Source organism: Roseibium sp. MB-4, assembly GCF_053005265.1.
In genome coordinates this window covers 403,700-460,934 of the sequence record NZ_JBRKQB010000003.1, presented here as the reverse complement: position 1 = coordinate 460,934, position 57,235 = coordinate 403,700, and the positions used below count along the sequence as shown (strand labels likewise).

At 56.0% G+C, this 57,235-nt stretch carries 54 protein-coding genes and 1 tRNA gene (2 of these 55 cut by a window edge); 31 read left to right on the top strand and 24 right to left on the bottom strand.

Annotated elements, in window-relative coordinates; genetic code table 11:
- Both ACVDG4_RS18645 and ACVDG4_RS18640 read right to left on the bottom strand, forming a co-directional pair.
- Window positions 1–1,263, bottom strand: partial view of an efflux RND transporter permease subunit gene (locus ACVDG4_RS18645; RefSeq protein WP_447236204.1) — the start only. Its footprint begins 1,893 nt before the window's first position; the window shows 1,263 of its 3,156 coding nt (coding positions 1–1,263); the start codon lies at window positions 1,261–1,263; the stop codon falls past the left edge of the window.
- A 3-nt stretch (window positions 1,264–1,266) separates the two neighbouring features.
- Window positions 1,267–2,472 (bottom strand): efflux RND transporter periplasmic adaptor subunit, encoded by a 1,206-nt coding sequence (locus ACVDG4_RS18640; protein ID WP_447236203.1) that lies wholly within the window; start codon window positions 2,470–2,472, stop codon window positions 1,267–1,269.
- 157 nt (window positions 2,473–2,629) lie between these two features.
- On the opposite strand from ACVDG4_RS18640, the gene ACVDG4_RS18635 reads away from it, so the two are divergent.
- The 8 genes from ACVDG4_RS18635 (at window position 2,630) to ACVDG4_RS18600 (ending at window position 8,802) form a co-directional block, all read left to right on the top strand.
- A complete protein-coding gene (locus tag ACVDG4_RS18635; protein WP_447236202.1) occupies window positions 2,630–3,244 on the top strand; it encodes a TetR/AcrR family transcriptional regulator in 615 nt (204 codons plus the stop codon).
- Between the two features lie 93 nt (window positions 3,245–3,337).
- Entirely contained in the window at window positions 3,338–4,180 is an 843-nt protein-coding gene (locus ACVDG4_RS18630; RefSeq protein WP_447236201.1) for a TrmH family RNA methyltransferase, read from the top strand.
- A complete protein-coding gene (locus ACVDG4_RS18625) occupies window positions 4,180–5,040 on the top strand; it encodes an SDR family oxidoreductase (protein WP_447236200.1) in 861 nt (286 codons plus the stop codon). The genes ACVDG4_RS18630 and ACVDG4_RS18625 overlap by 1 nt, the downstream gene beginning before the upstream one ends.
- A gap of 80 nt (window positions 5,041–5,120) precedes the next feature.
- Window positions 5,121–5,573, top strand: a complete 453-nt coding sequence (locus tag ACVDG4_RS18620; protein WP_133948876.1) for a YtoQ family protein — start codon at window positions 5,121–5,123, stop codon at window positions 5,571–5,573.
- 271 nt (window positions 5,574–5,844) lie between these two features.
- The gene (locus ACVDG4_RS18615) at window positions 5,845–6,045 is read left to right on the top strand and encodes a cold-shock protein (protein ID WP_008195161.1); all 201 of its coding nucleotides are present in this window, start codon (window positions 5,845–5,847) and stop codon (window positions 6,043–6,045) included.
- A 128-nt stretch (window positions 6,046–6,173) separates the two neighbouring features.
- Window positions 6,174–7,442, top strand: a complete 1,269-nt coding sequence (locus ACVDG4_RS18610) for a TCR/Tet family MFS transporter (RefSeq protein WP_447236199.1) — start codon at window positions 6,174–6,176, stop codon at window positions 7,440–7,442.
- Window positions 7,439–8,107, top strand: a complete 669-nt coding sequence (locus ACVDG4_RS18605) for an alpha/beta hydrolase (RefSeq protein WP_447236198.1) — start codon at window positions 7,439–7,441, stop codon at window positions 8,105–8,107. The genes ACVDG4_RS18610 and ACVDG4_RS18605 overlap by 4 nt, the downstream gene beginning before the upstream one ends.
- Window positions 8,108–8,211: 104 nt before the next feature.
- The gene (locus tag ACVDG4_RS18600; protein WP_447236197.1) at window positions 8,212–8,802 is read left to right on the top strand and encodes a hypothetical protein; all 591 of its coding nucleotides are present in this window, start codon (window positions 8,212–8,214) and stop codon (window positions 8,800–8,802) included.
- A gap of 58 nt (window positions 8,803–8,860) precedes the next feature.
- On the opposite strand, the gene ACVDG4_RS18595 is transcribed toward ACVDG4_RS18600, so the two are convergent.
- A complete protein-coding gene (locus tag ACVDG4_RS18595) occupies window positions 8,861–9,904 on the bottom strand; it encodes a M42 family metallopeptidase (protein ID WP_447236196.1) in 1,044 nt (347 codons plus the stop codon).
- 286 nt (window positions 9,905–10,190) lie between these two features.
- Here ACVDG4_RS18595 and ACVDG4_RS18590 point away from each other — a divergent pair, with 286 nt between their 5' ends.
- Together ACVDG4_RS18590 and mepA are read left to right on the top strand one after the other, a co-directional pair.
- Window positions 10,191–11,276 carry a patatin-like phospholipase family protein gene (locus ACVDG4_RS18590; RefSeq protein ID WP_447236195.1) on the top strand — a complete coding sequence of 362 codons (1,086 nt, stop codon included), beginning with the start codon at window positions 10,191–10,193 and terminating at the stop codon, window positions 11,274–11,276.
- A gap of 149 nt (window positions 11,277–11,425) precedes the next feature.
- Window positions 11,426–12,430 carry a penicillin-insensitive murein endopeptidase gene (mepA, locus tag ACVDG4_RS18585; RefSeq protein WP_447236333.1) on the top strand — a complete coding sequence of 335 codons (1,005 nt, stop codon included), beginning with the start codon at window positions 11,426–11,428 and terminating at the stop codon, window positions 12,428–12,430.
- A gap of 20 nt (window positions 12,431–12,450) precedes the next feature.
- Here mepA and ACVDG4_RS18580 read toward each other — a convergent pair whose 3' ends face one another.
- Window positions 12,451–12,969 carry a GNAT family N-acetyltransferase gene (locus tag ACVDG4_RS18580; protein ID WP_447236194.1) on the bottom strand — a complete coding sequence of 173 codons (519 nt, stop codon included), beginning with the start codon at window positions 12,967–12,969 and terminating at the stop codon, window positions 12,451–12,453.
- Between the two features lie 241 nt (window positions 12,970–13,210).
- On the opposite strand from ACVDG4_RS18580, the gene lepA reads away from it, so the two are divergent.
- Entirely contained in the window at window positions 13,211–15,016 is a 1,806-nt protein-coding gene (lepA, locus tag ACVDG4_RS18575) for a translation elongation factor 4 (protein WP_422019543.1), read from the top strand.
- Between the two features lie 145 nt (window positions 15,017–15,161).
- On the opposite strand, the gene ACVDG4_RS18570 is transcribed toward lepA, so the two are convergent.
- A complete protein-coding gene (locus ACVDG4_RS18570) occupies window positions 15,162–15,332 on the bottom strand; it encodes a hypothetical protein (protein ID WP_409685964.1) in 171 nt (56 codons plus the stop codon).
- Between the two features lie 101 nt (window positions 15,333–15,433).
- On the opposite strand from ACVDG4_RS18570, the gene ACVDG4_RS18565 reads away from it, so the two are divergent.
- The 4 genes from ACVDG4_RS18565 to pheT all read left to right on the top strand — a co-directional run bounded on the left by ACVDG4_RS18565 (window position 15,434) and on the right by pheT (window position 20,947).
- A complete protein-coding gene (locus tag ACVDG4_RS18565) occupies window positions 15,434–16,369 on the top strand; it encodes a LysR substrate-binding domain-containing protein (RefSeq protein ID WP_306148196.1) in 936 nt (311 codons plus the stop codon).
- A 328-nt stretch (window positions 16,370–16,697) separates the two neighbouring features.
- Window positions 16,698–17,780, top strand: coding sequence for a phenylalanine--tRNA ligase subunit alpha (gene pheS, locus ACVDG4_RS18560; RefSeq protein ID WP_306148195.1), 1,083 nt, complete (start codon window positions 16,698–16,700; stop codon window positions 17,778–17,780).
- Between the two features lie 27 nt (window positions 17,781–17,807).
- Entirely contained in the window at window positions 17,808–18,473 is a 666-nt protein-coding gene (locus ACVDG4_RS18555) for a phenylalanyl-tRNA synthetase subunit alpha (protein ID WP_306148194.1), read from the top strand.
- 56 nt (window positions 18,474–18,529) lie between these two features.
- The gene (gene pheT, locus ACVDG4_RS18550) at window positions 18,530–20,947 is read left to right on the top strand and encodes a phenylalanine--tRNA ligase subunit beta (protein ID WP_447236193.1); all 2,418 of its coding nucleotides are present in this window, start codon (window positions 18,530–18,532) and stop codon (window positions 20,945–20,947) included.
- Window positions 20,948–21,006: 59 nt separating this feature from the next.
- Here the strand turns inward: pheT and ACVDG4_RS18545 are convergent, their stop codons facing one another.
- Entirely contained in the window at window positions 21,007–21,345 is a 339-nt protein-coding gene (locus tag ACVDG4_RS18545; protein ID WP_209172340.1) for a hypothetical protein, read from the bottom strand.
- 195 nt (window positions 21,346–21,540) lie between these two features.
- Between ACVDG4_RS18545 and ACVDG4_RS18540 the strand changes: the two genes are divergently transcribed.
- Entirely contained in the window at window positions 21,541–22,197 is a 657-nt protein-coding gene (locus ACVDG4_RS18540; RefSeq protein ID WP_447236192.1) for a nucleotidyltransferase family protein, read from the top strand.
- Between the two features lie 8 nt (window positions 22,198–22,205).
- On the opposite strand, the gene pabB is transcribed toward ACVDG4_RS18540, so the two are convergent.
- The 5 genes from pabB to ACVDG4_RS18515 form a co-directional block, all read right to left on the bottom strand.
- Window positions 22,206–24,065, bottom strand: coding sequence for an aminodeoxychorismate synthase component I (gene pabB, locus ACVDG4_RS18535; RefSeq protein WP_447236191.1), 1,860 nt, complete (start codon window positions 24,063–24,065; stop codon window positions 22,206–22,208).
- A 228-nt stretch (window positions 24,066–24,293) separates the two neighbouring features.
- A complete protein-coding gene (locus ACVDG4_RS18530) occupies window positions 24,294–25,784 on the bottom strand; it encodes a methyl-accepting chemotaxis protein (protein ID WP_306148190.1) in 1,491 nt (496 codons plus the stop codon).
- Window positions 25,784–26,104 (bottom strand): hypothetical protein, encoded by a 321-nt coding sequence (locus ACVDG4_RS18525; protein WP_447236190.1) that lies wholly within the window; start codon window positions 26,102–26,104, stop codon window positions 25,784–25,786. The genes ACVDG4_RS18530 and ACVDG4_RS18525 overlap by 1 nt, the downstream gene beginning before the upstream one ends.
- Before the next feature lie 211 nt (window positions 26,105–26,315).
- On the bottom strand, window positions 26,316–26,981 hold the full coding sequence (msrA, locus tag ACVDG4_RS18520) for a peptide-methionine (S)-S-oxide reductase MsrA (RefSeq protein WP_447236189.1): 666 nt from the start codon (window positions 26,979–26,981) through the stop codon (window positions 26,316–26,318).
- A gap of 144 nt (window positions 26,982–27,125) precedes the next feature.
- On the bottom strand, window positions 27,126–27,581 hold the full coding sequence (locus ACVDG4_RS18515; RefSeq protein WP_447236188.1) for a hypothetical protein: 456 nt from the start codon (window positions 27,579–27,581) through the stop codon (window positions 27,126–27,128).
- 358 nt (window positions 27,582–27,939) lie between these two features.
- Between ACVDG4_RS18515 and ACVDG4_RS18510 the strand changes: the two genes are divergently transcribed.
- Window positions 27,940–28,029 (top strand) — tRNA-Ser (locus tag ACVDG4_RS18510).
- Between the two features lie 168 nt (window positions 28,030–28,197).
- On the opposite strand, the gene ACVDG4_RS18505 is transcribed toward ACVDG4_RS18510, so the two are convergent.
- Window positions 28,198–30,609, bottom strand: coding sequence for a hypothetical protein (locus tag ACVDG4_RS18505; RefSeq protein ID WP_447236187.1), 2,412 nt, complete (start codon window positions 30,607–30,609; stop codon window positions 28,198–28,200).
- 519 nt (window positions 30,610–31,128) lie between these two features.
- Here ACVDG4_RS18505 and ACVDG4_RS18500 point away from each other — a divergent pair.
- Complete coding sequence (locus ACVDG4_RS18500; RefSeq protein WP_447236186.1) at window positions 31,129–32,418, top strand: Hsp70 family protein; 1,290 nt, start codon at window positions 31,129–31,131, stop codon at window positions 32,416–32,418.
- A 52-nt stretch (window positions 32,419–32,470) separates the two neighbouring features.
- Here the strand turns inward: ACVDG4_RS18500 and ACVDG4_RS18495 are convergent, their stop codons facing one another.
- From ACVDG4_RS18495 to ACVDG4_RS18485, 3 genes are all read right to left on the bottom strand, one after another.
- On the bottom strand, window positions 32,471–33,877 hold the full coding sequence (locus ACVDG4_RS18495; protein WP_447236185.1) for a PepSY-associated TM helix domain-containing protein: 1,407 nt from the start codon (window positions 33,875–33,877) through the stop codon (window positions 32,471–32,473).
- A gap of 86 nt (window positions 33,878–33,963) precedes the next feature.
- Window positions 33,964–34,365, bottom strand: coding sequence for a DUF2946 family protein (locus tag ACVDG4_RS18490; RefSeq protein WP_428528692.1), 402 nt, complete (start codon window positions 34,363–34,365; stop codon window positions 33,964–33,966).
- 102 nt (window positions 34,366–34,467) lie between these two features.
- Window positions 34,468–34,986, bottom strand: coding sequence for a glycine cleavage system transcriptional repressor (locus ACVDG4_RS18485; RefSeq protein ID WP_209179072.1), 519 nt, complete (start codon window positions 34,984–34,986; stop codon window positions 34,468–34,470).
- Between the two features lie 248 nt (window positions 34,987–35,234).
- Between ACVDG4_RS18485 and ACVDG4_RS18480 the strand changes: the two genes are divergently transcribed.
- From ACVDG4_RS18480 to ACVDG4_RS18440, 9 genes are all read left to right on the top strand, one after another.
- Window positions 35,235–36,797: a SpoIIE family protein phosphatase gene (locus ACVDG4_RS18480; protein WP_447236184.1), complete on the top strand. Its 1,563-nt coding sequence runs from the start codon at window positions 35,235–35,237 to the stop codon at window positions 36,795–36,797.
- 472 nt (window positions 36,798–37,269) lie between these two features.
- On the top strand, window positions 37,270–37,515 hold the full coding sequence (locus ACVDG4_RS18475) for a DUF6732 family protein (protein WP_447236183.1): 246 nt from the start codon (window positions 37,270–37,272) through the stop codon (window positions 37,513–37,515).
- A gap of 89 nt (window positions 37,516–37,604) precedes the next feature.
- On the top strand, window positions 37,605–38,270 hold the full coding sequence (locus ACVDG4_RS18470; protein WP_447236182.1) for a precorrin-8X methylmutase: 666 nt from the start codon (window positions 37,605–37,607) through the stop codon (window positions 38,268–38,270).
- Window position 38,271: 1 nt separating this feature from the next.
- Window positions 38,272–38,502 carry a hypothetical protein gene (locus ACVDG4_RS18465; RefSeq protein ID WP_306148180.1) on the top strand — a complete coding sequence of 77 codons (231 nt, stop codon included), beginning with the start codon at window positions 38,272–38,274 and terminating at the stop codon, window positions 38,500–38,502.
- Window positions 38,499–39,698, top strand: coding sequence for a precorrin-6y C5,15-methyltransferase (decarboxylating) subunit CbiE (gene cbiE / locus ACVDG4_RS18460; RefSeq protein WP_447236181.1), 1,200 nt, complete (start codon window positions 38,499–38,501; stop codon window positions 39,696–39,698). The genes ACVDG4_RS18465 and cbiE overlap by 4 nt, the downstream gene beginning before the upstream one ends.
- Window positions 39,695–40,420, top strand: a complete 726-nt coding sequence (cobI, locus tag ACVDG4_RS18455; RefSeq protein WP_447236180.1) for a precorrin-2 C(20)-methyltransferase — start codon at window positions 39,695–39,697, stop codon at window positions 40,418–40,420. The genes cbiE and cobI overlap by 4 nt, the downstream gene beginning before the upstream one ends.
- The gene (gene cobJ, locus ACVDG4_RS18450) at window positions 40,390–42,234 is read left to right on the top strand and encodes a precorrin-3B C(17)-methyltransferase (protein ID WP_447236179.1); all 1,845 of its coding nucleotides are present in this window, start codon (window positions 40,390–40,392) and stop codon (window positions 42,232–42,234) included. Before cobI ends, cobJ begins: the two co-directional genes overlap by 31 nt.
- Complete coding sequence (gene cobM / locus ACVDG4_RS18445; RefSeq protein WP_447236178.1) at window positions 42,231–43,004, top strand: precorrin-4 C(11)-methyltransferase; 774 nt, start codon at window positions 42,231–42,233, stop codon at window positions 43,002–43,004. The genes cobJ and cobM overlap by 4 nt, the downstream gene beginning before the upstream one ends.
- Window positions 43,005–43,076: 72 nt before the next feature.
- Window positions 43,077–43,706: a class I SAM-dependent DNA methyltransferase gene (locus ACVDG4_RS18440; RefSeq protein ID WP_447236177.1), complete on the top strand. Its 630-nt coding sequence runs from the start codon at window positions 43,077–43,079 to the stop codon at window positions 43,704–43,706.
- On the opposite strand, the gene ACVDG4_RS18435 is transcribed toward ACVDG4_RS18440, so the two are convergent.
- Both ACVDG4_RS18435 and cobA read right to left on the bottom strand, forming a co-directional pair.
- Window positions 43,679–45,016 carry a cobyrinic acid a,c-diamide synthase CobB gene (locus ACVDG4_RS18435; RefSeq protein WP_447236176.1) on the bottom strand — a complete coding sequence of 446 codons (1,338 nt, stop codon included), beginning with the start codon at window positions 45,014–45,016 and terminating at the stop codon, window positions 43,679–43,681. The genes ACVDG4_RS18440 and ACVDG4_RS18435 overlap by 28 nt on opposite strands.
- Window positions 45,006–45,872 carry a uroporphyrinogen-III C-methyltransferase gene (cobA, locus tag ACVDG4_RS18430; protein ID WP_447236175.1) on the bottom strand — a complete coding sequence of 289 codons (867 nt, stop codon included), beginning with the start codon at window positions 45,870–45,872 and terminating at the stop codon, window positions 45,006–45,008. Before cobA ends, ACVDG4_RS18435 begins: the two co-directional genes overlap by 11 nt.
- Window positions 45,873–45,992: 120 nt before the next feature.
- Here cobA and ACVDG4_RS18425 point away from each other — a divergent pair, with 120 nt between their 5' ends.
- From ACVDG4_RS18425 to ACVDG4_RS18415, 3 genes are all read left to right on the top strand, one after another.
- A complete protein-coding gene (locus ACVDG4_RS18425; RefSeq protein ID WP_447236174.1) occupies window positions 45,993–47,087 on the top strand; it encodes a cobalt-precorrin-5B (C(1))-methyltransferase in 1,095 nt (364 codons plus the stop codon).
- Window positions 47,071–47,832 carry a cobalt-precorrin-6A reductase gene (locus ACVDG4_RS18420; RefSeq protein ID WP_447236173.1) on the top strand — a complete coding sequence of 254 codons (762 nt, stop codon included), beginning with the start codon at window positions 47,071–47,073 and terminating at the stop codon, window positions 47,830–47,832. Before ACVDG4_RS18425 ends, ACVDG4_RS18420 begins: the two co-directional genes overlap by 17 nt.
- A 131-nt stretch (window positions 47,833–47,963) precedes the next feature.
- Entirely contained in the window at window positions 47,964–49,022 is a 1,059-nt protein-coding gene (locus tag ACVDG4_RS18415) for a glycoside hydrolase family 5 protein (protein ID WP_447236172.1), read from the top strand.
- Between the two features lie 29 nt (window positions 49,023–49,051).
- Here the strand turns inward: ACVDG4_RS18415 and ACVDG4_RS18410 are convergent, their stop codons facing one another.
- Genes ACVDG4_RS18410 through ACVDG4_RS18395 form a run of 4 tightly spaced genes read right to left on the bottom strand, consistent with a single transcriptional unit; the run spans window position 49,052 to window position 52,355 of the window.
- A complete protein-coding gene (locus ACVDG4_RS18410) occupies window positions 49,052–49,846 on the bottom strand; it encodes a class I SAM-dependent methyltransferase (RefSeq protein ID WP_447236171.1) in 795 nt (264 codons plus the stop codon).
- Complete coding sequence (locus tag ACVDG4_RS18405; RefSeq protein WP_428528723.1) at window positions 49,843–50,901, bottom strand: glycosyltransferase family 4 protein; 1,059 nt, start codon at window positions 50,899–50,901, stop codon at window positions 49,843–49,845. The genes ACVDG4_RS18410 and ACVDG4_RS18405 overlap by 4 nt, the downstream gene beginning before the upstream one ends.
- 1 nt (window position 50,902) lies before the next feature.
- Window positions 50,903–51,301: a 6-pyruvoyl trahydropterin synthase family protein gene (locus ACVDG4_RS18400; protein ID WP_209172292.1), complete on the bottom strand. Its 399-nt coding sequence runs from the start codon at window positions 51,299–51,301 to the stop codon at window positions 50,903–50,905.
- A gap of 40 nt (window positions 51,302–51,341) precedes the next feature.
- Complete coding sequence (locus ACVDG4_RS18395) at window positions 51,342–52,355, bottom strand: zinc-dependent alcohol dehydrogenase (RefSeq protein WP_447236170.1); 1,014 nt, start codon at window positions 52,353–52,355, stop codon at window positions 51,342–51,344.
- Between the two features lie 97 nt (window positions 52,356–52,452).
- Here ACVDG4_RS18395 and mdoH point away from each other — a divergent pair, with 97 nt between their 5' ends.
- Window positions 52,453–54,285 (top strand): glucans biosynthesis glucosyltransferase MdoH, encoded by a 1,833-nt coding sequence (gene mdoH / locus ACVDG4_RS18390; protein ID WP_447236169.1) that lies wholly within the window; start codon window positions 52,453–52,455, stop codon window positions 54,283–54,285.
- A gap of 59 nt (window positions 54,286–54,344) precedes the next feature.
- Here the strand turns inward: mdoH and ptsN are convergent, their stop codons facing one another.
- The 3 genes from ptsN to rpoN all read right to left on the bottom strand — a co-directional run.
- Complete coding sequence (gene ptsN / locus ACVDG4_RS18385; RefSeq protein WP_133948951.1) at window positions 54,345–54,812, bottom strand: PTS IIA-like nitrogen regulatory protein PtsN; 468 nt, start codon at window positions 54,810–54,812, stop codon at window positions 54,345–54,347.
- Between the two features lie 68 nt (window positions 54,813–54,880).
- Window positions 54,881–55,468, bottom strand: a complete 588-nt coding sequence (gene hpf, locus ACVDG4_RS18380; RefSeq protein WP_447236168.1) for a ribosome hibernation-promoting factor, HPF/YfiA family — start codon at window positions 55,466–55,468, stop codon at window positions 54,881–54,883.
- A gap of 302 nt (window positions 55,469–55,770) precedes the next feature.
- Window positions 55,771–57,235, bottom strand: the 3' portion of a protein-coding gene (gene rpoN / locus ACVDG4_RS18375) for an RNA polymerase factor sigma-54 (protein ID WP_447236167.1). It continues 98 nt past the right edge of the window; only the last 1,465 of its 1,563 coding nucleotides appear in the window; the start codon falls outside the window, past its right edge; it ends in the stop codon at window positions 55,771–55,773.

The following is a 57,235-nucleotide window of genomic DNA, read 5'->3' as shown; positions in this document are numbered from 1 at the left end:
CCGTTCTTCTCCGCGCGCCAGAGCCTGACCGATTTCATCGGTCATGACGATACCGGCATCAACCAATAGGCCGAGAGCCACGATCAGTCCGGTAAGCGACATCTGGTGGAGCGGCAGACCGATCATGCTCATTGTTGCAAAGGACGCCAGAGTGACAACGGGCAGCACCATTGCAACGATCAGCGCCGAACGCAGCCCCATCGTGACAAGCAGCACGCCAATCACCAAGGCCATACCGATGGCTATGTTGGCGCCAACATCTGTCAGACGGTCGATCGTGTAGCGGCTTTGATCGAACACGAGTTGATGCTGGATTGAATGCGGCATATCCGTTTCAAAGGCAGCAATCCGGTCACGAACACGGGTCATCCAGGTGTCCACCTGAAGGCCATTCGCAATCTTCGCAGCAACGAGTATTGCCGGACGCCCTCCTGAGAAGGCGAGCTCTTCAGCGGGTTGGCGGATGCCCTTCGTGACGGTGGCAACATCGCCAACGCGGGTCACCAGACCATTGCTTGCAGTTGTCACAGGGATGGCGCGGATCCGGTCAATCGCGGCAATTTCTCCAGACACCTCGATCAGAAATTCGCGGTCCGGACTGCGGAGGCGGCCTGCACGGACCTTGGCATCGGCGTTTTGTATGGCAGAGGCGACCTGATCCACAGTCAGAGATAAGGAAATGAGCGTTGCCGGATCTATGCGAACCAGAATCTCTTCTTCCAGCTCGCCGAAAATCTCGACGGACTTTGTGCCGGGCACATTCCGGAGTGTATCAGACAAAACCTCGGCATAGCGAAGCATGACTGCCTGAGAAACCGAGTCATGCTCGGGAACAAGTGCGCTGATAGATGCGAAAGCACCAGCACCGTCAGTGCTGAACTCCGGCTCCAGAACACCTTGGGGAAATTCGCGCGTGGCGTCACCGATCTTGTCCCGGATCTCCGACCAAGCCTGTTCAATCACGTCTTCAGTCAACGTGTCGAGCAGCTCGATCTGAATAATCGAAATCGAGGAGGCCGACGTCGATTCAATAACATCAATCTCTTCAACTTCACGGAGCTCTTCCTCGATCTTTTCCGTGACCAAAGCCTCGACACGCCCCGGATCAGCGCCTGGGTAGACGGTCGTGACCGTTGCAAAAAGGTTGGTGATCGTCGGATCTTCCTGCCGACCAATGCCTATCAGGGCCGTCGCCCCGGCTGCCAAGATCACAAGAAGCGTCAGGACCACCAAGCGGGGTTGGCGAAAGAATAGCGTTTCCATGCCTCAGCCTCCCGCCTTCGCAAGGTCTACAGCTTGACCAACGACAACCCGGTGAACGCCATCCCGAACAATCAGGCGGTCTGGCGTCAAGGTCCCGCGGACAAACGCCCGCCCCTCTTCCGCATGCAGGACTTCCACCGCTTCCCGCACCACAACGTATGCCGGGCTGGGCTCAGCGCTATCCACATCCTCGGCAACAGTCAGCACAGTCCAGAGGCCACGCGGACCTTCCTTTAATGCCGAAACCGGAATCCAGGTGCCTTCCGTCTCCACGCGCTCAACAACTGACAGTTCCGCCAATCGTCCAAAAGCGGGTGTTGCTTCCGGTGTATCGAGTTCAAACAAGGTCTCGATTGTCCGGGTGCGGGTTTGGAGGTCTGGACGAAGCGCTGCCAAGCCGGCCTTAAACGTCCGGCCCGAGATCTGGACGTCATAGCTGTGCGACTGATCCAGCCGGTCGACCACCTCCGGCGACAAACCGATGCGGACCGTTGGCCGTGAACTCTCCAGCAACCGCAGAACGGGCGTTGCCGGAGACGCTGTTGCTCCGTCGTCCAAAAGGCGCTCTCCAACCCGGCCCGAAAACGGCGCTTTCAAAACCGCCTTATCAAGATTTATATCGATGTTATCGATCGCAGCATCGATCTGCGCGATCGTGGCGTCCAAACGGCTGAGGCTCAGGCGGGCTTCGTCGAGTACCTGCGCACTGACATGACCATTGTCCTTCAGCAGCTGACGGCGGTTTAACGTCAGCGAGGCCAGTTCCCGATCACTTTCAGCCGCTTGACGATTGGCGACCTGGCGCCGGCGATCCGCCTCTAGTGTCCGTGTGTCGAGAACAGCAATGACGTCGCCTTCCTCGACCAGGTCACCCTCATCGACCCGAACCTCTTGAACTGTTCCGGAGAGCTCGAAGGCCAGGTCCGTGCTGCGTGCGGGTTCAAGCCTGCCCACAAAACTGCGCTCGACATCATAGCCGGTCTCCCAATCCGGTGTGAATACATCCACAACGGCCAGGGGCGAGGGTTCAACGGATGGCTTTTCTTCTGCACGCATCTGGATGGTGGTGACCCCGATCATCACCGCAGCGGCGGCAAGACCGACATTGATGGAAAAGGTCGCCGTACTCAGCGCCATTCTGCCAAAACGCCGGAGCCTGCTTTTGCTGCCGGTCGTCTTTGGCGCTGGGGTCTGATAATCCTTCGACATGGCACATTCTCACCTTGTCCGCTGGCTGCCGGTGCGATTTCGGGGAGCATCGTCTTCCCAATGTAAGCAGCACTAACTATGTTACCGTTGCTAACATATGTTAGCGGAACTAACTTCGGCAAGAGACACAACAAGAAAAAATTCGGAAACGCCTTACATGGCCAAAACAGAAATTCATAAAAAAGCGGGCTACCACCATGGTGATTTGCGCGGTGAATTGATCGCTGCAGCACGCCAACTTATTGAAGAACATGGCCCGGATGGGTTTTCCATGTCGGATGCCTGCCGTCTTGCCGGTGTGAGCACGGCGGCGCCTTACCGGCATTTTTCATCCAAACAAGATCTTTTGAGCGAGATCGCAAAAGACGGCCTTAGTCGCCTTGGAATCGATATGGAAGCCCGAGCCTCCAAGCAGGCGCGCGGCACTGTTCAGTCGATTGCCGCGATGGGGCGCGCCTATGTTGCGTTCGCAAGACGCGAGCCGCACACGTTCCGGCTCATGTTCAGCACAATGTCTCATCATGACCGAATTGATGAGCTTAAGCAGGTTGGCCGCGGATCCTACGGTGTCCTGCTCCGAGAGGTCGCAAACTATCTGGGCGAGCCGGGTATAAACGAGACGGTACTCCGCACATCCTTCCCATTGTGGACACAAGTCCACGGGCTATCGTTCTTGGCGATCGACGGCAAACTGGATGTGACGGAGTTTCCGGTCGACATTGAAGACTCTATTCTGATCGCGACAGAACGTCTGCTTCCATCGGTGCCGTAGGTCGCTTCTTGACCCGGTCGGTCGCGGGGACTAATCCAATCCAAACTGTCTTTAGAATTCAGCTGGCTCAAGAAGAGCCCTTGGAGCTCCCGCATGCCGCAGACCGGCAAACCTCAAAAAATCGGCGCGGTCAAACAGATCACGAGCCATTCGAATCCGATCGTTAAGGAAATCAAAGGGCTTGTAGCCCAGCGCAAGCACCGCACCCAGTCCGGCCTGTTTGTCGCCGAGGGACTCAAATTGGCGACTGATGCCATGGCTGCCGGCTGGGGTATCCGCTACCTCGCCCTTGGCCCAGAGGCGCGCGACAACCCGGTTGCCCAAAAAACCGCGGCGACGGCCAAGGCACGCGGCGCACTCATCCTTGAAGTCTCGACCGCAGTCATGAGCGCCATGACCCGCAAGGACAATCCCCAGATGGTTGTGGGTGTTTACGAGCAAAACATCATCAGCGCCCGGGACATTGATCCGCAAGGCACCACAGTCTGGGTCGCGCTGGATCGGGTAAGGGATCCTGGAAATCTCGGTACAATCATCCGGACGGTGGATGCAGTCGGCGGCAGTGGCGTGATGTTGGTTGGCGATTGCACGGATCCGTTTGCCGTCGAAGCCGTCCGCGCCACGATGGGGTCGCTGTTCCATGTGCCCCTTGCAAAGATGACAAAGGACGAGTTCAAGGCGCTTGCAAAAGACTGGCCGGGAACCGTAGCTGCGACGCATTTGAAAGGGTCGGTCGACTACCGCACGCCGGACTACAAACAACCGGCCCTGCTCGTCATGGGAAACGAGCAGAAGGGGCTGGGGGACGATATGGCCGAGGCCTGCCGGACCTTGATCCGGATCCCGCAAGTGGGGGAAGCCGACAGTCTGAACCTTGCTGTTGCCACCGGCATCTCGCTTTATGAAATCCGCCGCAGTCATTTGGAGCTGTCGTGATGCGCCTGTTTGTTTTTGGTGTCGGGTATTCTTCAAAAGCGATTATCGAAGAAGTGCGGGATCGCTTTGATTGGATCGGTGGCACGACACGGTCTGCGGAAAAGGCCCGCGCTCTCCGCGAAAACGGTATAGAACCGTTTATCTTCGATGGCGAAACTCCTGGCGACGGGATTGCGGACGCGCTTTCAACCGCAACCCACGTGCTTGTGTCCATCGCCCCGAATGAGGCCGGCGACCCGGTTCTCAACCGACACGGCGCGGATATTGCCGCAGCCTCTCCGAAATGGGTCGGCTACCTGTCGACTGTCGGCGTTTATGGAAACCACGACGGGGCTTGGGTGGATGAAACCACCGTTTGCAAACCGGTCTCCAAACGCTCGGTCCAACGCGTCGCCGCTGAAGAAGCCTGGCTTTCTTTCGCTGAGCAGAACTCAGTACCTGTTCAGATTTTTAGGTTGTCCGGAATATACGGACCAGGCCGCAACACGTTCGAGAACTTCAAAAAGGGCCGTGCCCGGCGCTTGATCAAGCCCGGTCAGGTGTTCAACCGTATCCATGTTGCGGACATTGCAGGCGCGGTTTCAATTGCCATGCAGTCGCCAAAGACACGCGTTTTCAATGTCACGGATGACCAGCCTGCGCCGCCGCAAGATGTTGTGACATACGCTGCTGAACTTTTGGGTGTGACACCACCGCCGGAAGTAGCCTTCGAAACAGCGGACCTCACACCAATGGCCCGGTCATTTTATGGTGAGAACAAACGGGTTTCGAACCAACGCGTCAAAGACGAACTCGGCTATACCTTCCGCTACCCGGATTATCGGATTGCCTTAAACACTCTTGTCCAGAACTATGGTTGACACCTGCCAACCGGTTTTCCAGTTTCTGGCCAACGGATGCGGCACACTGCCCGCATCCCTCGACCCAGAAAGGCAAGAACATGAGTGAATGGCGCGTTTATCTCTCCGGTGAGATTCACACCGACTGGCGCGAACAGATCGTTAGCGCAACGGAGGCCGCCGGTTTGCCGGTCAGTTTTTCTGCACCGGTCACCAACCACGAGGCCAGCGACGATTGCGGCGCAGCGATTCTCGGCGGCGAAGACAAGAAGTTCTGGTACGATCACAAAGGCGCGAAGGTGAATGCCATCCGCACCCGGACACTGATCGAAAAAGCCGATATCGTCGTTGTCCGGTTCGGCGACAAGTACAAGCAATGGAATGCAGCCTTCGATGCCGGCTACGCTTCAGCCCTTGGTAAGTCATTGATCATACTTCACGATCCGTCCTTGACCCATCCACTGAAGGAAGTTGATGCTGCAGCTCTTGCTGTCGCGGAAACCCCGGACCAGATCGTCAAAATCCTCAACTACGTCATCAACGCAGAACTCTAAGTTCAACCGCCCAATCTTGTATTTAACGATTGAGCAACCATATTAAGTCAGTCTAAGTGGTCTGAGTTCATACGAAGACTGCTCAGACCGGCTGTAGTTTTTGGTTTTCGGCCGCTTGTATTTTCTTCCTAATTGGAACAAGCGCCAGACAAGCCTCCCGCTGCAGACTTGTATTTTAGTATTACAATAAAGAACTGTCATCAAAGCTTTGAAATGCTGCGCTAGACAAGCGCGCTGATGCTTTGATGCAAGAAATTGGAAAGAAGACTCCATGCTACATGGAAACGTAAAATGGTTTGATAAGGGCCGCGGTGTCGGCACGATCGAACCCGAAGACGGGGACGACATCCTCGTTGACATCACGGCTTTGCGCCGGTCCGGCATCGACTCGCTGAAGGAAGGCCAACTCGTGGCATTCGATCTTGAGTGGCGCCGTGGCCAGATGGTCGCCGAAGACCTCAAAGTCCTGTAAGGCCAATCGGCACTTGTGGTATGGAAGGGCGGTTTCACCGCCCTTTTTTGTTGGCCAATCCCCAGAAACACTCTTGCCTGAAACTGGTTTTGCGCGTTTCCTTCAAGTCGTATTGAAGGAACAATTCTTTGCCCGGCCGCCCGAAGCGATCCAACGCGCTTATCTTCATCTTCATTACCTTGACCATCAATGCGATGGGCATCGGTCTCATGATGCCGGTGATGCCGAGCTTATTGACCGAACTCACCAGCCTGCCTGTCGGTGAAGCTGCGTTGTGGGGTGGATGGCTGAGTGTCGTCTTTGCCTTGATGCAGTTTTTATTCGGTCCAACGCTTGGCAGTCTGTCAGACAGGTTCGGACGCCGGCCCGTTTTGCTTATCTCTACGTTGACGGTGGCGGCAGATTATCTCCTGATTGCTCTGTCCTGGAACCTTGCGGTGCTGTTCATTGCTCGAATCATCTCCGGGATTGCCGGTGCCACCTACTCTGCGGGAGCGGCTTACATTGCAGATATCTCGGAGAAGGAAGACCGAGCGAAGAATTTCGGCCTTCTTGGTGCGGCTTTTGGCGTCGGCTTTGTGCTGGGACCGGTCATTGGAGGACTGCTCGGGGAGTATGGATCCCGAGCCCCGTTCTACGCCGGTGCTGCATTATCCTTCGTCAACTTCCTCTTTGGCTATTTTGTGCTGCCAGAAACACTGAAACTGGAAAACCGTCGCGCCTTCAATTGGAAGCGCGCCAATCCATTCGGCGCCTTAAAACACATCTCTTCCAACAAGGAGGTGCGTGTGCTCCTGTTGGCGCTACTTCTGTTTGACATTGCCCACTACGTTTATCCGGCTGTCTGGAGCTATTTCACTGCAGAAGTCTTTGCCTGGACCCCAGCAGATATCGGCTTGTCCCTTGCCGTAGTCGGGTTCGGTTACGCAATCGTGCAAGGATATCTGATCCGCGTTCTGGACCGCCGGATCGGGATCGGCGCCATTCTCATGATTGGCCTCACATGCAACCTGATTGCGTTTATTGCTCTTTCCGTCGCTGAAAGCGGCTGGGTCGCTTATGCGTTTATTGGATTTGCTGTTATGGGCGCGCTTGCGACACCTGCCTTTACCGGCTTGATGTCCAACCGGGTTCCCGACAACGCGCAAGGCGAACTGCAGGGTCTGATCGCGAGTGCAGCCGGGCTTGCCATGATAATCAGCCCCTTTGTCATGACACAGAGCTTTTCCTTTTTTACGAGGGACGGGACAGACCTTTACTTCCCAGGCATCCCGTTTGTGATTGCCGCAGTGCTGATCTCATTATCTGGCTTAATCGCACTCCCGTTCCTCAAAAATCAACGGATCGCCTTAGCAAACACGCAAACGGCCCCTTCGCAAACGCCGGTGAAAGAATGACCTCGTCTGCGTTCAACCCGTCGCTTGACGGGCCTCGTCTTGCACCGCTCTCCGGAGGCGCTGCAGAACAACTGGTCGTCATCCTCCATGGTTATGGCGCTGACGGCACCGACCTGATAGATCTCGGCCGGGCTTGGCAACAGGCTCTTCCCGACGCAGCTTTCGTTGCGCCCAATGCTCCTGAGCCCTTGCCATTTGAAGCCTTTGGAGGGCGGCAGTGGTTTGCCCTGGAAGAGCGGACACCGCGGGAGTACGAAATCGGTGCGGAGGCGGCTCAACCAGTGCTCGACCGGTTCCTCGATGCAGAATTAAACTCTGTGGGGCTCAACGATGCAGCTCTTGCATTGGTTGGGTTCAGTCAGGGAGCCATGATGACGTTTCAAGCGGGCCTGCGCCGAAAAACGCCGCCCGCCTGCCTTATGGCCTATTCAGGTCTTTTGCCGGAAACTGCGACGCTCCCGATCCTCCCAGCACCTCCTCCAACCCTAATCGTGCATGGCGCAGATGATGACGTCGTTCCTGCCTATCATCTGGAAGTCGCACGAACCGCACTAGTGCAGGCTGGTGTAACAGTCCAAGCGCATTGCCTGAATGATTTGGGACATGGCATTGACGAGCGCGGGCTCATATTAGGGCGCCAATTTCTTGAAAAGGCATTCCTCTAACCGTCACATGAGCCCCGGCAATTGGTTAATGGCTTCTTAACGGTTTTGGTCCAGTCTCCTAATGAAGTGTCTCCTTGTTAACTGGGGACTATCCGGAGCGCGTCATGCAAATCTCTATTGAAACCACAACACAAAGCACCAGCCTGTTGTCCGCGTCGTTTCAAGACTCCGGAAACCCATCTGCAAAGCCGGAGGCTGAAGACGGAAAGCCAGGTCAACCGCCCAAGGACACCGCCGTCAGCCTATTGGAGGCTGCCTCACAAAAGGCAGAAGAAGACGCGGTTGTGATTGCAGCCCTTCGTGAAGCCGTTGAAGACGGCAAAGAGGGCGACGAAGACGATAAAGACGGCGCACTGGCGACCATTGAAGATTATCAGAAAACGGCTGGTCAGTTGAAATCGGCACTCGGCGAAGATGGCAGTGTCTCCAGTGCTTCCCTCGCCTATGAAAGCGCGACAATCTCGACAACAACGATTGAAGCCGAGATCGACGGTGAAACCCTCTCTGCTCAGTTTGTCTCGTTCGAACGGGTATCATTCAATTCCGAGACCGGGCTCTCGGTGCGCTCTGCAAACGCTTCCACGATTGAAGGCGATTTTGACAACGGATCCTTCAGCTACCAGAGCGCCGCAGTCAGCGAGCTCTACGCTGGTACAGGGTCACAGATTTCCAATCTCGCCGGTCTGACCGCTTAATACCAAAGACACCGAGCAAAGCGCCCAGGGCACCAACGCGCCCTGAGCTGAAACATCATCAAGCTTTTTTCAGATACGCGGCAAGAATGTCGAGGGCTGCCTGAAGGTCGGACTTGTGGATCATCTCGGTAACCGTGTGGATGTAGCGAGTGCCGACCACGATGCCGACAGCTTTTGCACCTGCCGCCGCCTGCTGAGCAGCCGCACCGTCCTGACCACCTGCTGCCAGCATTGTACGCTGATACGAAATCTCTTCCTTCTCAGCCAGCGCTTCAATCTCTTTCACCAGGTCCCGATCGGCAATGAAGCTGGAATCCTTGACATGGAGGCCGAACCCCTCGCCCTGCACCGTGGTGCGATCCTGTTCCGGAACTCCCGGCGTATCGCAGGCCAGTGTTACGTCGATGCCCAGTCCGATGTCCGGTTTGATAGCAAACGATGCGGTGCGTGCGCCCCGCAGACCCACCTCTTCCTGGCAGGTGAAGGCGACATGGATTTCACATTCGTGCTTGGACTTGCCCAGCGCCTCTATGGCCTCGATCCCGAGCCAGCAAGCAATCCGGTTGTCCAGTGCCTTTGACACGATCTTTTCGCCGATTTCGATCAAAGGCTCATCCATGGTGACCATATCACCGACCTTGATGAGATCCTTGGTGCTCTCTCCAAGACCCAAGTCCACGACAAAGTCCTTGGGCTCCGGAACCTTCTTGCGTTCCTCGGGAGAAGAAATGTGGATCGGCTTGCCGCCCGGGTTCATGACGCCCTTGTAGTCGCCATCGTCCGTCGAGACGAGCACGCGGCGGGAGAACAGGTTGCGCGCGTCAAAACCACCAACCGGCTGAACATGCACAAACCCCTTGTCGGTCACATGCGAAACCAAAAAACCGATCTCGTCCATGTGACACAGCAACATGACCTTCTTCGGATCCCCTTTCTTCGGCTTCTTGCGAGAGTTCCGGCGGCAGAGCAGCGAGCCCATGGGGTCCGTTGTCACCTCATCAAAGAGCCCTTCGATTTCGGATTTGATCAAGTCCCGAACCCGATGCTCATGACCCGGCACACCTGGTGTTTCACAAAGACGTCGAAGCAGATCGATATTCATGGAATGTCCTGTTTGGTATGAAAATCGCCGCGATCCTAATCTGAAATTTCGGTCTGGACAAAGGCTGAGTGGAAACAAGCCACCTGCCCTCGCGGCAAAAAAGCGCCACATGCCGCGCGGTGATTTACCAAAATCAAGTTATGTCGGCATTTTGCGGCTGAATCTCACCAACTGCCATTGCTGTGACGTAATTCCCGTCAAATAATTGATTTTGGTATAACAAGGCATTCAGACGACGTGACGGCAGATCGACTGGAAACCCATCAATTGAACAAGGGGATTTTTCATGACCCAGAAGAAGCGCTTCATACTCTCCATAGATGGTGGTGGTGTCCGGGGTCTGATCCCGTTGCGCATTCTGGAGTCTCTGGAGAGCCGCCTCGTGCACCGTGGCGTCACGCAACCGATGCACGAGCTCTTCGATCTCATGGCCGGCACCTCAACCGGCGGTTTGATTGCAGCCGGACTTTCCGCCCCGAGGCCTGGCGGCAACAAGGGGGAAGCCGCAGCAACGATCTCAGAACTTCGGACATTTTATGAGCGCGATGCGCGTGAGGTTTTTTCATATTCGCTAAGCGCACGCCTTGCCCGTGCATTCACCAATCCGCTTGGTCTGTTCGATGAAACATATGATGCCCGTCCTCTCGAAAAGATCCTGAAGGAGCAATTCGGGTGGACGTCCATGGCAAGCGGCCTGTGCAAGCTGGTTCTCACCGCCTACGACATTGAGCAACGCAAAGCCGTGTTCATGACCAATGGACTGGAGCAAAACAGCAGCCGGCCCGACGATTATTATTTCTGGCAGGCCGTACGGGCGACAACCGCAGCCCCATCCTATTTCGAACCGGCAAAAATCGAAAACCTGACCCGCAAGCGCGAAGAACCCATGGTGGACGGGGGCGTCTTCATGAACGACCCGACCATTGCGGCCTATCTGGAAGCGAGCAAACTGGGTTGGGATACTGAAGAACTGGTCATCATTTCACTCGGGACGGGACGGGCCCAGGAACGAACCTTCTCCTATCAGGAGGCCGTTGGTTGGGGAGCCCTTGGTTGGATGCAGCCATCAAAGGGTGTGCCTATCCTTTCCATCTTCTCAGATGGCCAAACCCAGACGGCATCTTACCAGGCGACCCACTTGTTCAATGAGCTGCCCAATGTCACCTATCACCGGATCGAAGGGGAGCTTGAGGCGAGCGCTGAAGACTTCGACAACGCGCGCCCAGGCAACATTTTGACCTTGAACGGTGCGGCCGATCGCATGATCCGAGACAACACCGTGCTTCTGGATAACCTTGCAGATCTGTTGAAGGATCACGTGGAAAAGCGCGAAAAAGATGCCAGCGATGCCGTTTTGGGGCATGCTGCATAAAAGGGCGCCCGAAACCTCAGGAGCCAGCATCTTTGTGCACTTGGTTTCGGCCACAGAGCATGAGGTCCGCCGTGACGCATCGCAACTTCGCAAGCCGGAAGAAAACCAAGCTTAAGGCAATCGTCTTTGCTTTTGGCGCACTGCCGTTTTTGCCTTTGATAGGTGTTGCGGCAGAACCCGTTCCGTCTGCAAAACCCGGCACGGTTAATCCACCGGCGGCTTCAGCGGTCCAGAAGGTCGCCGGAATTCCAATCCCGGCTGAAAAGCGGGCAGTACCGGAGGGGTATCAACCGTCCAAGCCCAAACTCGTATTGCGAGGCAGTCAGCCCGCCAAGGACTATTTTGGTTATGTGGACGGTCCAGCCCCGCTGAAAGCCCGCGCCATTGGCTCTTATGCAAAGGGATGTCTTGCCGGCGGGGCCATGCTGCCGACCGATGGACCGACCTGGCAAGCAATGCGCTTGTCGCGCAATCGCAACTGGGGCCATCCAGAGTTAATCGATTTTCTGAAAGACCTTGCCAAGGACGCACCGGGCCTAGGCTGGAACGGACTTCTCGTGGGTGACCTTGCACAGCCGCGCGGTGGGCCCATGGTGTCGGGACATGCCAGCCACCAGATTGGTCTGGATGCCGATATCTGGCTGACCGAAATGCCGCAACGGCGGCTGACACCCGAAGAGCGGGAACAGATTTCGGCAATCTCCATGCTGAAAGGCCGCCTTGATGTGAAAGGGGCGGACCGCAGTGTCGATCCGAAGAAATGGACCGATATACATGCACGGCTGATCCGGCGCGCTGCATCAGACCAACGTGTTGCCCGGATCTTCGTGAACCCGACCATCAAAAAGGCACTGTGCGAGTTTGAAACCAGCCGTGACCGGGCCTGGCTTCGCAAGGTGCGCCCATGGTGGGGACATCATTACCACTTCCATGTGCGGCTCTCCTGCCCGTCAGGAAGCGGCGGCTGCAAAAACCAAAACCCGCCGCCACCGGGCGATGGATGCGGTGAACACCTGACCTACTGGCTCTCCGATGAGCCTTGGGTTCCAAAGAACCCGCCCAAAGCCGGTGAAAAACCGAAAATCGTCAAGAAACGCCCAATGGCCCTGGCAGCGTTACCAACGGCCTGTCAAAGTGTTCTGACCGCGAACTGATAAGGGCAGAATGCTCCCTTTCAAACGTCAGGACTGTCCAAGCCGGGCGTGACGATTTTCGTCAAGAAAACCAGATCGAGCCAGCGACCAAACTTTGTTCCAGCCTCCGGCAACCTACCGGCGACTTCAAATCCAAGCGTCTTGTGAAGAGCAATTGATGCGGCGTTGTCTCCATCGACCACCCCAACAAGCACATGCACCTTTTGTGTCTGCGCCTTTTCGATGAGCTTTTGCAAAAGCTTTGCCCCGATCCCCTGCCCTTGGAACTTAGGATCAACATAGACTGTGTGTTCGAGGGTCTTGCGATACCCCTCCCGCGGGCGAAACGCTCCATAGCTGGCAAAGCCAATCACTTTGTCTTCCGGGCTGGTCGCGACGATGACCGGCCAGCCTGCGTTCTGACGCGTTTCGAACCAGGTAATGCGCTCATCCAGCGTTTCTTCTTGTGACGTCCAAGCCGCCGTTGTTTCCCGGACGGCCTGATTATAAAGCGCAAGAATCGCCGGTATATCGCCCGGCTCGGCATCTCTGAGCGGCATAAAACGATCATCTTTTTTGTAAAGGCGCGCGGCAGAATACCGACGGCCACATGTTTCGTGCCTGATCGTAATGGTCGAGCCGAAATTACGCAATAATGTCAGACATCCGCGGCCAATACGCGCACCTTGAACGAAGTGCCGAGCCTGAAAACAGAATGCAGCATAATTATTCCTTCGCTTTTCCGCAGCAACGCGCCGCAATCCTCTGGTAGAAACGGGATTGCGGTGGTAAATGGGCGCCATGACGACGAAGACGCTTTCCAACATCCGCAATTTCTCAATCGTTGCCCACATCGATCACGGCAAATCGACCCTTGCTGACCGGCTGATCCAGATGACAGGCACCGTGACCGATCGGGAAATGACCGAGCAGCTCCTCGATTCGATGGACATCGAGCGTGAGCGCGGCATCACAATCAAGGCGCAGACCGTGCGGCTGATCTACGATGCCAAAGACGGTCAGCAGTATATCCTGAACCTGATTGACACTCCGGGTCATGTGGACTTTGCCTACGAAGTATCTCGCTCGCTGGCGGCCTGTGAAGGCTCCCTGCTTGTGGTCGATGCTTCCCAGGGCGTGGAAGCGCAGACCCTTGCAAACGTTTATCAGGCAATTGACAACGACCACGAAATCGTTCCGGTCCTGAACAAGGTCGACCTGCCAGCGGCAGAGCCGGAACGGATCCAGGAGCAAATCGAGGATGTGATCGGTATCGACGCGTCTGAAGCATGCATGATTTCGGCCAAGACCGGGCTCGGTGTCGAAACGGTGCTAGAAGCGATCGTCGAAAAACTGCCTGCCCCGAAAGGTGACCCGGACGACACGCTGAAGGCGATGCTGGTTGACAGCTGGTATGACACCTATCTCGGCGTGATGGTTCTGGTGCGCGTGATCAATGGCTCGCTCAAAAGGGGCCAGAAGATAAAGATGATGGGCACTGGTGCTGCCTATGACGTCGACCGGGTCGGTGTCATGACACCGAAATTCATGCAAGTTGACGAACTGAAAGCGGGGGAGATCGGTGTTATCACCGGGTCCATCAAGGAAGTGGCCGACACACGCGTCGGCGACACCATCACCCTCGAGAAGAAACCTTGCACCGAGGCACTTCCCGGCTTCAAACCAGCCCAGCCGGTGGTTTTCTGCGGCCTCTTCCCTGTGGATGCCAACGACTTTGAAGACCTGCGGGCGGCGATGGGCAAGCTTCGTCTCAATGACGCCAGCTTCTCCTATGAAATGGAAACATCGGCAGCGCTCGGCTTCGGCTTCCGGTGCGGTTTCCTCGGCCTCTTGCACCTTGAGATCATTCAGGAACGTCTGTCCCGTGAGTTTAATCTCGATCTGATCGCGACAGCGCCATCAGTGGTCTACGAAATGACCATGACGGATGGCACCGACATTGATCTGCACAACCCGGCCGACATGCCCGAAGTAGTAAAGATCTCTGAAATCCGCGAACCGTGGATCCGCGCGTCCATCATGACGCCGGACGAATATCTCGGCGGAATTTTGAAACTGTGCCAGGAACGGCGCGGCATCCAGGTGGATCTTTCCTATGTGGGCAGCCGTGCACTGGTTGCTTACGATCTGCCGCTCAACGAAGTGGTCTTTGACTTTTATGACCGGCTGAAGTCGATCTCGAAGGGCTACGCGTCCTTCGACTACCAGATCTCCGACTATCGCGCGGGCGATCTCGTCAAGATGTCGATCCTCGTCAATGAAGAACCCGTCGATGCCTTGTCCGTTCTGGTTCACCGCTCGCAAGCTGAGCGCCGCGGCCGGGCGATGGTGGAGAAGCTAAAAGAGCTGATCCCACGGCACATGTTCAAGATCCCAATCCAGGCGGCCATCGGCGGCAAGGTGATTGCCCGTGAAACCCTGTCTGCGCTGCGCAAGGACGTGACCGCCAAATGTTACGGTGGCGATGCGACGCGTAAGCGGAAGCTTCTGGAAAAGCAGAAGGCGGGTAAGAAAAAGATGCGCCAGTTCGGCAAGGTGGAAATCCCGCAAGAAGCGTTCATTCAAGCTCTTAAGATGGATGAGTGAGCGGATCCAATTCCAATTCTATAGAATAAAACAGAAACGGCGCCGGGTATCTACCGCGGCGCCGTTTTCTATTTTTTCTGGGTGTTACCGACCGGCCATGGCCGATCAGAAGTCTTGAGGCCGGTTCGAAAACCGGCCGGTTGGCTTAGCGCCGGTTAAACGGCAGATCTGCCAGTTCACGCGGACTCATGCGCTGGATTGCCGGGTGCGCCAGCGGGTCGCGGCGGTCAAGGCTGTTTCCAGATTGAGCAGTCAAATGACGACGTTTAAACAAATTCAACATGATCATTATTTTCCTTCTTGTTGTTTTTCTCATGGCCAAATTCCTTAATTTTTGAATTTAGCATGGCTATATATAGGCGCATATTTTCCATATAAAAATCGACTTATTCTGATTTTCAGTTTAGATTTTCTAATATGAAAACACTCAATCAGGTGCATTTGTCAGGCCTGCGCGCTGTGGAAGCAGTCGGGCGCCTGGGCTCTGTTAAAGCGGCAGCAAACCTGCTGGGCGTGACCGTCGGAGCGGTCAGCCAGCAGATCCAGAAAACAGAAGCCCAGCTGGGCGTTCAGCTGTTTGAACGGAAGAACAGACTGCTCGTCCCGACCCCGCATCTTCAGGCAATGCAACCCCATCTGACGTCCGGCATGTCCTCCCTCTCAACGGCCGTTGCGATTACCCAGCGCGGCCGCGAGGATTCATTGACGATATCTGTCGCGCCGGTTTTCGCCGGTAAGTGGCTCGTCTGGCATCTGAAACATTTCAACAAAATGCACCCGGGCATTCGGGTCCGCGTGGAAGCAACCGTCGATCTCGTGGACCCGAACACAAGTGATGTCGATCTTTGCATCCGCGTGGGCAACGGCCCCTACCCGGACGTGAATGCGGAAAAACTACTCAATCAACGGGTCTTCCCGGTCTGCAGCCCTGCGCTGGCGGAACAGATCAAGCGCCCTGAAGACATTGGCAAGCTGCCCATTATTCGCGACCCCGGCCAGATGTTTACCTGGAAGACCTGGTTGGACCTCTTTGACCTTGACGAAAGCATACTGCAGGATGGCCCCAGTTTTTCCGACGGCTCTTTATGCATGGACGCTGCAATCGCGGGCCAAGGGGTTTTCCTCGCATGGGAAACACTGGCCGTTTACGCCGTCAGTTCCGGGCAGGTGATCGCACCATTTCCTGAACGGCCAGCCACGGGTCTCGGCTATTGGCTGATCAGCGGCAAGAATGTGCCTCGGACACGAGCAAAGGATGCATTCGGCTCCTGGCTCACGAGCGAACTGCAGCGATCGATTGGCCGTCCCAAGGGAAGCGATGTGGCCCCGGCGCAACGCCAGGTCCCCGACTGATCCCCCGCTGATGTTTCTTCTTGTTTTGATCAAGCATCTGCTTATGCTGACTGCATGATTTATCTGGTCCACACAGACGCATCTGCTTGCCATATATGCGCTCCGGTTGCTGACGCATCGGGGAGGCGGCAGTTTGCCGAGTGCCAGGGTCCCGCTTGCGGGCGATTTATGCGCTGACGCGCCAGATTTCTCCAGCGCGAACGTCATCCTTGGGGCTCCCGCAATAATGCGTTTGAAGCCGTGGCATTGTGCGCCATTATTCGCTAAAAGACCCCGACTTTCTGTTTCGAAGACACCGCGCACCGCGCGCGAACCGACCTGAGCACGCATGTCCAATCTCGATACTCTTGAATCCGAACTCCTCACAGCCATTGAAAACGCCGGCTCCGAATCCGCACTGGAAGAAGTGCGGGTCGCCGCGCTTGGCAAGAAAGGCAGCATCTCCGAGCAAATGAAGACGCTCGGTAAGATGACGCCGGAAGAACGCCAGGTGATGGGACCGGCGCTGAATGGCCTCAAGGCGAAAATCACTGATGCCGTCGCGGCCCGCAAAGACGTCCTTGCGGAAGCCGCGCTGGAAGCCCGGCTGGCAAGCGAGACAGTCGATGTCACATTGCCGATGCGGCCGTCCCCGACCGACACCGGACGCATTCACCCGGTCAGCCAGGTCATCGACGAACTGACCGCAATTTTCGCCGATATGGGCTTTTCGATTGCGGAAGGTCCGGACATTGAGACGGATGAACTCAACTTCACCGCTCTCAATTTTCCGGAAGGCCACCCTGCAAGGGAAATGCACGACACCTTCTTCTTCAATGAAAAGGAAGACGGTGAGCGTTTGCTTTTGAGAACCCATACGTCGCCTGTTCAGATCCGCACCATGCGTACCGAGGAACCGCCGATCCGTGTGATCATTCCCGGCCGGACCTACCGCTGTGACAGCGACCAGACCCATACGCCGATGTTCCACCAGGTCGAAGGCCTCGTCATCGACAAGGAAAGCCACCTCGGTCACCTGAAGTGGATTCTGGAAGAATTCTGCAAGGCGTTCTTTGAAGTCGACGACATCAAAATGCGCTTGCGTCCGAGTTTCTTCCCGTTCACCGAACCGTCCATGGAAATCGACATCCAGTGCGACCGGTCCGGCGGGGAAGTCAAAATCGGCCAGGGCGATGATTGGCTGGAAATTCTCGGCTGTGGCATGGTGCATCCGAACGTGATCCGCAACTGCGGACTGGACCCAGACGTTTACCAGGGTTTTGCCTGGGGCATGGGCATCGACCGGATCGCCATGCTGAAATACGGTATGCCCGATCTGCGCGCGTTCTTTGATGCAGATGTCCGCTGGATCCAGCACTATGGTTTCCGGCCGCTCGACTTGCCGACCCTGTTCGGCGGGCTGTCCAGCTAACTTGGGATCTTTAAAGGGGCATTCTTCATGTCAGTCCTGACCCGCCTTTGTGTCGCAACTGTTTTGATTGTCGCAAGCCTTCTGCCGGCGGCCGCACAGACAGCAAGCCAGACGTCTGATCGTGACGCGCGCGTTGCTGCACCCACGTCGTTCCTGGAGGCCTGTGCCGAGAAGATCGAAGAACGTGGCCGACTTCGTTTCTGTGACACCTATTTTCGCGACAAGCTCGGAACTGAAGCTGACGCGCTACTGTACCTCAGAGACCGGATCACACGTCTGCGGGCTTCTCACGAAACCAGTTCTGCCGATAAGTACGAGAGCTTTCTGCAAGCGATCTATATCGTGGCGTTCCTGACGATCGCCTCGATCGTGCTGATTGCGAGTGAACGCCGTATTGGCGGCACTGCAAAGTGGGCAAGCCTGTCCAGCACAGCCGCTTTGCTTGTGATGGTGATCATCGTTGCCATGGGCTGGCTCGGTAAGTATCGGGCCGAATACGCTGCTCAAGTCGAGCTTGGCATCTTGCGTGACCGGATCGAAACGGAAGCAGCACAGTCGATCGCAACTGGTCAGCAAATCACACCGGCAATGGTAACCGACTGGACACGCGACCTGTCCGCAATCGGGCGCCGGTTTGCGGAGAACTACGGCGAAGCAACGGTTATCCCGGAAGTGGACCGCTTTAGCCAGTAAGCGCTTCTAGAACAAAATACGCGGCCTGCGCCGCATGATTGATAAAGAGACTTGTTATGAAATTCACTCTGTCCTGGCTCAAGGACTATCTGGACACGGATGCCAGCCTTGAGGACATCTTGGACCGCTTGAACATGATCGGCCTGGAGGTGGAAGAGGTTACGAACCGCGCCGACCGCCTCAAGCCTTTCAAGATCGCGAAAGTCCTGGAAGCCGAACAACATCCGAACGCAGACCGTCTGCGCGTCTTAAAGGTCGATACCGGGGACGGCGACCCGGTTCAGGTTGTCTGCGGTGCGCCCAACGCCCGTGCAGGCCTCGTCGGTGTTCTTGGAAAACCTGGCGACTATGTACCCGGCCTGGATGTTACGCTATCCGTCGGCAAGATCCGCGATGTGGAAAGCTTCGGGATGATGTGCTCGGAGCGCGAGTTGGAGCTGTCCGACGAACATGACGGCATCATCGATTTGCCAGACGATGCCCCTGTTGGTGTGAACTATGCCGAATGGGCAGGCCTGGACGAACCTGTGATCGAGATCGGCCTGACGCCGAACCGTCCGGATTGTACCGGCGTTTATGGCATAGCGCGCGATCTGGCGGCAACTGGGCTCGGAAAACTGAAAGAACGGTCTCACGAGCAGATCCGCGGCGCTTACCCCTGCCCTGTCGACGTGACATTCGACTTCGGCGACACCAAGCCAATGTGCAAGGCTTTCGGTCTGCGGATGGTCAAGGGCGTCAAAAACGGCCCGTCACCACAGTGGCTTCAGGACCGCCTGGTGGCGATCGGCTTGCGGCCGATCAACATCCTGGTCGACATCACCAACTACATCACCTTCGACCAGGGTCGCCCGCTTCACGTTTTCGATGCAGACAAAGTGCACGGCAATCTGGTTGTGCGCCGGGGCAAAACTGGCGAAAAGATCGACGGCCTCAATGCAAAATCCTATGAAGTCGACGACACAGTCTGCGTAATCGCGGATGACAATGGCGTGGAAAGCCTTGGGGGCATCCTTGGCGGCGAGCCCTCCGGCTGTACTGAGGAAACTGTCAACGTACTGATCGAATCTGCGCTTTGGGACGAGGATGATATTGCGGCTACCGGCCGGAAACTGGGCGTCAATACGGATGCCCGCTACCGCTTTGAGCGCGGTGTCGATCCGGACTACATGATGCCTGGTCTCGAGTACGCGACCCGCATGGTGCTGGACCTGTGCGGTGGTGAGCCGTCCGAAGCCATTCGCACCGGTGACATTCCTGACAGCACAAACATCATCGATTTCCCGTATTCCGAGATCAAACGGCTGTCGGGCATCGACCTCACACCGGCTGAGGCAAACGTCACCTTGAAGGCGCTCGGTTTCTGGATTTCCGGTTCCGGAGACACTGTCAAAGTGGCCGCACCCAGCTGGCGCCCGGATATTGAAGGCAAGGCCGATCTGGTTGAAGAAGTGACCCGGATCGTCGGATTGGATCGTGTCCCGTCAACGCCTTTGCCACGCTTGGGCACTGTCGCCAAAACCGTGCTGACACCAAGCCAGATCCGCCGCAACAAGGCGCGCCGTGCACTGGCCGCACGCGGGTTCAATGAATCCGTTACATGGTCCTTCATTCCAAATGACCATGCCGTTCTGTTCGGTGGCGGCAATGACACGCTCGCTTTGGCCAATCCGATCTCACCGGAGATGTCAGACATGCGTCCGAGCCTGCTGCCTGGCCTTTTCATGGCAGCGCAGCGCAATGCCGATCGCGGCTATGGTGATGTCGCTCTCTTCGAAATCGGCCAGGTCTTCGAATCCGATGCCCCAGAGGGACAGAAGATCGTGGCGGCTGGCGTGCGCCGTGGAACCGCAAAGATGTCTGGAAGCGGACGCCATTGGTCTGGCACATCAGCCGCAGTTGATGTCTTTGATGCCAAAGCGGACGCGGAAGCGGCGCTTGCAGCAATTGGCGCGCCAGTCGACAAGCTCCAGGTATTCACCGATGCTCCGGATACATTTCACCCTGGTCGCTCCGGGTGTTTGAAGCTTGGTCCAAAGAACACGCTTGCCGTGTTCGGTGAAGTCCATCCGCGCATTTTGCAGAAGATGGACATCGAAGGGCCGCTAGTTGCTTTCGAAATCCATCTTGATGCTTTGCCGCAGCCAAAAGCCAAGGCAGGCCGCTCCAAGGGGTCCCTGAATGCTTCCGATTTGATGCCGGTTCGCCGCGATTTTGCGTTCCTCGTAGATAGCGCGGTCACCGCCGACAAGATCCTCAAGGCTGCCCGCGGGGCCGACAAGAGCCTCATCGAAGACATTACACTCTTCGATATCTACGAAGGGGCCGGTGTTCCAGAAGGGCAAAAGTCTGTTGCGATCGACGTTGTTCTCCAACCCCGCAAAAAGACGCTGACGGATGAAGAAATCGACGCGGTTGCCAAGAAGGTGATCGCCAACGTCGAGAAAGCCACCGGCGGCACGCTGCGCGGCTAACACTTATTGCGCTGCCGCACGTTTGTGGTAGCGGCAGCGCTAATCATTTGGTTCCGGCCTTACGGGACCGAAAAAGGTGTAATGCTTTCGCAGCGTTTCACCGCGCACTTCTTCTTGTCCTTCGTAGGAATGAAGTCGGTTTTCGCATACTCGTTGACCTGACAAGACCCACGATCATTGACGTAACGGTCAAATGTGTTCGGACCGGTGTTCATCAGCACAGCGCCGCGCTGAGCAATCAAAGATTGCGCTTGCGCGCAAGTCAATGATGTAGAATTCGCGCGCCGGCTCTGTGCATCTGCCGGAAGGGTCAGGATTGCTGTTGCGACCAACGCTGTTACTGCGGGAACGGCCCGGGACCAAAACCGCTTAGATGTACTTCTGAATTGCCGTGCCATAGGCGCCTCCTCAAAACCAAGATGAAACAACATTGGCGCCGTGGCCAATCAGATCAAGTTGAAACACCGCGTCAATTTTAACCGCTCTGCCGCTGCGTGAAAGCAGGTTTGGTAGCTGGCGCGCACAAGCTTGCGTGAAGACAGGCAGGCGAGAATCGCGTAACGGTAGGTGCCTTTCTCGCGTAAGGACATCGCATGCTCGCTTCCGAAACGTGCACAAGAGACTTTTGTCTTCTTGCGGATATTGCCGAAACAACGGAGCTCGAGCGCGTCGAAGCGTTGGCCGATATTCTTCAGGAAATACCGCGTATTATGGATATTCTCCGATGCATCAGGGACCTCCAGATTCGCGATGGCTGGCTTGTATCGGGCGGCCTTTACCAGACCATCTGGAACGTCATCACAGACCGTCCTTTAGATCACGGGATAAAGGACTACGACGTCATTTATTTTGATGGACGCGACCTTTCTTACGAAGGTGAGGATGCGGTGATCCAACAGGTGCAGTCCGCACTTCCGGACTTTGGAGAGCTCGTGGAAGTCCGCAATCAGGCCCGTGTCCATCTCTGGTATGAACAGAGATTCGGAAGGCCCTACAGGCCGCTCGATTGTGCGATGGATTCGCTCACGACTTACGCCGCGCGGACCCATGCTGTTGCTGCGCAACTCGGTAAGGACGACCAGATTTGCATTCACGCGCCATTTGGACTTGCAAACATTTTCGCGATGCGGCTGGTCCCAAACTATAGCCAACCCAATCCGGAAACCTACGCGGAAAAGGCGGCACGAATGAAGGCGCTATGGCCCGAACTGGAAATTGTCCCGTGGGATGTATCAGCAGCATCAGGCTGACAGTAGAATTATCCCAAGCGCCGTGTCTCTTGCACCGGAATGCCCTCAAGTGCCGACGATGACGGTTCAGCTTTCTCGGCTGCAATCATGCGAGCCCTGACCAAACCGCGGACAGAGTTTCCGACAAACACCGCCTCGGCTCTTCCCAAATCTTCCGGCGTCAGATCCGCCTCAACCGCATAACCGGCCTCTAGCAACCCCGCACGAAACGTTCCTGGTAATACGCCGTGTTCCAGCGCCGGTGTCAGCAGCTCGCCGTCAACCTTAAGGAACAGTGTTGTATAGGACCCTTCCGTGAGATAGCCGCTTTCATTCAAGAAAATAACTTCCTGGCACCCTGTTTCGGCTTGATACCGGGTGCGGGTCTCGTCGTAAAAGGACCGGTTGGTTGTCTTGTGATAGAGGAACCGATCACTGGACCGCGTGGTTTCTGTTGCAAGCACCAAATTAAAAACAGATCCGCGGTCCGCCGGCGGCAACTCCGTTGTAGAGATGGAAATGTCGCCTGAACGGCTCAACAACAGCCGGACACGCTGCGGGCCGCGATAGATTTCGCCGGCGGTCTCCAGACGATCGAGAACGGTTTGCAGGTCAAACTGAAACCCAAAGTATTCTGAGGACTTTTGCAGCCGCTGCATATGACGCTCAAGCAGCAGGTACCCAACGTCTGGATCATACGCCATGGTCTCGATGAGATCGAACTCGGGCAGATCTTCCGTCATGAATTTCAATTTCAAAGCACATTCGTCGTATTCGTGCTGGGCCTTGGAGTCAAACACAACGCCGGATCCGGTGCCAACTTCTCCCGTTCCATCTTGCCGCAGAACCAGTGTGCGGATCGCCACGTTCAAGCAGAAATCACCAGTTGGTGCGAGAAATCCGATCGAGCCGGTGTAAACCCCGCGCGGTGCCGTTTCCAGGTTATGAGCGATCTGCATGGCGCTTAGTTTTGGCGCGCCTGTGATCGAACCACACGGAAACAGATGCCGGACGATGTCCCCAAATCCGGTTGTTGTTGGAACCTGAGCCTCGATGGTCGACGTCATCTGCTGAACGCTCTGATACCGCTCAACATCGCATAGTTTCGTGACCTTGACGGATCCTGTTTCTGCAATTCTGGAAAGATCATTGCGCATCAGATCAACGATCATGATGTTCTCTGACCGCTGCTTGGGATCCTGGGCAAGGTCTCGTGCAATGCGGGCATCTTCAGATGCGAACCTGCCGCGTGGCTCCGTGCCTTTCATGGGCCGTGTCCGCAGCGTCGTTCCGGTGCGCTCCAAGAAGAGCTCCGGTGACAACGACAATACGGTCCGGTCTTCCAACTTCAAATAAGCTGCAAACTCCACCGGCTGGCGTTTCAGAAGGTCCTGGAACAACAGCGCCGGGGCGCCTTGATGGCCGAATTTGGCCCGGAGCGTCAGATTGACCTGATAGATATCGCCTTTTGAAAGGTGATCCTGGACCTGTGCAAACGCACGTTCGTAGTCTTCGATCGCCATATCGAAAGATGGCTTGTTGAAGCCTCGCGGAGCGTCCGCGGTGTCCGCGTTCAGGACGTCAAAAGCCTCATCGAGAGTGAGATCCTGGCGCTCTTCATACAAGCCAAACCATAGAAGCGGTTCGCCGGTTTCTTCAAAGCGCGTTTTGAGTTTTTCCTCAAAGGCAAACCCGAGTTCATACGCCAGATAACCAGCACAATGGCACCCGTCCTGTTGCGCACGCTCCATCTGCCTTAGGCAGTCGTCGACCTCTTCCAAACGCGCGCAGGTCACCACGTCGACCGGCGCTTCGAACAGGGTCGCCGTCCGGCGCTTCAAAACGTCGAGCAGCAAGACTGATCCGGTTTTCATAGTGTGCGTTGACATCTGCTGACGCCGAGGTTCGAGAGGATGGTTTATGCCGTCAATTAGACCGAACTGAGCGAAGGCTAACGGTCCATAAGAGGCGGCAGATTGCACTCATGCGTCATGTGGTCAAGTCTTTCGTCCCGGAAATACGAAAATGACCGGCAAAACTCTTTGCCGGCCATCTAATTGTTTCACTCGCAACTGGATATAAGCCGCTGCAGTCAGACCAAAATTGTCCGTTGCGGTTTAGGCCGCGGCAACGTCCTTCAAGAAGGTATCAATCGCGCGCTTCACATCATCAGCTTCTTCGTTGAGCATCTGGGTTGCATCGACCATCAAGCGCGCCGAGGCGCCTGTGCGTTCTGCCGATTCCCGAACATCGCCAATGTTGGTCGCCACTCGGCCGGTGCCGTCTGCAGCTTCCGCAACATTGCGCGAAATCTCTTGTGTAGCACCACCTTGCTGCTCAACCGCGGCCGCGATGGCCGCCGTATAGCTGTTAACCTCATCCATTGTGGACGCGATGGCCCCGATGGATTCAACGGCACCTTTGGTTTCCTCCTGGATGGCGGAAATCTGTGCGCCGATTTCTTCCGTTGCTTTGGACGTCTGAGTTGCCAGTTCTTTGACTTCAGCCGCAACAACAGCAAAGCCCTTGCCCGCCTCGCCGGCACGTGCGGCCTCGATCGTGGCATTGAGCGCCAGCAAGTTTGTTTGCTCAGCGATTGCCTGAATGAGGGTCACAACCTCGCCAATCCGGTTCGCAGCTTCTGCAAGCCCGGCAACTTTCTGGTTGCTGGTCTGTGCGTTTTCAGTCGCCTTCATTACGATGCCGGTCGTCTGTTCAACCTGACGCGAAATCTCGCTGATAGAACTGCTCAGCTCTTCGGCCGCTGACGCAACTGTCTGGACATTGGACGAAGCCGTTTCGGAGGCATCAGAGACAGAAGTGGCTCGAACCGTCGTGTCTTCGGCAATTTGGCCCAGTTCCTGTGCTGAGCCGCGCATCTCTTCGACTTTCGCCGTTACGCCGTTCAGCTTTGTAGCAATCTCCGACTGGAACTGCCCGATGCGTTCTGTAATGGCCATTTGCTTGGCACGCTCGACTTCTGCGCGTTCCTCGTCCTGCGTTTGCAGAGACTGTGTTTCAGCTTGCGCGGCCTCGGCTTCTTCGCGAGCTTCATCCGATGCTGCGAATGCCTTTGCGATGAAATCTGTGATCCACCAAAGCGCAGCTACCTCGGCAACAACGATGATCGCATGGAAGACCACCCGGCCAAAGTCTGCCCCCGCCGGAAACACCGCCCAAGGCATTGCAAAGTTCAAACCCAGGTGATGCACAGCGACCACGCCCGCGTATGCCACTAGAGCGCGCCAGTCGACCCACCCCGTCAACACCGCCAGAACGGCAAAGAAATACATGTGCCCGTCAAGTTGGTAAGAGGCTTCGACGTTCGGTGTGTGAAGTGCTGCAACGAACAAGGCCGCCAATCCAGCGAGTGACATAGCAGTTGCCAAACGCGTTTCCACGCCAATGCCAAACCGGACCCAGGTGGCTGTTGCTGCAACGCCCAGCAATAGTGCGCCGCCGCACATGGTCACGAAAGAGACATTCCCCACGACCCACGCAGTCCCGATGACCAGAAAGACGTTAAACCATGTGAAAAAAATCACTATCCGGGAGAACTTTTCCCGCAAGACGTCCAGGCCAGATGCGGCCGATACCATGTTGTTCATTACTGGGTCTCCATGGGTGTGCCAGTTATTCGTGCACAGGCATAGGCAACGGCAGAGGACGCAACAAATCCGGCGCCCGACTGATAGAGGCGCTGAACAAAATCACTGTCTGCACTTTGGCTCAAAGCAAACCAGGTTGCAGTTGGCGCCGCCATGATCCGTCCTTCCGCTTTCGCGACAACCTCAAGGGCGGACGCCCCCCATGGCTTCGCAAATACGATCACCGGACCGTTCCCTGATGGCACCAATGTCCCGAGAAGCACGATCAAACAGCTTCCCAGGAAATAAAGGGCCACGAAGCGCTTTGTGGAATTGCTCAACTTTTTGCCAAATCACCAACACGTTTTGGCGTAATTATCCCTGCGGCAATTTAATAAACTCTGAAATTTCGGAACTTTATGTTTGGACACACATGCCGGATTTTCGCCGCTTCCAAGCGCTTTGTCACAATTGAAAACGGCCTGACGAATTCGTCAGGCCGTCTGAAAAAACGCATTTTAGAACCGGGATACGGTTCGTCCAAGACCGCTCCTATTCAGCCGAGGAGAGCCCAACTGGACACGCGACACCGGTTCCACCGATCCCACAATATCCGCCCGGATTTTTCGCAAGATACTGTTGATGGTAATCTTCGGCGAAATAGAACTCGTCGAGCTTCTTGGTTTCAGTGGTGATCGCATTCTTGATACCGCTGTCATGAAGCGCTTTCTGATACGCGACCATGGATGCATTGGCTTCACTCAACGCCGCGTCTGTCGGAACGTAAATCGCCGAGCGGTACTGGGTGCCGGTATCATTGCCCTGCCTCATGCCTTGTGTCGGGTCGTGATTTTCCCAGAAAACCTTCAAGAGATCTCCAAGCGTGACCTGAGCGGGATCATAAACGACCAGGACTGCCTCCGTGTGACCTGTCCGGCCGGTGCAGGTTTCATGGTAGGTTGGGTTTGGTGTGATCCCGCCTGCATAGCCGACAGCTGTCACATGGACGCCGGGCAACGTCCAAAACAGGCGTTCAGCGCCCCAGAAACATCCCATCCCGAAAAGAACGGTTTCCGACCCTTCCGGGTACGGCCCCGTCATCGAGTTTCCATTCACAAAATGCGCCACACCCGGCACAATGGCTTCTGCGCGGCCTGGAAGTGCCTCTGCAGAGGTCGGAAGTGAAAACTTTTTGCTCAACATTGTCATGAAAGACATGATCGCGCTCCAGGTTTTGATGACAGGCGTACGCACCTGCGATCCAGAGCAGGCGAATACCGATTGACGGATTATGTGGATCTATTTTGCAGCTTGTCTACGGTCAGACGCCAATGCTCACTGAAGCTCACTACGCTATACACGCTAAGCATAGCGAAAACGGCGCTTTTGCCTTCTGGCGCCGATGAGCAAGAATAGCACCCCGATCCCAGCAAAGACGGCACATGCCGGCCACGTCAAAACCGTTTGAAGCATCGGATCCCAAACAGTTGGATGGACATACCGCTGAATCACAGCTTGAGATAAATTAAGCGTTTCAGGTGACATCTCGAACCAAAGCTGCCCGAGTGACTTGAACATAATCTGCGATTCTGCAATCGAACGGCTTGCATCTGCAATGCCAACAACAATCGCAATTGCTAGCAATCCGAAACCGAACATGCGTAATAAAAACTTCACAATACTTATCATTGCCGTACCGTCATATTTTATATTTTGCTGTGTTATTTCAAAGTTCCAGTTTTGACCTTGCTCGCTGCACATATGCAATTTGACTAAAGGCGAACAGGCCTCAAGTAATATCGTTAATTTCTTGATCAAGTATTGTCAGCTAACACTTTTGTGTTTCCGGCTTTAGCACTGCAATCATGCTCTGCCCTAACGTTATGATGGGCACGGCTATTGGACCACCGAGATTCCATCGACCAAATGAGTTCGATCATAATAGCCAACTCACATCCATAGGAGCGCCTGCTTTCAGCGAAAATCTCCGACTTCATTGCTTCAAAAATCAGATAATCAAACCCGCATTTTTCGGCATAAATTCAAACATTTCGCCGTTTTCCATTCAGCTATCCCCAAGCTCAAACCGATTGGATAAAAAAAACTTCATGAGATGCTTGCCTTCATCCGCCGCATCAGTATATTGCGCCCACTCAAGCGGGACACTGCTTGCAACGGACAGGTGGCCGAGTGGCTGAAGGCGCACGCCTGGAACGCGTGTATACGGGCAACCGTATCGAGGGTTCGAATCCCTCTCTGTCCGCCATTACCTCTGAAAACTGAATTTAGAAAACACCGCTGATTCTTACAGGCGGCGGCATTTGGCATGACTTATGAACCGCCCAAAGACAGGTCCGGTGCCAAGAATTCGTTCAAGACTTCCCCAAAAATTGCCCGCCAGGTTATGGAGACCCGACGGGCAACGATCTTACGCTTAGTCGAACATCAACGAGTTCACCGCAAAGTTGGCATAATCTGCTGCCGTCATACCGACACTTGCAATCGTATTGACGGTGTCTGTGGCGTCCAGGAGGTTGTTGCCACCCAGGTCGTCGACATATCCGATAATCGCGGCACCAGAATCCGAATCAAAATACGTGACAAGAACTGCGGTGTCAGCGACCAAGGCTCCACCATCATTGACATCAACAGTTCCAGCACCGATTGCGTCCGCGAAGCTTATGCCACTGGTATCAGTGAAGTTGACAATATGGTGCTCTGCGGCATCATCGACATCAGCGCCCGCAGCAACATCCAGAACGAACACGGAGCCACGATCGATCAATGCAGATATGTCGGTATTGGCCCCATCGCCGTGAATGGTCGAGAAGCTGAGCTCTGTCGTATCACCAAAGTCCACATCGTCTCTAGAGAATGAGATTGCGTCGCCGGAACTTGGATCAACTCCAACCGTGAACCCGTTGATCGTGTCTGCTCCGAAGACAAGCGTGCCGTTTTCGACTTCGACGATCTGCACCACATCATCACCGCTGCCCAGCGTGGCGGTATCCGCGCCCGCACCGAGGATGATGAAGTCCCCGAAGTTCGAGCCAAGCACTTCAAGAGCTCCATCAAGCTCATCGCACCCGCAGAAGAACAATCCACCGGTAAGACCAGTGGCATCAAATAACGTTGTTGCGCCAGATGCAGTGGTATTGTCGGAAATGATCAGTCCCTGATCACCACCCGTCAATTGGATGGTTTCAAAGTTTCGAACGGCATCCAGATCAAACGGATCTTCAAGCTCATCCGCCATTATCAGTGTGTCAGTACCGTCGCCGCCATCGATCAAGCCGCCATCGTCAGCGACATAGAAGGCATTCTCCGCGCTCAGGATCAGCGAGTCGTTGCCGGAAGACAACAACACCCCGCCCGCGCCTCCAAAGCCCAAACCGGAGAGGTCAACATCGTACCTTGAAAAGTCAATGTCCCCTTCTGCCGTCAGCACAAGAGTTTTCGCTGCACCAGTGTCTTCGAAGTTGGTCTCAAAGATGTTGTTCCATTGGTCTGCGGTACCGTATATCCAACTGTCCTGGGGTCCACTTCCCTCAAACACGCCGAGAAACCTGATACCATCAAAGAGATCGACCGACGTCGTGTGCGAATCGTCTTCATAAATGTCCAGGTATTCAATTCCGCTTGCATCAGTGAAGACATAATGCGTGTCCTCAGTGATATCCGCGTCAATGATCAACGCATCCTCGCTGCCATCGCCACCGATTATCGTGGCAGTTTCCGCAGCTTCGGCACTCACGACAATCAAGTCGTCTCCGCCACCAGCATCAACGTAGGCATCTCCGGTCTGGAGGTAGATGATGAAATCATCACTTGCCCCAAGCGTTACAGACAGGTTGGAATGGTCTGACAGAAGAATCTCGGAATAAAAACTCCCACTTGTGTTCTCAACAACCAAAGTCTGGCCATCGGCTTTCGTAAGAGCTTCCAAAGCACCGGATTCGCCCTGAACTTTTATGTTTTCACCGTTGTGTTTATCCTCGATGTCGACCTCACCGATCACATCCTCAAAGATAATGTTTTCAACGGAGGTCAAGCTCATATCAAGTTGGTCGGACACATCAGTTGCGTCGTCCGTCCGGACATCGTCGATTATGAAGGTGTTGAAGCCGGTAATGATAAGTGTATCCTCACCATCTCCGGCGTCGATAACACTCAGATCCGCGTTGTCGAATGTGCTGTAAATCGTGTCGCTCAAATCCGTTGCGGAGTTTGTTGCATTCACCGGCACGCCGCCGACCAACACTTCAGATGCTCCGGCTTCGAGAATGATCGTATTGCCGGTCGGGCTGCTTCCGCCGCCGCCACTGCCGGTACTGCCACCAGTATCGCCATCATCGGGATCGCCATCGCTCCCCAAAGGCGTGTCCAGTACTATGGACGACAGATCCGTCCCGCTTAAGGTTTGTGCGCCATCCCGGTTCTCGAACTGACCGTAAAGCACCCAATGCTGATAGGCCGTGAACGATCCGGCATCGACAGCCGCCTGGACGTCTGGATTGGCGGCAAGATACGTCGCAGAATCGAAGGTATCGTCGCCACCACCAATCTCAGGTTGGCCCAAGAGTGTATCAATTGTTTGGTTCGGGATGCGTCCCTCAGCCGCGCCGTAAGCCCAAAAATGGTCCAGCGGATTGACACCAGCGGCCGCCACATCCGGATTCTCTGAGAGATAGAACGATGTATCGAAATTCTCGTTTGGGTCACGCCCTTCTGACCAACCGAACAGATTGAAGTGTTCTTCTGCGGACTGGAACAGGCCCGCATCAATTGCGGCAGCTACATCCGGATTGTTCGCAAGGTAATACGCTTCGTTGAACGCGATAGACATTTTATTCCTTTGTTATTCGACACGATTACCCCCTGCCGGGTTTCGCTTAGTCCCAATGAGAGCCGCATCGTCCCTATGCGGTTAGGGCTTTTATAACCTTAACAAGACCTTAAGTGGCTAAAAATTTAAATTAATGCGATGTATTTTGAACAACTTCGTAAACACGCCTCAACAACAACTATTTTTTGAGCCGTTAACTATAAATTTTGGCGCGTTTTCTTCTTACCGTTTTGAGCCTAAAATACCTTTTATTTCGAAAATTCGAATTTATTTATCTTTGTAACGCTGCAATTTTGCTTTGAAGTTCCAGTCGTATCGGAATCCATTAAGGTGGATCACCAAAGACGAGCCTGGCGGCTATCACTGCGAGCCGATCATTCGAGGTGTTAACGCCTCGCTTGCCTTTCGCATCAAACAAGCGTACTCCGCACGGCCCACATTACTGACACGAAGACTGCGCAACTGATCGCCATTATCGCGATGGGTCTATTATATGCATTTCAGAAGGACACCGTTTTCATGCAAACCATTGGACTTGATTTCGGCACATCGAACAGCGTGGCGATGACAGCTTCCATGTCTGGGGCTGCAGAAGCGGTCACATTTCTCGGCGACCGGGATGAAGTAACCTCGTTGCCATCCGTCCTGAGCTTTCTCGACAAGGGAGCCGCAAAGGCGCCCCACCCTGAAGTCGGCCCCTGGGCAATCCGTCAGTTCCTCGAAAGTTTCGGTGATGTTCGTTTCATTCAGTCACTGAAAACCTTTGCGGCGAGCACGGCCTTTAAAGGAACGGGCATTTTTGGCGTCCCGTTTGACTTTGAGAGCCTGATGGCGACGTTCTTGACGGCCGCTTTTGAGCGCGCCCATCCTCAGATCAATCCGTCTCAAACCCGATTGGTGGTAGGCCGACCCGTTGAGTTTGCCGGCCACAATCCGGATGAACAGCTCGCGATGAAGCGGTATCGATCAGCTTTCCGCAAACTCGGCTACGACGACATCCTTTTTGTCATGGAACCTGTTGGCGCCGCATTTTCCTACGCTCAATCCCTCAAGCAGGATATGACAATCCTGGTGGCGGACCTTGGCGGCGGCACCACAGACTATTCGCTCATGCGGTTTGAGACCTCAGCTGGTCATATGCACGCGCACCCGCTGGGGCGCGGCGGCATAGGCATCGCGGGAGACACCTTTGACTACCGGATCATTGATAACGTCGTACTGCCGAAGCTCGGCAAAGGGTCTCAATACAAAAGTATGGGCAAGACACTGGACATTCCGCCCAACCTTTTCTCAAATTTTGCCCGCTGGCACATGCTGTCCATCTTCAAGACATCCGATGATTTCAAGGAGATGAAAAAGCTGCTCCGCTGGTGCCTCGACCCAGACCAGATCGAGTTGTTCATTGAGCTCGTCGAGGAAGATCAAGGCTATCCGCTCTACAAATCGGTTTCGGAGACAAAGGCACTTCTTTCAGCAAACGAAGAGGCCGAACTTACCTTCAAACCACTCGGCCCTGATTTCAAAGCAAGCGTTGCGCGGAAGGACTTTGAGAGCTGGATCGCTCCGGATCTCTTGAAGATGAATCGCGCACTCGACAGCACACTGGAACGCGCCAAGTTGAGCGAAGACGACATTGACCGGGTGTTCATGACCGGCGGCACGTCGTTCGTGCCTGCGGTGCGGAAGATGTTCGCAGACCGTTTTGGTGCCGAGCGGATTTCAGGCGGCAATGAACTGACATCAGTGGCCAACGGCCTTGCTCTCATCGGCGCCCGACAGGATGCGGCAGATTGGTCGGTGGCAGCATAAAACGGTCTGATTAAGACAGACCGGGCTCTCAGAAGAAAGCCCGGTCCATCGGTTAGCCAAAGGCCTTTCTGAGAACCGGTATGCGTTTGACCAGCACGTAGTCGAGCGCCAGCACGGTCAAAAGAGTCACTCCGGCAAGCGGAAACGCCAGCGACAGGAACAGCATCAAGATCATGGCACCGCGCCAATGCGGCATGTTTTCCGGTGTCTTCGGCGCAATGATCCGAAGCGCTGCCCCTTTCGGGCGGCGCATCCACCACATGACAACACCGCTCACACTCAGGAAGATTACGGACAGGCACGCGAGTGTGTTGAGCACAAGGTTCCAGAGCCCAACCAGCCCCATATGCAGTGGGATGCCGACAGCCATAGCCTTTGCGGCAAGCGAATAGTCGGCAAAACCAACAGACGCCAGAATCTTGCCGGTATACTGGTCAATGTGGACAGTGCGATCTGAGAAGGGATCTTCAGCATCAGAACTCATTGTGTCCTGATTGATAGTCCACACACCTGTGTCTCCTTGGGGATAGGAAATACGGTATCGGGCATTGAAGCCGATTGCCGCCGCCAAATCCGCGATGCTGTCGATCGTCACAGGAACGCCCTCGGGCGTTCCAGAAGCCCCGGATCCTGAGCCGGAAGCCGGCATTGGTGTCTGCTCCAGAGCCCAGGGCACTTCACCAACGGGACCGTGGTTCATTGCAGCGTGTGTGCTGTCGGACAAGGGAACATTGTTCCATTTTTCCGCAGGAAACGCGTTCCAAGCCTGAACGATCTTGCTTCCCCAAATACCGGTCCAGGCCATGCCGGTGATCAAGAACGCCAGCAAAATAACTGAAACATAGATCCCGACACTGGAATGAAGCCCCTTCCAAAAGTCGCGTCTCCTGGCATTCAGGTTTGGAATGACGGACTGGACAAAGGACCGGTCACGCGGCCACCAAAGGTAAAGACCCGTGACCACCAACACGATCGACAAACCGGCTGCGATCTCCAGAAGGCGGTCCCCTGGTGTTCCAAGCAGGAGATCGCTGTGGATGCCGTCGGCAAAATCATACCAGCCTTTTCGCCGTTCCCAGCTTTCAACCACGTCTCCAGTATACGGATCGACAGCCACCATTGACTGAACACCGTCTACTTTGACGCGGAAAACAGACACGTTGTTGTCAGCGCGCCCCTTGAGCCATTCCACAACAATCCCGTTTGGCTGTTGCTTCAGGGCTTGGCTCGCTTGTTCGTACACACTCAGCGGCTGACCATCTTGAGGGACAGACACGGTAATTTTTTCGCCGTCACGGCCATCTATGTAACTGATGAACATCATCATCATGCCTGTGACCGCGAGGACCATAAGGAAGGGCACAACAAACAATCCGGCATAAAAGTGCCAGCGCCATGCAGCGCGATAGAACGCGTTCGGTGCAGACGCACCTCGAACGTCTTGTGAGATATCACTCATGGGATCTCCATACCGGATGCCCCACCATTCAAAGACAGTTGGAGGCGGTCCGGTTCATATCAATTTCAAAATGGATTTCGGAAAGATCAGATCCCAAGAGGCGGAGCGCGTGCCCCGTTCTGGCTGCGGTTCAGCGAGCTTGTCCGTGGCGCTTCGGCAAAGAACGGGATTGCCAGCGAAGCGAAGACCGGTAAGGCGCTGTCCGATGCCAAGACCGGCACGACCACCGCTCCAACACCGGAAAATACACAGTGGTTTGATGCTTTGCCTTCATCATCACCCATCGGTCCAGACGGCAGTTCTTTACCGTCGGCATCTAGGGTGATGGTTCTCATGCCGTCCGGTGTACACAGGACGACCGTAAAGCCCTGATCCTTTTGCAGCGATGGCATGAAGCCTTGCGGCAAAAGGGCAGACAGCAGGAATGGCAGCAGCAGCACAAACACTGCTGCATTCAATTTCCGGATGTTTTGCCGGAGTTCGCCCAAGATCCTGATGCCCCTAACTTCAGAACGGCTGAGTGCTTAAGGTAGATCCCGAGAAAAGACAATTCTAAAAATCAGATGTGCCGGAACAGCCAGCCTGTCGCCTTACTCGGCAAGGCTGATGTCGGCCATCAGATCCGCCGCTGTGGCTTGCAGTGCGTCGCTCAATTGAGCAGGTGTCAGTCCGGTTGGGAGCCTCAAATCCGCCGAGGCCTTGAACAGAAAACCGCCCTGCATCGATCCCGCTTCAACAGACGTTTCCAGGTGCTCGATGCTGACCTTGTGCTCGCTCAGAATGTGGGTGATGTCGCGCAATATACCCGGGTGATCCTGCGACACCAGATCGAGGTGGGCGGACGCTCCAAGCGCTTCGTTGTCGCTGCCCTGGCCGGACCGCAGCGTGATATCGATCCCATCTGATCCAAGCGCCTCCAGCGCCGCAGTCAACTGGCTGGCATTTTCGGCAGGAACAGAGATGCGCACGATGCCGGCAAACTCGCCACCAAGTCGGGCCATGGAACTCTCGATCCAATTCCCGCCTGCGCCTGCGATGACGTCAGCGATCTTCTCGACAAGCCCAGAACGGTCTTCGGCAATGACTGTGAACACGAGATGGTCTTGCATGATACGGCACCCGTTTGATCGAGGTTGTTACAGTTCTTGTTGACATTTCAAGATTGAGAAAACAAGTGACTGTGCAAAATAGCTAAGGACACCGTCTGTCTCTATAGCATCTCGGATGCTACCCGGGATCCGCGGTTTCAACAGTGGTCATTTAGAATTTACCAGGGCGCCCCTATATTCATTTCGAGGCGCTGACATGTACAAAACAGCCAAATTCAGATGGCACTTCAGAGAGCGGTAAACGCAGAATGCAGACCCATAACAGTTTGAAAACACTGGATCGCTTCTGGCTCAAATTCATGGACCGCCCGCTTGTCTTCGCAGTGGTTGTTCTGCTGGCGCTCGCTTTGTTGCCGGTCGCCGTTTGGATGGACCTGCGCACGATTTCCGACCAGTCTCTCCGCTCTCAAGCCATTGATCTCGACAAGGCAATCACCGAGATCCGGACGTACTACGCCCGCAATGTCGTCGGGCGCGTGCAAAGCGCAAGTGGTGACATTCAACCGACGCATGAATACCACGAACGGGATGGCGGAATTCCCATTCCAGCAACGCTGTCAATTGAGCTCGGGGACGTCATCGGCGATCAAGGTACGCTTGAATACCGGTTCGTCTCCGATCTGCCGTTCATAGAACGCAAGCCTTACGAACTCACCGGTTTTGAGAAAAAGGCCTTGGCTGACTTCCGGGAGACCCGGGATCCCAAGGACCTGGAGATCGGCTTCACGGGGTCCTTGTTCGACCGCCAGGTTCAAATCGCCTCTCCTGTCTACATGGGAGCTTCATGTGTCGCTTGCCACAATACGCATCCTGAGAGCCCAAAAACGGACTGGGTGGTCGGCGATATCCGCGGCATCCAAGCCATCACAATTGACCAGCCCATCGCGGAAAATCTTTGGTCCTTCAAGTATTTACTGACCTATTTCGCAGGCGCTGGTGCTTTCGGGATTGCATTTTCCGGTTTGCAATGGCGTCAGGCGTATCGTTTCCACAAGATGAACGGCGACCTGGAAGCGGCGAACTCTGAAATCAGCCACCTGAACGAACAGCTGGCTTCTGAAAATGTCCGTCTCGGAGCCGAAATCGAAGTTGCGCGGCAGATCCAGATGATGGTCCTACCCACGCAAAACGAATTGGGTGAGATTGATCAGCTGGAAGTCGCCGCCTTCATGGAACCCGCCGATGAAGTTGGCGGAGACTACTATGACGTTCTGCAACTTGGGGACCGCGTCAAAATCGGCATCGGCGATGTCACCGGGCATGGTCTTGAAAGCGGCGTCCTCATGCTGATGGTGCAGTCGGTGGCCGTCGCCCTTCAAGAACAGGGCCCGAGCGACCCAAAACAGTTTCTTGTTGCGCTCAACAATGCGATCTGCCGCAACATCAAACGCACAAAGACCGACAAGCACCTGACCTTGTGTTTCCTGGATATTGAGCACGACAAACTGACGCTGACTGGCCAGCATGAAGAGTTGATACTGCTGCGGCGCTCAGGTGCTGTGGAGACGGTCGACACACTGGATCTTGGTTTTCCGGTTGGATTGGAAGACAACATCTCGGAATTCGTGCGCCCGCTGCCCATGCCCTTTGAGAACGGAGACACGGTTGTCCTCTATACGGACGGTGTTACAGAGGCGGAAAACACCAAGGGCGAGATGTACGGATTGGATCGGTTGATCGCGAGCACCAAGGACCATGGCCACAAGGACGCCGCACGGATGTTGGAGGCGATGATTGCCGATCTTAGATCGCATATCGGGTCGGCAGCGGTGTTTGACGACATCACTCTGCTCGTCGCCCGCCGCAGATAAGGAAAAGGTTTGAGGACTTAGGAGTGGCGGATGACCAAATCAGCCACCCGCCGTTTCCAAACGCATCGGAGCGCTGGAAGTACCGGCAAGACGCCGGCCTGAGCCCCTCCACAGGCTACGTAAAAACCCCTACCGCCTTTAACAGGCGTTGTAAATTGGCTGTTTGACGCAACCGCTTACCCACCCCTTCTCTTCGCATTGGAACGCTGTGGCGGTGCCCGCCAATATCATGTCGGATTGGTGCTTGATCCCCACATGGCCCTCCCGTACTGTGCGCCGATCTGACGGCGTCCTAATAGGGACTGAGAGAGATTCTGGATGCGGCTGACCCATACCGGGGGCCAATGCCGGCGCTGTTGAAGGCAAATCGCCCCGCATGCAGTCGAAGCTGCAGCCGAGTCGGCGTGTCTTTCTTCCTTTCCGGACAGCCGCATTCTTGTTTGCCTAAACGGCACTATGATTGGAAGAGACCATGACCCACAGGATAATCCTGTCTGCCGTGTTCGCGTTTTCAGCACCTTCAGCCGCATTTGCGCACGCAGGCCACTTGGGCGAACTTGCCGGGCACGCACATTGGGCTGGTGCCGCTGCGCTTGCAGGTGCGGCTCTCATTGCCGGTGTCGTTGCTTGGGCGAGCCGGAAAGACGAGGACAGTGCAGCCGACAGCGACGAAGCAGATGCTGAGCCCGGTGAGACTGCGGAAAATCCAGCGTCATAATCCAAAACGAGCTCCAACGAATTGCTGTTTTAGCGGCACCCGTATTTAGCCTGACACTTACCGCGCAACCCAATAACACGGACACCTGAGTGACGCTTTTGCCAGCCGATGACACGCCGCAATACGTATATGAGACGGATCCGGCGGCAATCTACCGCCAATCCTTTTCCATCGTGCGGCAAGAAGCAGACCTTTCGCATTTGCCAGAGGCCTTGCATCCAACGGCTGTCCGGTTGATCCATTCCTGCGGCATGACCGATCTACCACAAGATCTGATGTGGTCGGATGACGTTCTAGAAGCAGCACAAGCAGCTTTCGCAAAGGGAGCTCCGGTGTTTTGCGACGTGGAGATGGTAGCGCACGGCATTATCAAGAACCGCCTCCCGGAAGGCTCCGAAGTCATCTGCACATTGAATGACCCTTCGGTCCGCGGCCTTGCATCTGAGCTCAAAACGACCCGGTCAGCCGCTGCTGTCGAGCTCTGGAGCGATCGGCTGGACGGGGCAATTGTCGCGATTGGAAATGCCCCAACAGCGGTATTTCATCTTCTTGAGATGATTGCTGCGGGCGGACCGAAACCTGCGGTCATTCTTGGCTTCCCGGTCGGCTTTGTCGGCGCTGCAGAATCCAAGGACGCGCTGGCCAGCAATCCGTTTGGCGTTCCCTATCTTGCCGTCAAGGGCCGCCGGGGCGGATCAGCCATGGCAGCCGCTGCCGTAAATGCCCTTGCCGCCGGTTTGCCGGAAGAGGGGTGACATGACCATCGATGATCGTAAGCCCACAATGAAATCCGTCAGCAAACCAAAAGCCTTGCGTTCCCGTGGATTTCTTTCCCAGCCGAGCGCTCACGCCCCGTCCGGCGATAGTTCTTCGGGCAAACCGAACATGTCTCGCGGCAAACGACAGCCGGTTGTGTCGGATGGGGGAAAACCAGCAAACTTGACCACCAAAGTCGCCATCCAGCCCTACAAACTGGGGGACACATGAACGCCCCCTGGCTGACCCTGATCGGACTGGGTGAAGACGGCTCCTTTTCGGCCGCCGCGCAAACTGCGCTGGACGGGTCGGAAATCGTCTACGGTAGTGCCCGTCACTTTGATCTGGTTCCGGGAATATCTGGTGAAAAACGCCTATGGCCCTCGCCATTTGCCAAGGTTTTTGAGGACTTGGCTGCTCTGAAAGGCCGCTCTGTCGCCGTGCTCGCGACCGGTGATCCGCAGTGGTACGGAATTGGCTCCAGCCTCGCGCGGTATTTCCCATCCCCGGAAATGACCGTTTTCCCGGCGCCTTCCGCGTTCCAACTGGCTGCAGCGCGTCTGGGCTGGGCGGTTCAGGAGTGCGAATGCCTTTCGGTTCACGGGCGGCCAGTTGACCGGCTGCGCTGTCATCTCTACCCCGGAGCACGTTTGTTGGTTCTGACCAGCAATGGCCATGCGCCGCGCGAAATTGCCAAGCTTCTGCAAGACGAAGGTTGTGGTGCAAGCCGCATGACTGTCCTTGAACATCTTGGCGGTGAAAAGGAACAAGTTTTCTCGGGTGTTGCTCATGCATGGTCGGAAGACGCCGCTGATTTTCACACCCTTGGTATCGAAGTTGTTGCGGCCCGCGGTGCCATCATCCGCTCCCGCGTTCCAGGTCTACCGGATGAGGCCTTCCGTCACGACGGCAAGATGACCAAGCAGGAAGTGCGCGCGGTGACCCTTGCGGCGCTCAAGCCCTATCCCGGCGCGCTGTTGTGGGATGTTGGCTCCGGATGCGGGTCAGTGGCAATCGAGTGGCTGCGAGCAGCAGATCGTACAAAAGCAATTGGCCTGGAACCTCATAAAGAACGTCGATTGATGGCAGCGGAAAATGCGAGTTCCCTTGGCGTTCCGCATCTTGACCTGATTGATGCCGCCGCGCCGGACGGCTTACTCGATCTACCTGAGCCAGATGCGATCTTTATCGGCGGTGGCCTGACTGCTGACAACATGGTTGAAACATGCCTATCCGCATTGAAACCTGGGGGAACATTGGTCGCGAACGCTGTCACGCTTGAAAGCGAAGCGGTTCTCCTCGATGCCTATCAGAAACATGGCGGCGATTTGAAACGGTTGTCCGTTCAGCGCGCCAGTGCTGTTGGCGGGCTAACCGGATGGCGGCCGGCAATGCCGGTTACCCAGTGGAGTTTTGTGAAGTCATGAGCGGCACGCTCTATGGAATTGGTCTTGGACCGGGTGACCCGGAACTGATGACCCTGAAAGCGCATCGGCTGATTTCATCGGCCAGGGTGATAGCCTATCCAGCTCCAGATACCGGCGAGAGTTTTGCGCGGTCAATCGCAGCTGATACGATCCCTCAAGGCGCTCGGGAGATCCCGATTGTTGTGCCAATGCGTGTCGACCGCTTTCCTGCCCAAGAGATCTACGACAAGGCCGCTGCAGAAATCGCTGAGGTTCTGGAAACCGGTGAAGATGTGGTCGTGCTGTGTGAAGGCGATCCATTTTTCTTCGGGTCCTTCATGTATCTGTTCGACCGCCTATCCGGACGTTTCCCGTGTGAAGTTGTGCCCGGCGTCACCTCGTTAACTGCCTGCGCGGCACAACTGATGCGGCCACTGACGTCCCGCAATGACGTTCTGACTGTCATTCCTGGCCCGCTACCCGATGTCGATATCCGCGCCAAGATCGAAGAAGCCCAGGCCGTTGCCATCATGAAGGTGGGCCGGCATTTGCCGCGGTTGAAAGCACTTCTTGACGACATGAACCTTATCGACCACGCCGGGTACGTTGAACGCGCAAGCCTGCCAGAGCAGAAGGTCTACCGGCTTCAAGATCTTGATACGGACAAAGCCCCATATTTTTCCATGATCCTCATCTACAAGGGAGACGAAGCGTGGACGCTTCCCCCATCCTTCTCGTCCTGAACCAAGCTGGTCTGTATACGGCAGAAGACATCGCCAAGCGGTTTTCAACGGCGCGCATCCATGGCCTAGCCGGCCGTGTACCGACCGCCGACACGCAGTTCAACGAGACGATTGAACACATTCAGATGCTGTTCAGGGCCGGGCATCCGATCATAGGCTTTTGCGCCAGCGGCATTCTGATCAGGGCCTTGGCTCCAATCCTGTCAGACAAGCGGACCGAGCCACCCGTTGTAGCCGTGTCCGAAGATGGCTCCAGCATCGTTCCGCTGCTTGGCGGTCATCGCGGGGCCAACGAATTGGCGCGCCTTCTGGCAAAGGGCCTCGGCGGCCATGCGGCGATCACCACCGCAGGCGACACCGCCCTTGGTATCGCGCTGGATGCACCGCCCAAGGGCTGGAAACTTGCAAATCCGGAAGACGCCAAGCCGGTCATGGCTGAGCTCCTGTCCGGTGCGCCGGTTCAGGTATTGGGCTCCGCAGACTGGTTGAAGCGGGACAAACTGACAATTTCCGAGGATGCCGAACTGACGCTTTTAGCAACCGATGAACCTGTCGAGGGGACGCCAACTCGGCTTGTCTATCATCCGCAGCGGTATGTGGTTGGCGTCGGCTGTGCCCGCGGCTGCGATCCGCAAGAACTGATCGATCTGGTTGATACGCATCTTGCGGTTCAAGGCGTTGCAAAGGGCGCTGTCGCCTGTGTCGCAACCATCGATTTGAAGGCCGACGAAGCTGCCATGAATGCGTTGGCCGCCCATCTGGATGCCCCCTTACGTCTCTTCCCGGCTGAAACGCTGGAGTTGGAAAAACCGCGCCTCAAGAACCCGTCAGAAGTCGTCTACTCTGAAGTGCGCTGCCATGGTGTGGCCGAAGGCGCTGCACTTGCGGCCGTTGGCCGCGAAGGCCGATTGGTGGTCGAAAAACAAAAGACCGCAAACGCCACATGCGCCATCACTCGTGCGCTGGAACCGCTTGACGGAATGACAGTTGGCCGTGGCCGCGGCCACTTGTCGGTGATCGGTATTGGCCCGGGGAAGGACGACTGGCGCACGCCGCAGGCAACCCGTCTTCTCGCCGAAGCAAGCGATGTCGTGGGATACTCGCTTTACCTTGAAATCGTCGCCTCTCACATCACGGGCAAGACCCACCACAATTTCCCTCTTGGCGCGGAAGAAGACCGCGTGCGGTTTGCGCTCGAAGAGGCGGGCAAAGGCAAGAACGTAGCGCTGATTTCGTCTGGCGATGCCGGTATCTACGCGATGGGAGCCCTTGTTTACGAACTTCTGGATCGCGATGCCGATAACGGTGGTGTGTCCGATGCCGCCAAACGGGTCAGCATCACCAACGCACCCGGCATCTCCGCCCTTCAGGCGTGTTCAGCACAGATCGGCGCACCGCTCGGCCATGACTTCTGCGCGATCTCGCTGTCCGATCTGCTCACCCCATGGGAAGCGATCGAAAAGCGTCTCAACGCAGCGGCTGAAGGGGACTTTGTAATTGCTTTCTACAATCCAGTGTCAAAGCGGCGTAGGACACAGCTGGCCGCTGCCAAGGACATTCTGCTTAAACATAGGCCGCCAGAAACGCCGGTTGTGCTAGGTGTCAATCTTGGACGTCCGGAAGAAACCTTGCGCGTGCTGACACTGGCCGAACTTGAGGTGGATGATGTCGACATGCTGACGACAGTCATGGTTGGGTCGTCCAATTCGAAGGCGGTCAAACGCGGAGACGGCAGGAAGTTTGTCTATACACCGCGCGGCTACGCAAAACGTATCGACGCCCCGAAAGACCAGAAATCGGAAGAAACCGCATGACCGTTCACTTCATTGGCGCCGGTCCCGGCGATCCGGATCTCATCACCGTTCGTGGATTGAGGCTCATTCAGAACTGCCCGGTCTGCCTTTATGCAGGCTCGTTGGTGCCCGAACAGATTGTCGCTGCAGCGCCGGAAGGCGCGCGGGTGATCGACACGGCGCCGATGACCCTCGACGAGATTATTGCTGAAATCCAGACCGCCCACGAGAACGGCCAGGATGTGGCCCGTGTCCACTCCGGTGATCCATCTATCTACGGCGCGACGGCCGAACAGATGCGCCGCCTGGAAGCACTCGGTATCGACTATGATGTGACACCAGGCGTCCCGGCCTTTGCCGCGGCCGCCGCAGCGCTGAAAACCGAACTCACCATACCCGAAGTTGCGCAAACCGTGATTGTGACCCGGACGGCCATGAAATCCTCGGCAATGCCAAACAACGAGGATCTCGACACGCTTGGAAAAAGCGGTGCAACGCTTGCAATCCACCTGTCGATTCGGAACCTGCGCGAAGTCGAGCGGCAACTCACGCCACACTACGGCACAGATTGCCCGGTTATCGTTGCTTATCGTGTCGGATGGCCGGATGAGGCCTTCATTCACGGGACGTTGTCAACGATTGCGGAAAAGGTACGGGCAGCAAAGATCACACGCACTGCGTTGATCTTCATTGGTCACGCCTTGAAGCCCGGTCAGGATTTCAGAGCCAGCGCGCTGTATGATGCAGATCACGTGCATGTCCTACGACCGAAGAAAAAGGCCAAAGGCTAAGCGCTTCGCTATTTGCCTTTCACCTGGCTGATCCCGTAGGTTTCTTTAAGGACATCTGACGGGAGACGCCGCGTGGCTGAACGAAATCCGCTTCTGGAACATGCACTGTCGCTGAACGGCGATCCTCTTGCGATCCGGGAGTTTTATGCCAACTGGGTGCAGACCTACGATACGGATCTCCTGCTTGCGATCGGATATGTCGCTCCGCAAGTCGCTGCTGAGGCTTTGGTCCGGCATCTGGGTGACGGCAAATTGGTACTGGATGCAGGTTGCGGGACCGGACTCGTCGGGCTGGAGCTTTTAAAGCTCGACTATGAGCTCACCATCGACGGGATTGACCTCACGCCGGAAATGCTGGCTGCATCGCGAAAAAGTGGCGCTTATCGGAAATTGAATGAAGCCGACATGTGCAGCCGACTGCATGAGATCGACGACAACAGTTATGATGGCATTGTCAGCGCGGGCGTGTTTACCAGCGGCCATGTTGGACCAGATGGGCTCGATGCACTGACCCGGATTGCCAAGCCCGGTGCTCCAATCGTCTTCACCGTACGGGACACCACATGGGACACTGACGGCTTTGCGCAGAAGATCGAGAAGCTGGAAACTGATGGCGTGGTGCGGATTGTCGATATCCAGCTTAGCCCGTATCACACAAAGAAAGACGTTTTCTGTCAGCTCTGCGTGCTAAAAGTCGTTTGATAGCGTGAAATCACATGCGCAAACGACCCTATCACATTGTTTACGCGCAGCCCCATATCGGGAAGACTGTTCCCGGAAGCGTCGCTTGCCGAAAATAGCCGGTCGACGGTGCCCTCATTCACAACACTGGCATAGTGAAACTCGTGTGCTGCCAGCGAACCTGACCATGGCGCACCAGTTTTTGGGGTGATAATCCGATAGCCGAGGTGCCGTTTGCGGGTTTGGAACGACGTTTCCAGCGGCAAAAGCCCAAGCATTTTATGCCGGCAACCATCTGCGTCTACCAGCATGTCACCCAAGATCATATAGCCGCCGCATTCGCCATAGATCAGCGCGCCGTTTTCAGCGGCTGCTTGTACTCCGGAAAGGAAGGTCTGCGCCTCTGAGAGTTTGCCGGCATGAAGTTCGGGATATCCGCCCGGCAGATAGATCGCGTCGGCATCAGGCCTCGGCACTTCGTTGGCGAGCGGCGAGAAGAACGAAATCTCCGCTCCCATGCGCTGCCAGTGATCGAGCATGTGAACGTACGAGAATGCGAAGGCAATGTCCCTGGCAACCGAGATTCGTTGTCCAAGAGGTGTTGGAAGTTGGGGCACTTCATCATCAGGCGTGGCAATGCTTTGCGCCAGCGTTCGAATTCCATTGAGATCCAGATGATCTTCACAAATGCGCGCCGCTGCGTCCAGAAAAGCGTCCAGTTCTGGATGTTCCTGAGCCTGAACCAAGCCGAGATGGCGTTCCGGCAGAACCAAATCGCTCTTGCGCGGGATAGCCCCAAGGACTGCAATATCGAGCCCGCTCAGGGCTGCCCGCAGCATCTCTTCATGGCGGGCGCTGCCGACCCGATTGAGGATGACACTGGTCACTTTCACATCGGACCGGAAGTCTTTGAAGCCACTGACGAGAGCAGCAACCGACTGCGCCTGTTTCGCACAATCGACAACCAACACCACCGGGATTTGGAGCGACATTGCCAAATCTGCGGCAGACCCTTTCCCGTTTGCAGCGCCATCAAACAGACCCATGGCCCCTTCGGCGATAAGAAGATCGTGTCCAGCAGCGTGGGAACCGGCCAGCGTTCCTATTGTTCCTCCGTCCATCGCCCAGGCATCAAGGTTGATGCAGGGCGCACCACTTGCAGCTTCATGGAACTTGGGATCGATGTAATCGGGTCCGGACTTTGCCGAAACAACGGAAAGGCCCGCGTTCTTGAAAGCCCGCAGCAAGCCTAGCGTCACGGTAGTCTTGCCAGCGCCGGAGGATGGCGCTGCGATCAAGAGCCCCTTCGATCCGCCTGGATTAACCTGCATCGGCCTGTCGGGTCGCCTCGCGCAGCCCGAGTGGATCGGGTGTCAGAACCTTCCCAGACAGGGCGCCCAGCCAGTCGAGCCCAGCGCGTAAACGGACAACTTCACCAACACAGACAATGGCGGGCGGGCTGAGACCAGCGCGCTTTGCTTCTTCTGCGCAGTTTCCGAGTGTCGTTTCCAGAACTTCTTGCCCGACTAAGGACCCGTTACACACGATTCCCACAGGCTCATCCACCGAGCGTCCACCCGCAATCAGTTTGCCGGCAATTGTCTCAAGATGTTTCATTGCCATGTACATCACGATGACTGGAGAGCCTTGCGCAATACCGTCCCAGTTGATCGCATCCGGCGTCAGCCCGGTCTGATCATGTCCGGTAAGAAACGTCACAGCCTGATTGCAATCCCGGTGGGTCGCCGGGATACCGGCATAGGCCAGCCCGCCAATTCCGGCAGTAATGCCCGGTATGATCCGGAAATGAACCCCGGCCTCGACCAGTCCAAGCGCTTCTTCCCCGCCCCGCCCAAACACAAAAGGATCGCCGCCTTTAAGGCGCAAGACACGTTTGCCGGCCCGCGCATAGTCAATGAGCTTCAGAGTAATGTCCCTCTGTTTCGGGCTCGGCTTGCCACCGCGTTTACCGGCGTAGTCAAGAACGGCTCCAGGTCTTGCCCAGCCTAGAATGCTCTGATCCACAAGCGCGTCGTAAACAACCACATCCGCCTGCCGCAACCCATTGACGGCGTGCAGCGTCAAAAGGCCAGGATCCCCAGGCCCCGCTCCGGCCAGCCAGACCCATCCGGCTTCGAATTCCGGTAGAGACTGTGCAGGCAATGTCATGTGTTGTTCAGACTGCATAAATCTTGTTTACAGCGGGGATAGAAAAGCGCCAAGTCCTTCGCCGGTATAAAGCTCTCCGAATGCGACATTTCATCTCTCGATCTGCGCATTCTTGAAAAACTCGGTTATAGACATTTCATGGTCAGACCTGACGGCAAAGAATTGCGGCGCGGCTGGACGACGGGGGCATGTGCCACGGCGGCGGCGAAGGCTGCCTACCAGGCTTTGCAGACGGGTACCTTTCCGGATCCGGTCGAGATAACCCTGCCGCAAGGCAGAACGACAGACTTCGTTCTAACCCGCCACGCGGTAGATGACGGATGCGCTTCCGCGACGATTACAAAAGACGCGGGCGATGATCCGGATGTGACGCATGGGGCCGAAATCACGTCAACTGTCAGGCTTCTGCCAGAGGGAAGCGGTGTCCGGTTCAAGGCCGGGGTCGGGGTTGGCACCGTTACCCGGCCCGGCTTACCGATCCCGCCGGGTGAACCTGCAATCAATCCGGTGCCCCGCCAGATGTTGCAAACTGCCATTGAGGAAGTGACCCGCCTTTACGGCGGCACTGGCGATGTCGAGATCGAAATCTCGATTGCCGGCGGTGAGGAATTGGCACTGAAGACCATGAACCCGCGGCTTGGCATCATTGGCGGGTTGTCGGTCCTTGGAACAACCGGGATTGTGCGTCCGTTTTCTTGTGCTGCGTGGATTGCGTCCATTCACCGCGGTATTGACGTCGCCCGCGCAACCGGGCTTGAGCATGTTGTGGGCGCAACGGGGGCCATGTCGGAAAAGGCCGTGCAGTCTCGTTATAGCCTCGACGAAAGCGCCTATCTCGACATGGGAGATTTTGCCGGCGGGCTCCTGAAATACCTGCGCAGTCACCCGATCCCGAAAATCACCATGGCCGGGGGCTTTGCCAAGTTCACCAAGCTTGCCCAAGGCGCGCTCGACCTGCACTCGGCGCGGAGCTCGGTCAGTTTTGAGTTCCTTCAGGACTTGCTTCGTGAGGCCGACGCCCCAACCAGCCTCATCGCCCGTGCTGGAACATCGAATACGGCGAAGGAAGTACTCGATATGGCGGTGGCAGAGGGGATCAATCTGAGCGCGCCTCTTGCAAAGCGTGCAAAAACAGCGGTTCGAACAGTTCTGCGGGATGCGCCTGTCGACGTGGAAGTGCTGGTCGTCGACCGTCAAGGGCACATTATCGGGGAGTGTGGATTTGACGGCTGATCAACCTCACATCCTGCTGCTGGCCGGGACCTTTGAGGCCCGCGTGCTTGCAAAAAAAATCTTGGAAAGGTTTCCGACTGTTCGCCTAACAGCGTCCTTCGCGGGCGCCGTGAAAGATCTGCCAGACCTTGGTGTTCTGACGCGCATTGGCGGGTTTGGCGGCATTGAGGGGCTTTGCCAGTACCTTCAGACCGAGAAGGTTTCGCTCATCATCGATGCAACACATCCGTTTGCAGCTCAAATGAGCCGGAACGCCTTCCATGCGGCAGAGCGCGAGGACGTTGCGATCCTCCGGCTCGAGCGACCTGCCTGGCAGCAGGCGCCGAATGATCTTTGGCATCCGGTTGCCTCCATGGATGACGCCGCCGATGCGATACCCGATGGGGCCCACGCTTTTCTGGCCGCCGGGCGCAAGGAAATCGCAACGTTTTACCGGCGCGGCGATATCATCGGCACCGCCCGGATGATCGAACCACCTCCCGCTCCCTTACCGGACCACTGGTCGCTCGTGCTCTCGCGTCCGCCCCAATCGGCTGAAGAAGAAGTCGAGCTGTTCCAAGAAAAAGGCATTACCCACGTGGTGACCAAGAACAGCGGCGGAACGCGAGCCTATGCAAAAATCGAGGCCGCGCGGCAGATGCAGCTCCCGGTCATAGTAGTGGACCGGCCCGAACTGCCGTCAACGAATACTGCAGCTACGGTCAACGACGTGCTCGACTGGACCGACAAGTTTCTGAACATGTGATTCCACTGCCGAGATTTCCAGGACAACCAGCAAGCCGCAAACAACAGGTTTTTCTTGCAGGCGAACCAATTATCGCGCTTTAGTTGCGCATCAATAGCCTTACATTAGATCACGCGATCGGCAGATGTTTGATGAACACGCTCAATGCCGCCCTGGCCACTGCCTCGATCCTGCTTTTGATATTGACCGGCGCTTTCACGGCAGCAAACGCTCAAGAACGGACCTGCCTGCGCGGTGTCAATATCGCCGGTGCCGAGTTCGGCGGCTATGAAGGGCCCTATGGGCAAAGCTACATCTATCCTTCAGATGCAACACTAGCGTGGGCGGCCTCCCGGAAAATGACCGCAATCCGTCTTCCGTTCCGCTGGGAACGTCTCCAGCCGGAGCTAAATGCGGCACTGGATCACGCCGAGCTCGCCCGCCTCAAGAAGACGGTAGCCAACGCCAAACAACACGACCTAACAATCATTTTGGATCCGCACAATTTTGCTGAATACCGCGATGTGAAAATCGGTCAGGAACCAGTGACGGTGGAGGCCTTCGCAGACTTTTGGCGCAAACTCGGCTCGGAATTTTCCGGTGACCCGCGTGTCCTCTATCTTTTGATGAATGAGCCGGAGGGTGTCATCGCAACCAGGTGGTTCAAGGCCGCCCAAGCCGCAATCCTAGCGATCCGGGGCGTTGGTGCGGACAACCTCGTCCTTGTTCCCGGCACCATTTGGACCGGGGCCTCTCATTGGTTCGATGATATGCCCGGAGGATCCAATGCTGACGTCTTCAAGGGCATCGCAGACCCGGCAAACAACTTCGCCTTCGACATTCATCAGTATCTGGACGCGGATTTTTCTGGCAGGAATGCCACCTGTCCGCGAACCAAAGATGCCCTCAAGGCCCTTGAAGCGGTGACGATATGGATGCGGCAGTCCGGATTTCAGGCGCATCTCGGCGAGTTCGGCGGGACCGGGTCACCCGATTGCCTGGATGGCCTTGCAAAAGTGGCCGCGTACATCAACGGCGAGAGCGACGTCTGGATCGGCTGGACAGCCTGGGCCGCCGGTGACTGGTGGGGAGACTACGCCTTGTCACTCCAGCCACAAGGCCGCATCGACACTCCGCAGATGACGGTTCTAAAGCCGTTTTTGACCACCTCTGATGACTCGCCTGCGGTCTGCGGTGCTGCTCCGAACTAGGGTCAGGACCCAAGGTTTGCGTAACGGCCTCAGGCAGGCAGCGCGGCAAAATCGAGATGGCCGACTGTCATGTTGAACGCGCCGTCCGCGATCTGCGAGCGGCGGCTTTCCAGCCAATCATCAGCCTTGGATTTCCCAACGCCCTGTTTCACGCCAATCCCGACCCAGCCGGGCAGGAATTCAGCTAGAAAGTCCGCATGCTGTGGGCCAATCATCCAATCGGATGTACCGCTGACCACCCTGTATCCCCTGGCTTCAAAGAGCGTAATTGCCTGTTCGGCAGCTTTGGGGCCAAGCGCCGGACCAAATCCCTTGTCAGTCTTCTGGTCGCGGTTCATCGCATCACAGAGATCCTGATCGAGCGGTTCAGCAGGGCTGAAACCAGTCCGGCCATCATAGGTCAGACAGGCCAAAAACGGCTTTCTGGATGAGACGATTGCTTCGACAAGTTGCGTCAGAAATTTTTCCGAGACCAAGTCAAGGAATGCAGATGTCGTGATCGCATCGACCGCGTCAAACGGGAGTTCCTTAAGGTTGGCCGCTAGATCGATTTCCCGAGTTTGAAGCGACCCAGGTTTTGTCGCGTAGTCACGGCTAGCCGCCACCGACAGAAGATCGGCATCGTAGTCGGACAAAAACCAATGAATGTCCGGTTTTGCACCTGCCAAAGCAGCAACGGTCGAACCTGCACCGCTTGCAAGGTCCAGGATTTTGGGGGGGGCAGCCGACAAGGCTCCGAAAAACGCAGCTTCGACATCATTATTGCGGGCCGCAAGGTCCAGAGGCTCGCGCAAGGCCAACCAAGTTGCTGAAAATCCGCTCACTGCGCCACCTTCTCAATCACTGTCTCGAAAACCCTCACCGCGTCCTCCCAGCTTGGCAAGGAATGAGCGGCCTGCCGGGCCTCTGTGGCAAGGCGTTCCCTAGCCTCGGCATTAGACATAATAGTGGTAAGGGCAGCGGTTAAAGCCTGCACATCTTCCACGCCGCAATAGATCGCCCCCCCGACCGAGAGGGTGTCCTTAACCGCTCCAGCACCGCTGCCGATCACCGGCAAACCATGCGCCAGCGCTTCCGCATAGGCCATGCCGTACCCCTCATAACGGCTCGCCAGAACGAAAACGTCCGCCGAGCAATAATAATCGCTCAGCTTTTCCTGCGGTACCGCCCCATGGAACGTGACGCAGCCGGTCAGCTCCAGACTTTTAATCTGTTCCTTTAAGGCCGCGACACAGCCCGGATCCGCCTCCAGGCCGCCAACGACATCGAGATGCCAATCCATCTCTTTCAATTGGCTTAGCGCCCCAAAAAGAAGATCGTAGCCTTTCCTTTGTGTCACGGTTCCGATGGACAAGAGCCGCGTTGCACCTGCTGACGCTTTGCTCCTCTGAGTGGGAAGCTCCGTGCCCGGAAGAGCAGTACTGATCGCATCCTTTGAGATCCCGAACAGGTCCTCGATTTGAACCGCCGTCGCCGGACTTGTCACGATCACATGACGGGCATGACTGAGAGCTGCGCTTTCGCTAGCTTGCAGCCGCGCGGCGACGTCGCTAGGCAAGCCATTTTCCCGGCAGAGCGGGTGGTGAACAAGGGCGATCAGCCTCAGTCTCTTGCCGTGCTTTTCAGCGGCCTGATCCATAACGCCGTAGGCCAGGCCATCGATAATGACCACAGTATCGTCCGGGAGAGCAGAAAGAGATGCGCCAACGGCCTGGAGAGTATTTCCTGATGGGAAAGGAAACCCCGGTCCAAACGACAGCGGCCTTACATCCCAGCCGTTGGCAGCAAGACCGGCGATTACGCGCCGGTCATACCCGTATCCGCCCGTGAGCGTTTGAAGATCACCGGGATAGGCAAACACTAGCCATTTGTCCGGCATATCAGATCTTTGCCTCGTACCATGCACGGGCAACATGAGATTCAGAGATCGTCACCCGGATGGACGCAAGCTCGCCGCCCTTGCGGCCGAGCCGGTCCTGCCGCGCTGCCTCGGCCAGGTGATCATGGATGTGTTTGGTCAGGAATTCCGTGGTCGTATTGATCCCGGCAAACTCGGGCACCTCATCAAGGTTCTTGTAGTTGAGCGGCGCCAGCACTTCCTTGAGCGCTTCATGCGCCCGGCCGATATCGATCACAACACCGTTTTCATCGAGTTCTTCTGACAAAAAGGCCGCGTCTATGACAAATGTCGCTCCGTGCAGCGCCTGTGCCGGACCAAATAGTTCCCCTTTGAAGGAGTGGGCAATCATCACGTGATCGCGAACTTCTACAGCAAACATATTGTATTCCTAAGTTCCTGAGTTTTCTGCCAAGCTGGCATCATGCCTCGCCGGCTTGGTCATAAACGATGACCGCAGCCAAGACATCTGATGCCTTGTTCAATATTTCGGGAACGCGCACTGCCGCGTCTTCAAATGGGATTTTGTGGCTGATCAGAAGATCCAGACGTGGATCGTCCAGTAGGGAAAGCGCCAATTCCATTCGCCGCCGGTAAGTCCAGCGCGCCTGCCGTTCGGCCGGAATAGTGCCCACTTGGCTTGAGATCAATTTGATCCGGCGGCTATGAAAATCAGCTCCGAGCGGCACCCCGACGGTCTGATCGCCGTACCAGCTCATTTCAATGACTGAGGCGCCGTCACCGGCGCTAGAAAGCGCCGTTTTCAGCCCGGCTGCGCTCGCACTTGTGTGGAACACGAGGTCCTGGTCCCGCGGCGCGTCCCCTGGAAGGCTGAAACGAAAACCAAGGCCGGATGCGATCTCAGCGCGACCCGGATTGATATCCACCAAAGTCACCGTTGATCCGGGGATACGGTTGCACACGTAAGCTGTCAGAAGCCCAACGACACCGCCGCCGACCACGCAGATGTGATCCCCAGGTGATGGTTTTCCATCCCATAAAGCATTGAGAGCGGTTTCTAAATTGGCCGCAAGCGTCGCCCGCTCGGCCGGGATGGGAGCAGGCACAGGGACACAGGCATCCGACGGGAGAGTGTAGAGGTCTTGATGCGGAAAGAGCGAAAAGACGAGCTTACCTGCAAGTTCAGCGTCTCCGTCAATGACGGTTCCCACGCTTGCGTAGCCGTATTTCACCGGGAAGGGAAACTGTCCCTCCTGAAAAGGCGCACGCATGCGATGCCATTCTGTTTCCGGAACCGCACCGCGGAGAACAAGCCCTTCGGTTCCCCGGCTGATTGCACTGTTCAATGCTTTGATCAGAACCTCTCCCGGCTGCGGCTTCGAGAGCACAGCCGGCCTGACCGCACATCCACCGTCACCGACATACCAAACGGCATGAGCTTCATGGAGATCAGCTTCTTGAGCGGGAGTTGGCATTCTGCAATTTCTCCGAACCGTGACACGCTTTTGCCACCACAACCACCTATCGCTACGCCCATTCATGCTATGTTTGCAAGGATTGGAAGTCCGAATAATGTTGCAAGTCATTGATAAACCTAACCCGGCATTGTCCAAAACGTCCATGACCGGTCGCCGGGTTCTGTTCGCCTTCCTGTTGGCGGCAAGTTTCGTTGCCTTGTCGGCGTTAATGTTCGTGACATTATCACCCGGCGGTCACACGCCTTTGGACTTCTTTATCCTTGGCTGTTTCATGGTCACACTTCCGTGGACCATTATCGGTTTTTGGAACGCAGTGATCGGTCTTTTGGTCATGCGGCTTTCCAAGGATCCTGTCGCAGCCGTGTGCCCGATTGCTCCAGGAGATGCGTCTCAATCGATCTCCAGCTCAACAGCGCTCCTCTCCTGTATCAAGGATGAGGACGTCGACGCGCTGGAGACCAATCTTACCGCAATGGCCAGCAATCTGATCCGCGCCGGCTCTGGCCATAACTTTACGCTCTATGTTTTGAGCGATACGTCCCGGGACGAAACAGCGCAGCAAGAACAGCAAATGTCGGCACGGCTGTCTGCCCGGTTTTCTGGGCAAATGGATGTCGTTTATCGGCGCCGGGCTGAAAACACCGCGTTCAAAGCCGGCAATATCGAAGATTTTTGCGAACGTTGGGGAGGTCGTCACGAGTTTGCGATCGTCCTGGATGCGGACAGCTACATGTCTGCCTCAGCGATCATCGATCTGGTACGGCGCATGGAAGTCAATCCGCAGATCGGTATCCTTCAAAGCCTCGTAGTTGGGCTTCCGACAGACAGCGCCTTTGCACGGATTTTCCAGTTTGGGATGCGTCTTGGAATGCGCTCCTACACGATCGGAAGTGCATGGTGGCAGGGGGATTGTGGGCCCTATTGGGGGCACAATGCCATCCTGCGGCTAAAGCCGTTCAAAGAACACTGCAAACTGCCAGTTCTATCTGGAACAGGTCCGCTGAGCGGTCCGGTTTTGTCGCATGACCAAGTCGAGGCTGTTCTGATGCGCCGCGCCGGATATGAAGTCCGTGTCCTGCCGCAGGAAAGCGGGAGTTATGAGGCCAATCCGCCACATCTGTTAGAGTTTATCCGCCGCGATCTTCGCTGGTGCCAGGGCAATTTGCAGTACCGTAAACTGCTCGGTCTTAAGGGCCTTAAGCCTGTCAGCCGAGCTCAGTTGGTTCTCGCCATCCTGATGTTTCTCGGGTCACCCGCCTGGATCGGATTTATGGTGGGGGCTGCAACCCTTGGAATGACCACGGATTACGCTCCTTATAGGGCGGATACCGGCGCTATTTTGTTTTTCTCCGTGCTGACAATGGTTTTTGCACCGAAGCTGGCAACTGTCGCGGATATCATAGCACGCACGGATCTTCGAAAAGCGTTTGGCGGCCCCATCCGAATACTGCTCAGCGTGATGGCTGAGATCGTCTATGCGGCCATGCTTGCGCCAATCATGGCGGTTGCTCACACCGTCTTCATGGCTGGTCTTGCTTTCGGAAAGTCTATTGGTTGGGGTGCGCAAGCGCGTGGTGTTGCGCGATTGCCGGTTTTGCTAGTCGCTTCCAAGCTCTGGCCACAAACCCTTTTCGGGGCTGCTGGCCTTGCCTGGATCGTTCAGCAACCCATTGATCTGGTTTGGCCGGTCATCCCCGTCGCGGTGGGGCCATTGCTTGCCACGATACTGGCCGTTATGACCTCGACGAAAACGCTAGGTACCTTGGCAATCCGGTCCACACTCTGGCGGATCCCCGAGGAGACCGCGCCTCCTGCCGAGTTGCTGCAGCTTCAACTTCCGGCCTTGCAAAAAGGCAGAGGGGCCGAGTTTCAGCCGCAAGACTTGCCGACAGCTGCCGCCGAACCTGAACCCGTCGAAGCGCGCTGATCAGGCACACAGCCACGCTCAGAGGTTTCAGCAATAGCAGTGTTGCGACGCCTGGCCGATCAGGCAGCGTTAGACGACGCTATTGGCTGGGTGAGAAGCTCGTAAATGTCTTCAGCTTCAGCTGCAGACCGGATCCCCTCAGTGACCGTCGCATCGCGCAATTGCCGCGCAATGCGGGCAAGGGCCTTTAAGTGGTCAGCGCCGGCCCCTTCAGGAGCCAGCAGCAGAAACACGAGATCCACCGGCTCTTCATCGAGTGAATCAAAATCGACAGGTTTGTCCAGACGCGCGAATACCCCGACAAGGCGGTCGAGACGGATAAGCTTGCCGTGCGGAATTGCGATACCTTGCCCGACGCCGGTGGAACCAAGCCGCTCACGCTGCAGCAACGTATCAAAGACTTCCCGCTCAGAAAGACCGGTCAGTTCAGCCGCCTTGGCCGCCAACTCCTGGATCGCCTGCTTTTTGCTCTTGGCTTTCAGCCTTGAGATAACCGCGTCTTTGCTCAGAAGATCACTAAGATCCATTCCTTCGCCTATCCGTTTCGGGCGCCGGCTTCCCGCTTACAAGGAAGCCGGACCCTGGCGCATCAGTGTTATTCTGCGGCGGCGTTTGCCACCAGTGCAGGGTCTATCCACCCTATATTGCCATCCGCCCTGCGGTAGACAACGTTGACACCACCATTTGCCGCATTTTTGAACATGACAACCGGCGCTTCCGTCAGATCAAGTTCCATAACGGCCATGCCTACGGTCATCGTCTTCACTTTTGCAGATGTCTCTGCAACTACCAGCGGATTGAAATCCGCCGGGACTTCCTCGTCTTCCTCCGGCGAGGCCAACACGTAGGACGCTGCTTCGAACGTCTCGCGGCCGTTGCCGTTGTGACTGTGATGATCCTTCAGTTTACGCTTGTAACGGCGTAATCGTTTTTCGATCTTGTCAGCAGCTTGATCAAAGCTGTTTCTAGGATCCTGATCCTGAGCTGACACTTGCAGCACAATTCCAGTGTCCAGATGCACGGTGCACTCGGATTTAAAACCCGTGCCCTCCCTGCTCAGTGTGACGTGGCCAGTGAAACCGCCCGTGAAGTATTTCGAAAGGGCGTCTTCGATTCGGTCTGTGATATGGACACGCATTGCGTCACCAACATCAACATTTTTACCCGAAATCCGCAAAGCCATGGGGACCTCTTCTTTTTCTATTGACCGACAGGTCACCGGCGGAACCGCCGGTGCGGAAACGAGAAACGTTTCACACCTACACAATGGACCAGTCAGCTCTAAAGTGCCATCCCCCTCATAGTCACAAGGGCGGTCCTATAATCGGCGCCTGCATGAGAGTCAATCGTCTCATGAAATGGGAAAGAATCCGATAAAACCAACAAAGAAAACGGGATAATATTGCGAAAAACGCAAAAGAAACCGACGTTTCTTACAGTACACGCCAACAAAACCAGAAAGAGTTCGGCTGAAGTCCAGGGCGTTTACATCTTTGCGTTTTTTTCCCGCCGCCGTTGAACGGAAGAGCCGATTTTCATGGCCTCGCGATATTTTGCGACTGTGCGGCGTGCAATATCCACGCCCTCGTCTTTGAGGACCTTCACAATGGTGTCATCGGAAAGAATCGCCTTTGGATCTTCCGCATCGATCATCTGTTTGATCTTGTGGCGCACAGATTCGGCGGAATGCGCATCACCGCCGACGGTCGCGGAGATTGCCGAGGAAAAAAAGTACTTAAGTTCAAAAATGCCACGCGGTGTCGCCATGTATTTGTTGGACGTCACCCGGCTGACCGTAGACTCGTGCATTTCGATCGCTTCAGCAATCGTTTTCAAATTAAGCGGGCGTAGGTGCGCAATTCCATACGTCAGGAAACCATCCTGTTGACGCACGATCTCGGTGGCGACCTTTAGAATTGTCTTGGCACGCTGGTCCAGGCTTTTCGCAAGCCAGTTTGCGGTTTGCAATGACTCCGTCAGGTATTCTTTCTCGGTCTCATTGCGGGCTGTTTTCACGACACGCGCAAAATATGTCTGATTGACAAGTACCTTCGGAAGCGTATCGGAGTTCAGTTCGACCGCCCAAGTGCCATCGTTGGCCGGGCGCACGAAAACATCTGGAACCATTGGCTGGACCAAAGCGCCGCCAAATACAGAGCCGGGTTTTGGATCCAGGGCTCTGATCTCATGGATCATATCCTTGAGGTCTTCTTCGTCGACACCACAGATTTTTTTAAGCGCCGCAAGTTCCCGCTTGGCAAGCAACTCGATATTGGAGATCAACGCTTCCATCGCCGGGTCATACCGGTTCTTCTCAATCAACTGGAGCTTGAGACACTCAGCCAAGTTTCGGGCAAAGACGCCGGCTGGCTCGAACGTTTGCAGAATACTCAGAACACTCTCAACCCGTTCCGGCTCAACACCGAGTTGCTCGGCGGCTTCAACCAAATCGAGATAGAGGTATCCGTTTTCATCCAGTGAGTTGATCAGGTGACCGGCAATCAACTTATCCACCTCATCGGATATCGAGAGGTTCATCTGCTCCTCCAAAGAGGTGGTTAGGGACCCCTCTTCGGCGACAAAAGCTTCTAGATTGTAGTCTTCGGAGGCCGCGCTTGACCCCGCATTCTTGTAGCTGTCGCCACCCTTCAGTTGAGCCGGATCCGGAGAGGCCGGCACTCCAGGCTCATCCGGAAACACGTTGCTCAGATCTGTATCCATCCGCGAGGCAATTGCCTCTGCGCCGGTTTCCAAATCGCTCTGCATCCAGTCACCGCTGCCAGGCTCGCTATCGCCGCCCGCAGGCGTCTCTGGCCGTTCCGAGCGGGCATCACCGGGTGCTTCAGACTGGGTATTGGCGTCGCTGGGAGCGCTGTCACCTGTATCGGTCTCGCCTTTTTCCAGAAGTGGATTGCGTTCTAGCTCAGCCTCGACATAGGCAACCAGATCG

Excerpts from the sequence above, each read along its gene's own strand:
- ACVDG4_RS18640 (WP_447236203.1), bottom strand. The coding sequence starts at position 2,472 with ATGTCGAAGGATTATCAGACCCCAGCGCCAAAGACGACCGGCAGCAAA.
- ACVDG4_RS18635 (WP_447236202.1), top strand. The coding sequence starts at position 2,630 with ATGGCCAAAACAGAAATTCATAAAAAAGCGGGCTACCACCATGGTGAT.
- ACVDG4_RS18630 (WP_447236201.1), top strand. The coding sequence starts at position 3,338 with ATGCCGCAGACCGGCAAACCTCAAAAAATCGGCGCGGTCAAACAGATC.
- ACVDG4_RS18625 (WP_447236200.1), top strand. The coding sequence starts at position 4,180 with ATGCGCCTGTTTGTTTTTGGTGTCGGGTATTCTTCAAAAGCGATTATC.
- ACVDG4_RS18620 (WP_133948876.1), top strand. The coding sequence starts at position 5,121 with ATGAGTGAATGGCGCGTTTATCTCTCCGGTGAGATTCACACCGACTGG.
- ACVDG4_RS18615 (WP_008195161.1), top strand. The coding sequence starts at position 5,845 with ATGCTACATGGAAACGTAAAATGGTTTGATAAGGGCCGCGGTGTCGGC.
- ACVDG4_RS18605 (WP_447236198.1), top strand. The coding sequence starts at position 7,439 with ATGACCTCGTCTGCGTTCAACCCGTCGCTTGACGGGCCTCGTCTTGCA.
- ACVDG4_RS18600 (WP_447236197.1), top strand. The coding sequence starts at position 8,212 with ATGCAAATCTCTATTGAAACCACAACACAAAGCACCAGCCTGTTGTCC.
- ACVDG4_RS18595 (WP_447236196.1), bottom strand. The coding sequence starts at position 9,904 with ATGAATATCGATCTGCTTCGACGTCTTTGTGAAACACCAGGTGTGCCG.
- ACVDG4_RS18590 (WP_447236195.1), top strand. The coding sequence starts at position 10,191 with ATGACCCAGAAGAAGCGCTTCATACTCTCCATAGATGGTGGTGGTGTC.
- ACVDG4_RS18580 (WP_447236194.1), bottom strand. The coding sequence starts at position 12,969 with ATGCCGCTCAGAGATGCCGAGCCGGGCGATATACCGGCGATTCTTGCG.
- lepA (WP_422019543.1), top strand. The coding sequence starts at position 13,211 with ATGACGACGAAGACGCTTTCCAACATCCGCAATTTCTCAATCGTTGCC.
- ACVDG4_RS18570 (WP_409685964.1), bottom strand. The coding sequence starts at position 15,332 with ATGAGAAAAACAACAAGAAGGAAAATAATGATCATGTTGAATTTGTTT.
- ACVDG4_RS18565 (WP_306148196.1), top strand. The coding sequence starts at position 15,434 with ATGAAAACACTCAATCAGGTGCATTTGTCAGGCCTGCGCGCTGTGGAA.
- pheS (WP_306148195.1), top strand. The coding sequence starts at position 16,698 with ATGTCCAATCTCGATACTCTTGAATCCGAACTCCTCACAGCCATTGAA.
- ACVDG4_RS18555 (WP_306148194.1), top strand. The coding sequence starts at position 17,808 with ATGTCAGTCCTGACCCGCCTTTGTGTCGCAACTGTTTTGATTGTCGCA.
- pheT (WP_447236193.1), top strand. The coding sequence starts at position 18,530 with ATGAAATTCACTCTGTCCTGGCTCAAGGACTATCTGGACACGGATGCC.
- ACVDG4_RS18545 (WP_209172340.1), bottom strand. The coding sequence starts at position 21,345 with ATGGCACGGCAATTCAGAAGTACATCTAAGCGGTTTTGGTCCCGGGCC.
- ACVDG4_RS18540 (WP_447236192.1), top strand. The coding sequence starts at position 21,541 with ATGCTCGCTTCCGAAACGTGCACAAGAGACTTTTGTCTTCTTGCGGAT.
- pabB (WP_447236191.1), bottom strand. The coding sequence starts at position 24,065 with ATGTCAACGCACACTATGAAAACCGGATCAGTCTTGCTGCTCGACGTT.
- ACVDG4_RS18530 (WP_306148190.1), bottom strand. The coding sequence starts at position 25,784 with ATGAACAACATGGTATCGGCCGCATCTGGCCTGGACGTCTTGCGGGAA.
- msrA (WP_447236189.1), bottom strand. The coding sequence starts at position 26,981 with ATGTCTTTCATGACAATGTTGAGCAAAAAGTTTTCACTTCCGACCTCT.
- ACVDG4_RS18505 (WP_447236187.1), bottom strand. The coding sequence starts at position 30,609 with ATGTCTATCGCGTTCAACGAAGCGTATTACCTTGCGAACAATCCGGAT.
- ACVDG4_RS18500 (WP_447236186.1), top strand. The coding sequence starts at position 31,129 with ATGCAAACCATTGGACTTGATTTCGGCACATCGAACAGCGTGGCGATG.
- ACVDG4_RS18495 (WP_447236185.1), bottom strand. The coding sequence starts at position 33,877 with ATGAGTGATATCTCACAAGACGTTCGAGGTGCGTCTGCACCGAACGCG.
- ACVDG4_RS18485 (WP_209179072.1), bottom strand. The coding sequence starts at position 34,986 with ATGCAAGACCATCTCGTGTTCACAGTCATTGCCGAAGACCGTTCTGGG.
- ACVDG4_RS18480 (WP_447236184.1), top strand. The coding sequence starts at position 35,235 with ATGCAGACCCATAACAGTTTGAAAACACTGGATCGCTTCTGGCTCAAA.
- ACVDG4_RS18475 (WP_447236183.1), top strand. The coding sequence starts at position 37,270 with ATGACCCACAGGATAATCCTGTCTGCCGTGTTCGCGTTTTCAGCACCT.
- ACVDG4_RS18465 (WP_306148180.1), top strand. The coding sequence starts at position 38,272 with ATGACCATCGATGATCGTAAGCCCACAATGAAATCCGTCAGCAAACCA.
- cbiE (WP_447236181.1), top strand. The coding sequence starts at position 38,499 with ATGAACGCCCCCTGGCTGACCCTGATCGGACTGGGTGAAGACGGCTCC.
- cobI (WP_447236180.1), top strand. The coding sequence starts at position 39,695 with ATGAGCGGCACGCTCTATGGAATTGGTCTTGGACCGGGTGACCCGGAA.
- cobM (WP_447236178.1), top strand. The coding sequence starts at position 42,231 with ATGACCGTTCACTTCATTGGCGCCGGTCCCGGCGATCCGGATCTCATC.
- ACVDG4_RS18435 (WP_447236176.1), bottom strand. The coding sequence starts at position 45,016 with ATGCAGGTTAATCCAGGCGGATCGAAGGGGCTCTTGATCGCAGCGCCA.
- cobA (WP_447236175.1), bottom strand. The coding sequence starts at position 45,872 with ATGCAGTCTGAACAACACATGACATTGCCTGCACAGTCTCTACCGGAA.
- ACVDG4_RS18425 (WP_447236174.1), top strand. The coding sequence starts at position 45,993 with ATGGTCAGACCTGACGGCAAAGAATTGCGGCGCGGCTGGACGACGGGG.
- ACVDG4_RS18415 (WP_447236172.1), top strand. The coding sequence starts at position 47,964 with ATGAACACGCTCAATGCCGCCCTGGCCACTGCCTCGATCCTGCTTTTG.
- ACVDG4_RS18405 (WP_428528723.1), bottom strand. The coding sequence starts at position 50,901 with ATGCCGGACAAATGGCTAGTGTTTGCCTATCCCGGTGATCTTCAAACG.
- ACVDG4_RS18400 (WP_209172292.1), bottom strand. The coding sequence starts at position 51,301 with ATGTTTGCTGTAGAAGTTCGCGATCACGTGATGATTGCCCACTCCTTC.
- ACVDG4_RS18395 (WP_447236170.1), bottom strand. The coding sequence starts at position 52,355 with ATGCCAACTCCCGCTCAAGAAGCTGATCTCCATGAAGCTCATGCCGTT.
- mdoH (WP_447236169.1), top strand. The coding sequence starts at position 52,453 with ATGTTGCAAGTCATTGATAAACCTAACCCGGCATTGTCCAAAACGTCC.
- ptsN (WP_133948951.1), bottom strand. The coding sequence starts at position 54,812 with ATGGATCTTAGTGATCTTCTGAGCAAAGACGCGGTTATCTCAAGGCTG.
- hpf (WP_447236168.1), bottom strand. The coding sequence starts at position 55,468 with ATGGCTTTGCGGATTTCGGGTAAAAATGTTGATGTTGGTGACGCAATG.